Source organism: Sphingopyxis terrae subsp. terrae NBRC 15098 (assembly GCF_001610975.1).
GTDB classification, from domain to species: domain Bacteria; phylum Pseudomonadota; class Alphaproteobacteria; order Sphingomonadales; family Sphingomonadaceae; genus Sphingopyxis; species Sphingopyxis terrae_A.
The window spans coordinates 57,672-114,429 of sequence record NZ_CP013342.1; the positions used below are offsets into that span (position 1 = coordinate 57,672).

Here is a 56,758-nt window from a genome sequence, read left to right on the forward strand (position 1 = left end):
GGCAGCGAGCGCGGAAATCGGCACACTCGCCGCCAATCCGGTCAGCGCCGCCGTACCCAGAAATTGCCGCCGCTGCATCGCCATCCCCTTATCCCTGGTAAATCAGCAAATCCGCAATCTCGTCACGCCACGCCGCCTCGTCGGGCAGCGCCAGCGCGTCGAGGTCGCCCGGCGCTGCCGCCGCATCATCGACCCACAGGCGCAAGTCGGACCCGCCGTTGATCACGTCGATCGCAAGCACATCGTCGGTATATTCATATTTGAAATCCTTGCCGCGCCAGATCGGATAATCGGGATAGAGCGCGCGGATCGCCTTGAAGCCCAGCGCCTGCACGCGCCACGGGCGGAACGTCGCATGGTCGTACCACGGGCCGTCAGCGTGGATATGGATGCCGCTGTTGAGCTGTCCCTTATGCTTGTGAAAGGTCGGCTCGAACCAGATGTCGCGCAGTTTGCAGCCCGTCAGCCATTCGGGGGCGAGCCGGTGCATCTCGGCGATCACCGCCCGCGCATCGATGTCGGGCGCGCCGAAGAGTTCGAGCGGGCGCGTCGTCCCCCGCCCCTCGCTGAGCGTCGCGCCCTCGACCATCACCGTCCCGGCATAGTCGCGCGCCATGTTGACGTTCGGCGCATTGGGACTGGGATTGATCCAAGCGCGGTCAGCGGGCCAGCCGAAACCCGGACCATCGGGCTGCCACCCCTCCATCGCGATGACACGATAGTCGACGTCGAGGCCGAAGTGGCGAAGGAACCAGTGCCCCATTTCGCCCAGCGTCAACCCGTGGCGCATCGCCATCGGCCCCGCACCGACGAAGCTTTCCCATCCGGCGCGCAGCAGCGTGCCTTCGACCGGGCGCCCCGCGGGATTGGGCCGGTCGAGCACCCATACCGCCTTGCCGTGCGCCGCCGCTGCCTCGAGGATGTAGAGCAAGGTGGTGACATAGGTGTAGATGCGGCAACCCAGATCCTGAAGATCGACGAGCATCACGTCGAACGTGTGCATCGCCTGCCCGGTCGGCCGCCGCACTTCGCCGTAGAGGCTGAACACCGGCATGCCGTAGGTCGGATCGGTGAAGTCGGGCGACTCCATCATATTGTCCTGCAGGTCGCCGCGCACACCATGTTGCGGCCCGAACACCGCGGTGACATTCACCCCCGCCGCGACCAGCGCGTCGATGCTGTGCGTCAGGTCAGCCGTAACCGACGCGGGATGCGCGAGCAGCGCGACGCGGCGCCCCTCGAGCGGTTTGCGAAGCGCCGGATCGGCGAGCAGGCGGTCGATGCCAAATGTCACGGTCATGCTGCGCCGGGTGCCCCAAGCGTCAGTTGAAAGCAATCGGGATGATGGAAGTCGGGCTTGCCGGGCGGGTGCCGCAGTGCCCAATAGCTTTTGGTGCCGTCCAGTTCCTCGATCACCGCCGACAGCGCGAGCTTGCTGCCGCGATCGGGATAGATGCCCGGTTCGATGCGCAGGATATAGAGCGCGGCGCCGCGCTCGCACGTCATGTCCCACGGCGCCAGATCGTCGCTTTTCAAGAGCGAGCGATAATCGTCGAACTGGTAGCAGGCCCAGCGGCCATCGGGCGCATAGTTGAACTCGGTATAGTCGGGCTGCCCCTCTTCGGTCAGAAACGCCTCGAAGCAGCTGCTCTGCCATAGCCCGTCGGTCGCCGTGTCGGCGATTACGAGCTGTCCTTCGCAGGGCGGCAGCACCAAGGCGCCGATATCGCCCTCGACCCCGAAGCGCAGCGAAAAACCGTCTTCGAACGACAGCGCCACCTCAGCCCACACCGCGCGCACCGCTTTCGCGGGCGTCCCGGGGTGGCAGATCAGCTGTGTGCGCATGCTATCCAAATCGCAAACCCCATGCTAAGCGCCCCCCGCTTTCAATGAGGCCGCCATGACGAACTATAAATCCGACCTGCTGCGCCTGCTCGACGAGCGAGGCTATATCCATCAGATGACCGACGCGGAAGGGCTCGATGCGCTTGCCGCCAAACAGGTCGTCCCGGGATATATCGGCTTCGACGCGACGGCGCCCAGCCTGCATGTCGGGAGTCTCGTCCAGATCATGATGCTGCGCCGCCTGCAGCAGACGGGGCACAAGCCGGTCGTGCTGATGGGCGGCGGGACGACGCGGATCGGCGATCCCACGGGGCGCGACGAGAGCCGCAAGATGCTGTCGGACGAAACGATCGCCGCGAACATCGCATCGATCCGCACGATCTTCGAACCCTTTCTGATCTTCGGCGACGGCCCGACCGACGCGGTGATGGTCGACAATCAGGACTGGCTGGGCAAGCTCGGTTATATCGAGCTGCTTCAGGAAGTCGGCACGCATTTCACGATCAATCGCATGCTGACCTTCGATTCGGTCAAGCTGCGCCTCGAACGCGAACAGCCGATGACCTTCCTCGAATTCAATTACATGATCCTTCAGGGGTACGACTTCCGCCATCTGTCGAAGGCGATGGACGTGCGGCTCCAGATGGGCGGATCGGACCAGTGGGGCAATATCGTCAACGGCATGGAACTCGGTCGTCGCATGGACGGCGCCGAGCTCTTCGGGCTGACGACTCCGCTGCTGACCACCGCCGCGGGGGCCAAAATGGGCAAAACCGCCGCCGGCGCCGTCTGGTTAAATGCCGCTCAACTGTCCCATTTTGACTATTGGCAATATTGGCGCAACTGCGACGACCGCGACGTCGGCCGCTTCCTGAAGCTGTTCACCGACCTTCCGCTTGCCGAGATCGCGCGGCTCGAAGCGCTCGAAGGCGCCGAGATCAACGAAGCGAAAAAGATCCTCGCCAACGAAGCGACCGCGCTGTGCCGCGGCGCCGATGCGGCGAAGGCTGCGGCGGAAACCGCGACGCAAACCTTTGAAAAGGGCCACATCGGCGGCGACCTGCCGCGCGTTTCGGCCCCGGCCGAAGGGATCGGCATCCTGAACGCGCTGCGCGAAATGGGTTTTGCGGCGTCGAACAAGGAGGCGCGCCGCAAGCTCGACGAGGGGGCGGTGAAGGTCGACGGCACGGTGATCCGCGACCCCCATTATCTGGTCGTGCCCGGCGAAAACGATGTGCCGGTCAGCCTGGGGGCAAAGAAGCACGGGCTCGTCACGCGCTGAATCCGCAAAAAAGCGTTTACGGATTCTTCAGCAATCGCGATGATCTTCTCCGGCAAACCACAAAGGTCCGGGACGTATGCGTAAGATTGACACGAGCAAAGCCCACTATGTCGGGCTCGACCAGCGAATTGCTCCGCGCAGCGACGTTTACTGTCGCCTGCCCTTCGTGCTGCCCGACGGGCGGCAGGAAATGTGCACCTGCGTCAACATCAGCGCCGACGGCTTGCTGATGCGTTACGAACGCGGGCTGGAGCCAGGCGATCTGGTCGTGTTCCGCATGCCCATCATCGGCCGCACGGCGGCAAAGGTCGTCTGGTCGCTCGGCGGCAAGACCGGTGTGCAGTTCGAAAAATCGATCACCGCCGAAGATTATCTGCCGATGATCCGCGCCATGGGCGCCCGCGGCGACGTAAACTAGCGCTTCCCGATCGCGGCGCCCCCGCGCAGGCGGGGGCCGTTGGAGACCCGTCTCTCCGTCGTTGCAAAAACTGCCAGCGGCCCCCGCCTGCGCGGGGGCGACGCTTGCTCACCCACTCCGCAGCAGCGGCACCGCCGCATCGCGCTCGAACAGATACAGGCAAAGCCGTACCGCTTCGCCGCGCGCGCCTTCCATTCCGCCGTCGCGTTCGACGAACAGCCGCGCATCGTCATGCGCCACCGGCAAGAGGCGAACGAGCTGTTCGGGCGTCGCCAAACGATAATCGGCGTCGCCCGACTGCTTGAGCCCCAGCAATTCGCCGCCGCCGCGCAGCTCCAGATCCTTTTCGGCGATCACGAAGCCATCGTTCGTGTCGCGCATCAACGCGAGCCGCTCGCGCGCCGTTTCGGACAGAGTCTGCGATCGCAGCAGCAGGCACACCGATTTCGCCGTTCCGCGTCCGACGCGGCCGCGGAGCTGGTGGAGCTGGGCCAGCCCGAAGCGGTCCGCATGCTCGACGATCATCAGGCTGGCGGCGGGGACATTGACCCCGACCTCGATCACCGTCGTCGCAACGAGAACGCCGATCTCGCCCGCCTCGAACCGTGCCATGACGTCATCCTTGTCCTGCCCTTTCATGCGGCCATGGACCAGCCCGACGCGCGCCTCGCCGAACCGGGCGCGGAGCAGCGCGGCGCGATCTTCGGCCGCGGCCAGTTCGCTCGCCTCGCTCTCGGCCACCAGCGGGCACACCCAATAGGCCTGCGCGCCGTTCGCCAGATGCCGGGCCAGGCCGTCGATCACTTCGTCGAGCCGGTCGACCGACACGACGCGCGTATCGACGGGCGTCCGCCCGGGCGGCATTTCGTCGAGCCGCGACACGTCCATCTCGCCATGGTTGGCGAGCAGCAGCGTGCGGGGAATCGGCGTGGCGGTCATGACCAGCAGATGCGGCGGACGCGCCGCCTTGTTCGTCAGCATCAGTCGCTGGGCCACGCCGAAACGATGCTGTTCGTCGACCACGACGAGCGACAGATCGCGGTAGTTCACCGCGTCCTGAAAGATCGCATGCGTTCCGACCAATATGTCGATGCTGCCGTCGGCAAGCCCCATCAGCGTCGATTCGCGCGCCCGTCCCTTGTCGCGGCCGGTCAGGATGGCGAGATTGACGGGCAGCCCGGCGAGCATTGATTGCAAGGTCGCATAATGCTGGCGGGCCAGAATCTCGGTCGGCGCGAGCAGCGCCGCCTGCGTTCCCGCTTCTACCGCCGCCAGCATCGCGCGCAGCGCGACAAGCGTCTTGCCCGATCCGACATCGCCCTGCAGCATGCGCAGCATCGGCGTGTCCTGCGCCATGTCGCCGGCGATCTCGCGCCCGACGCGCTCCTGCGCGCCGGTCAGGCCAAACGGCAGCCTTAGCGCATCGACCAATCGCCCGTCGCCGCGCACCGCCCTCCCCCGCCGATTGCGCAATCCCTGCCGGATCAGCATCAGCGCGACCTGACTGGCGAATATCTCGTCGTAGGCGAGCCGGTCGCGCGCCGCTTCGTCGCGCGGGCTGGCGTGGGCGCGTTCCATCGCATCGCGCCACGCGGGCCAGTTGCGACTCGCCAGCAGCGGCGCGTCGATCCATTCGGCAAGTTCGGGTCGGCGCTCGAGCGCCACCGCCGCCAGCTGCGACAGCCGCGCATTGGTCAGTCCTTCGGTCAGCGGATAGACGGGTTCATGTTCCGCAATCCCGGCTTCGCCCCCCGTTTCGGCGACATGGTCGGGGTGCACGATCTGGCGCATATCCCCATAAAGATCGAGCCGCCCCGACACCCGGCGCTTCTCCCCCAGGGGGAACAGTTTGCGCGCCAGACCCGACGTCCGCCCGAAATAGACCAGCCGCACATGGTCGCCCGCCGCGTCGAACGCCTCGACCCCGAACGGCGCCCGCGGCGATCGGCCGGGGCGGTAATCCTGCGCGGTCAGATCGACGATGATCGTCTGTCCCGCCTGCGCCTGATCGAGCCGGTCGACGGGCACGCGCGAAATCAGGCCGGTCGGCAGATGGAACAGCACATCGACAACGCGCTCGAGCCCCAGCCGCGTCAGCGGCTTGGCAAGCTGCGGACCGACACCCTTGAGGTCGGTCAGCGCGGCAAAGAGCGGGTTGAGGATTTCGGGTCGCATGGCTAGGGCGTGTCTAGCCTCGTCTTTCCGTTCGTGTCGAGCGAAGGAAACCCAACCTCTCTTCCGTTTGTGCTGAGCTTGTCGAAGCACCGCCCTTATTTCCAGCGGCGGAAAGAGAGAACAGCCCTTCGACAAGCTCAGGGCGAACGGTGAGTGGGGGCGATGTCCGTTTTCACTTCATCGCTTGCGCGATTAAAAGGCCCGCCATGCAAGACCGCCTCAAACGCCTGAAATTCCGTGCCTGGCACCGCGGCACGCGCGAGGCCGACTATATGATCGGCGGCTTCTTCGATCGCTATGCGGCGGCGTGGGGCGAAGACGAAATCGCGTGGTTCGAAGCCGTCGTCGAAGAAGATGACGTCGACATCATGGCGTGGGCGCTCGGCACCGGGCACCCGCCCGCGCATCTCGACCGACCGGCAATGATCGCCGCGATGCGCCGGCTGGACTATATTCCGCTGCCATGACCCGTCCCTCCGCCGACATTTTCGCCGCCATCACGTCGGCGTCGGCACCGCTGACGCTCGCGCGCACCGCGGACGGCTTCCTGCCGCTGTTGCTCGCCGATCTGGCGCGCACCAGCGACAAGCGGCTCGTCTATGTCGCGACCGACGATACCGCGATGCAGGCGGTCGCCGATGCCGCGCCTTTCTTTGCGCCCGACCTTGTCATCCATCGCTTTCCCGCCTGGGACTGCCTGCCCTATGACCGCGCCGGGCCGTCGATGCGCGTCAGCGCCGACCGGCTCGCCACGCTGTCGGCGCTGCAGGCGCCGCCGAAGCGCGGCGAACTGATCCTGACCACCGTCGCCGCGATCGCCCAGCGCACCCTCACGCCCTTCCGCATCCGCCAGCTCGCGACCACGCTCGCACCGGGGCAGCGGATCGATCGCGACGCGCTTGCCGAACTGCTCGTCGCCAACGGGTTCAACCGCGTCGATACCGTCGCCGATCAGGGCGAATTCGCGGTGCGCGGCAGCCTCGTCGACCTTTTCCCCGCCGGCGAGGACGCGGGGCTGCGCGTCGACTTCTTTGGCGACGAGATCGAGAGTATTCGCCGCTTCGATCCCGCCGACCAGCGCAGTCTTGGCCCCGCCAAGTCGCTGCAACTGCTTCCTGCGGCCGAAACGCTGCTCGATCAGGACACGATCAAGCGCTTCCGGTCGAGCTACCGCGAGATGTTCGGCGCGCAGGCAACCGGCGATCCGCTCTATCAGGCGGTCAGCGAGGGCCGGCGGCAGGCGGGGATGGACCATTGGCTGCCGCTGTTCGAGGAACGGCTGGCGACACTGTTCGACCATATCGACCCCGCAACCCCGGTGCTGCGCGGCCACCGCACCGACGCGACGGCGGAGACGCGCTTCGATGCGATCACCGACTATCATGCAAACCGCGTCGCGGCCGAGCGCGAGCAGGCGGGCAGCTATCGCCCGCTCGCCCCCGACACGCTTTACCTGACCTCGAGCGAGTGGGCGGCTGCCGAGCGCGACCGGCCGGTGCATGTCGTCTCCCCCTTCGATGTCCCGCCCGCGCCGAACGTCATCGATCTCGAAAGCTTTGCCGCCCGCGATTTCACGCCCGAGCGCGCGGCGGACCTCAACGTCTATGACAAGGTCGCCGACCATCTGTCGGACGAACGCCGCAAGGGCCGCCGGACGATTATCGCCAGCTATTCGGTGGGCGCGCGCGATCGCTTGTCGGGGCTGCTCAGGGACCATGGCGTCAGCGCGCTTGCCTCCGCCGACGGCTGGCAGGAAGCACTCGGCACCGCTTCGGCCGATGCCGGCGGCGCGACCGCAATGGTCGTTCTTCCGCTCGACCACGGCTTCGCGAGCGACGCGATCAGCCTGCTCACCGAGCAGGATATTCTCGGCGAAAGGCTGGTACGTCGTCAAAAGCGCCGCAAAAGCGCCGACGCCTTCCTCGCCGAACTCGCGACGCTCAGCGTCGGCGATCTCGTCGTCCACCTCGATCATGGCATCGGCCGCTACGAAGGGCTGACGTCGATCCCGGTCGGGAAAAGCCCGCACGATTGCGTCGCGCTCACTTATGCGGGCGGCGACAAGCTCTACGTCCCCGTTGAAAATCTGGACGTCCTCTCGCGCTACGGAGGCGAGAGCGACGGGGTTGCGCTCGACAAGCTCGGCGGCGAGGCATGGCAGCGCCGCAAGGCGCGGATGAAAGAGCGCATCCGCGAAATCGCTGGCGAACTGCTCGCGACCGCGGCGCAACGCGCGCTCCGCCCCGGCGAAGTGCTGGCGCAGGACGCCGCTTATCCCGCTTTCGCCGACCGTTTCCCCTACCAGGAAACCGACGATCAGGACCGCGCGATCGGCGACGTGCTGGAGGATATGGCGTCGGGCCGCCCGATGGACCGGCTCGTCTGCGGCGACGTCGGTTTCGGCAAGACCGAGGTTGCGCTCCGCGCCGCCTTCGTCGCGGCGATGGCGGGGGTGCAGGTCGCGGTGGTCGTGCCGACGACCTTACTCGCGCGCCAGCATTACACGAACTTCGTCGAGCGTTTCAAAGGCTTCCCGGTCAACATCGGCCGCCTGTCGCGTCTCGTGCCCGCGGGCGAAGCGCAGAAAACGCGCGACGGCCTCGCCAGCGGGCAAATCGATATCGTCGTAGGCACCCACGCGGTGATCGCGAAATCGGTGGAATTCCGTAATCTCGGCCTCGTCATCGTCGACGAGGAGCAGCGTTTCGGCGTCGTCCACAAGGAACGGCTGAAGCAGCTCAAGGCCGACGTCCATGTGCTGACGCTGACGGCGACGCCGATCCCGCGCACCTTGCAGATGGCGATGTCGGGGCTGCGCGAACTCAGCGTCATCCAGACGCCCCCGGTCGACCGTCTGGCGGTACGCACCTATGTCGCGCCGTGGGATCCGGTGGTGATCCGCGAAGCGCTGCTGCGCGAGCATGACCGTGGCGGCCAAAGCTTCTTCGTCACCCCGCGCATCAAGGATCTGCCCGACATCGAGGAGTTCCTGCGCACCCGCGTCCCCGAAATCAAATATGTCGTCGCGCACGGCCAGATGGCGCCCGGCGAAGTCGAAGAGCGCATGAGCGCCTTCTACGATCGCAAATATGACGTGCTCGTATCGACCACGATCGTCGAAAGCGGCCTCGACATTCCGAGCGCCAACACCTTGATCGTGCACCGCGCCGACCGTTTCGGCCTGGCCCAGCTTTACCAGCTCCGCGGCCGCGTCGGCCGGTCGAAGACGCGCGCCTACGCGTACCTCACGACGCCCGAGGGCGGCGCGATCACCGACACCGCCGAAAAGCGGCTCAAGCTGCTCGGCGATCTCGACACCTTGGGGGCTGGCTTCCAGCTTGCCAGTCACGACCTCGACATTCGCGGCGCCGGCAATCTCGTCGGCGACGAACAGTCGGGACATATTCGCGAGGTCGGATTCGAACTCTATCAATCGATGCTCGAAGAGGCGATCCTCGTCGCCAAGGCCGAAGGTGCTGGCGTCGCACCGCCGCGCGAGGCCTTGTCGCCCGTTATCACGGTCGATGCGCCGATCCTTATCCCTGAAGATTATGTACCCGACCTGCCGCTACGCATGGCGCTCTATCGCCGCCTCAACGAGGCCGAGGACCGTACCGGGCTCGACGGTTTCGCGGCCGAGATGATCGACCGCTTCGGCCCGCTGCCGCCCGAAACCGCGAACCTCATCCAGCTCATGGAGATCAAGGCGAACGCGAGGGCGGCTGGCATCGCCAAGCTCGACGTCGGCACCAAGGGCGCCCTCGTCAGCTTCCACGGCGACCAGTTCGCCAATGTCCCCGGTCTGATCGCCTATGTCGAGCGGCTGAAGGGTCGCGCGCGCATCCGGCCCGACAACAAGCTGTCGGTGAGCGGAGACTGGATCAGCGCGGGCGCGCGGCTCAACGGCGCACTGCAACTGTCGAAAGGTTTGGGGAAACTCGCACGGCAGGCGAGCTAAGACGGCCGCTATTGCGGACTTATTCCATCAGCCCCGGCAGTTCGCTTCCCGGCACCGGCCCCGACTTCAGAAAGCCCTGCCAGGTCGCAACGCCCAGTTCGCGCAGCCGCTCGAGTTGGCGTTCGTTCTCGACCCCTTCGGCGACGACGAGCAATCCAAGCGCACGCGCAAGGTCCACGATCGCGCGCACCACGATGCGGTCGCGGTCGCTGCCGTCGATCGTGCGCGTGAAACCATTGTCGATCTTCAGATAGTCGATCGGCAGCCTGGCGAGCAGCGACAGGCTGGAATAGCCCGTTCCGAAATCGTCGATCGCGATTGCGCAGCCAAGCGCCCGGATTTGGGCAAGCTGTGCCGCTGCGCTGGCCGGATCGCTGAGCATCGCCTGTTCGGTGAGTTCGAGCGTCAGGCGGTCGGGATCGACACCAGTGGCCTTCACCATCGCCGCGAAACGGTCGGCGAAATCGGGATCGCCGAGGTCGGCGGCGGTGATGTTGAGCGACACGCGAAGCTTGCCGAGCGCCCGCGGCCAGCCGGCGATCTCGGCCAGCGCGACGCGATGCGCATGTTCGGTAAGCTCGCGTTCCATGCGCGCCGCGCGCGCTGCGGTAACCAGCGGTCCGGCGCCGAGCAGGCCGAGTTCGGGATGTTGCCAGCGCAGCAGCGCCTCGACCCCGATCATCGCTCCCGTCGCGACCTCATATTGCGGCTGATAGAAGATTGCGACCTCGTCATTGGCGAGCGCCGACTTGACCATCACACCGTCGCGCGCCGATGCTGGACGTGCGAGCTGGTCGGCAGCGGCGCGAAGCTGCTCCTCGACGGGCTCGTCGCGCGTGATCAGCGCCGTAACGATGCGAATCGCAAGCCGGCCATTCGGATCGCCGACCATCGGTTCGGCCAGCGCGACGTGCAAAGCCCGCTCCTGCGCGCGCAGCGCTCCGAGCGATAAGGGCACCGCAGGCACGATCAGGAAGCGCGGCCCCTCGAGCCGGCCGACGAACGAGCCATGACCGAATTCGTCAGCGGCAAAGGTTTCGAGCCGGCGCGCGACTTCGTCGAGCAGCGCGTTTCCGGTCTCGGTACCGGCGCTATGGTTGATTCGGGCGAGCTGGTCGACCTGGACCAGAATGACGCCCGCGTCGGCGCCGTGCCGACCGTGGAGATTTTCAAGGTGCCGAACGCTTTGTGCGTTCGTGTCAACTGTGCGATTCATTGGCGCCCCCTAGCAGGCTTTGCTTGCCAATCTCTTCCCTTTTGCACCATCATTCAGGCGATGGCCGCAAATTCCGCCCCGCCTGTCGCTCCACTCACCGACGGTCACGGTCGGCGCATCAGCTATTTGCGCCTGTCCGTTACCGATCGCTGCGACCTCAGATGTCGGTATTGTATGGCTGAGGAGATGCAGTTTCTGCCTCGATCCGCGGTCCTCAGTATAGAAGAAATGGGCGTACTTGCCGAACGCTTTGTTGCGCGCGGCGTCCGCCGTATCCGCCTCACCGGCGGCGAACCGCTCGTACGGCGCGGGATCGATCTGCTCGCGGCGCAACTGGGCGCGCTCATCGGCCGCGGGCTCGACGAACTGACGCTGACCACCAACGGCATGCGGCTGGCCGACCATGCTTCGATGCTTGTCGAAGCGGGGATTCGCCGCGTCAACGTCAGTCTCGACACGCTCGACCCCGACGCCTTTCGCCACATTACGCGCGTCGGCGAACTCGCTACGGCGCTGCGCGGCATCGCCGCAGCCCGGGCCGCCGGGTTGGCGGTGAAGATCAACATGGTCGCGCTGGCAGGGCTCAACGAAGACCAGCTTCTGCCGATGCTCGACTGGTGCGCCAACGAGGGCTGCGATTTGACCCTCATCGAGACCATGCCGCTGGGCGAGGTCGCCGATGAGCGCAGCGATCATTATATTCCGCTCCACCATTTCATCGCGCCGCTGCGCGCCGATCGCGCCATCTTTCCGGTCGATCGCCACACCGGCGGCCCGGCGCGCTATTTCGGGATCGAGGACAGCCCGGTCACGCTCGGCCTGATCACCCCGCTCAGCGATAATTTCTGCACCAGTTGCAACCGCATCCGCCTGACGGTCGAGGGGCGCATCTATATGTGCCTCGGCCAGGACGACCATGTCGACCTGCGCGCCGCGCTGCGTGAAGGGAGCGATGTCGATGGCTTGATTGATGCCGCATTGGCTGGCAAACCCCGCGCGCATGACTTTCAGATCGAACGAAAGTCCACACCGGCGGTCGCGCGTCATATGAGTGCAACGGGCGGTTAGATCACGCCCCAGGGGGACCAGATGCAACGCAAGATCGCGCTCGTCGCGTCGAATGCGCCCGCGGCGATGGAGGCGGAGGCCGAGCTTCGCCCGCTTTACGATTTCGTCGATCTTGGCGAAGCCGACATGCTCATCGTGCTCGGCGGCGACGGCTTCCTGCTGCACATGCTGCACCAGCTTCTCGATCAGCGGCGCAGTCTGCCCGTGTTCGGGATGAACCGCGGCACCATCGGCTTCCTGATGAACGAATTTCGCGTCGAAGGGCTGATCGACCGCATCGCGAGCGCCCGCCCCTTCCTGATCCACCCGCTGCAGGGCGATATCACCACGATCAGCGGCGAACGGCACATCCTGCCGGCGATCAACGAAATTTCGCTGCTGCGCGAAACGCGGCAGGCCGCGAAGCTTGAGGTGCTGATCAACGAAAAGCAGATGCTCGAGGAACTTGCCTGCGACGGCGTGCTCGTCGCGACCCCGGCGGGTTCGACCGCCTATAATCTGTCGGCGAACGGCCCCATCCTGCCGCTCGAATCCGAAATGCTCGCACTGACCCCGATCAGCCCGTTCCGCCCGCGACGCTGGCGCGGCGCGCTGGTTCCCGAATCGACGCGCATCCGTTTCAACGTCCGCGAAGCCGCCAAGCGGCCCGTCAGTGCGGTCGCCGACCAACGCGAAATCCGCGACGTGAAGACCGTGCTCGTCACCACCGATCGCAGCCGGCCGCTCACGCTGCTCTTCGATCCCGATCAGGGGCTCGACGAACGTATCGCGATGGAACAATTCATCGTTTGACCGCTTGCGCGGCCGCCGGGCGCGGTTAGCATCGCCCTTCACATGAATGGGGGAATTTCATGCGTCTGACCATGCTTGCTCTTTTGCCATTGCTCGCGCCGCAGCCGGCCTTCGCCGAATCGTGGCGGCTTGCCGCCTATTCCAGCAACGCGCCGCAGCTTGTCTATCTTGTCGATATCGATTCGGTGCAGCGGTCGGGCACCACCGTCACCTTTCGCCAGCAGACGCTCTACGAAAGCACGACCGATACGCGCGATTTCGACCGCACGATGACCACGCGGCAGGCCGACTGTGGTTCGAACACGTCATTCATGCGCGACAGCAGCTTTTACGTCGCCGGCAAATATCTGGATACCGAAGCGGGGCCGTCGGACTCGACCACCGCGCAGTCGGGATCGGTGCTACGGCAGCTGATCGATACGGTCTGCGGCCGCTCGGACTATTTCTCGCCCATCCTCCCGGCGCCCGAAAGCTGGGTGCGCGAAAAATTTCGGTCGGGCTTCTGAACGATCCGTAAAAATTGCCGTACAACCCCCTTGCAAAATGATCCGCATGGCGGCAAAGGGGCCGCCTTGCCCGCCTCGGCGGGCTGCTCCTCGGTAGCTCAGCGGTAGAGCAATCGACTGTTAATCGATCGGTCGTAGGTTCGAATCCTACCCGGGGAGCCATTCACTTAAATCGCTGAAGCGGAACGCCGAACCGGACGACAAGCCGATGTTCGTCCAGTATCGCGCCTCCAGAGGCGACGCCTATCGGGACTGCCGACGAAATTCCTGCGGCGTCATGCCGGTGTCGGCCTTGAAGGCTCGGTTGAACGGGCCGATCGAACCAAATCCGCAATCCAGCGCAATCGTCAGGATCGGCAAGTGGGCGAGCGCCGGATCGACCAGGCGGCGCTTTGCCTCTTCGATGCGGTAGCCGTTCACCATCTGATTGAAATTGGGGTAGCCAAGCGCACCGGTAATGCACTGGGTCACCTTATATTCGGGCTCACCCGTGAGCCGTGCCAGGTCGGCAACGCGCAGATCAGCCTCGGCGTAGAGGCTGTTCTCGCGCATGAGCGTGATCAACTGCGCTTCAAGCCGGGGGTCCGACGCAACGGGTTTCCGCGAAGCGCGCGCCTTCGGATCGACGAGCGGATGCCGTTTCCGATGGCCGAGGGCCAACCCATAGCCGAATACCGCCGCGATCGCGCAAACGACCTTGACCGGAATGCTGAGTTGGGATGCGGCCGACCCGTCGGGCGCCCCGTCGACGGCCAGGACCGCCACCGCCAATATGGCTGCGTAGATGCCTGAATACAGGATGCGGAAGCGCCGTTCGGATTTGTCGCTTTGCGCGCGCAGATCGAGCAACGGTTCGGCCACCGCCATAAGCAGCATGGCGGAACTCCCCAATCTGGCAAGATTATCCAGGATCCTGAGAGGCATGCCGTCTGCCGGCACCAGCGATGTCACAGCGGACGCGATCATCACCATCAGCACCGCGGCGACCGGCCACCAGTCGCCTCGCGACGGAGATTCGCACCGGAAAAGCGACCGGGTTGCCAGCCACGACCATCCGCATGTCGCATTACCCAGGATCGCAACCGCGTCGACGGCCATACCCAGCCGCGATGCCAGCACGGACTTGAGGCAGAATGCGAGCGACGCACAACAAAAGGCCGCGCCGTAGAGAAGCGAAAGGTCGATCCTCATCGGGTCCGGTCGCTGCGAACGAATGCCAGGCTGCAAAATCGACGCCATCAACGCAGAACCCTTAAAGACTCCGGACAGAAACCACGACGCTCACCGGATCGGTTGGCCTCGCATGCCCCCCATCGGCAATCGCACCCTGCAACAAGTAAACCGCGGGGGGCGATCGGCAAGCATATTCGGCGGCCCGCTGGCCCGTGCGGCGGATCCGATGGCCGAAATTTCATCGGCAATGTGAGGCAATCGACGCAAAAAAACATCGCCGAATTCCAAACCGGCAAGACTAGCGGCGCCAAAATGACCGATCCGGCGGGTGGCCCGAGCGGAAACGGGGACGAAGGAGAGATGGCCGACCGGCCCGCCTCTTTGCAACGACCCGACGATCCGTGGCCGCCCATATTTTGGACTTAACAAGGTCATGCGATGAAGAGTCTCACGGACATCCCGGTCCCTACCCGCCTCAAACTGTCGACGCTCTGGACAGCAACAATGTTCTGCTATGTCTATGGCGACTATTTCGGCCTCTATACCGATAACAAGCTGGCATCGATGGCGCAGGGAAACATCGGGCCGCTTGGACCCGCAACCCCTGGAACGCTGGTTGCCGTTTCGCTGATGATGGCGATCCCCGCGCTGCTGATCGCGGCGACGCTCTATCTCCCGGCAGCAATTTGCCGCTGGAGCAATATCGTCTTCGGCCTTTTGTATACCGCTATCATGGCGATGACGCTGCCGGGTGCCGCGCCATTCTACATCACTCTGGCGATCATCGAGATGGCGCTCACCGCCTCGATCGTCATCGCCGCCTGGACGTGGACTACCACCGAAGGAGGCCCGGAATGAGCGCGGACGCTTCGCATGCCCGCCTCGCCGGATTCCTGTATCTGGGAACGATAGGCTTTGGCGTTTACGCAGAAGTCGTCGCCCGCGGCGCCTTGATCGTGCGCGGCGATCCCGCCGCAACCGCACAGGCCATTTTCGCATCGGGATCGACATTCCGGCTCGGGATGATCGCCGATCTCGCGATGCTGGGTTGCTATATCGGCGTCACCATTCTCCTGCATGGCATCTTCCGCAAGGGAGCGCCGCGGGTCTCGGCCATAGCCGCTTCTTTCAGCCTGATCGGCATCGCGATGCTCGCATGCGATACGCTGCTGTCGGCGATGATTTTGCGGCTCCCGGATTTGGGGCAGCCGTCATCCTCGCTCGCCGATTGGGTGTATCTGCTGCTGCGCGTCCATGGCGACGGCTACAAGATCAGCCTTGTTTTCTTCGGCGCTTATTGCCTGCTCCTTGGCTGGCTCATTTGGCACGGACGCGCGATGCCAAGAGCCATCGGCCTTCTCGTTGCTGCGGCGGGCGCATGCAATCTCGTCAACAGCCTCGCCTGGCTCGGAGCGCCGCTCCGGGCGGCGCAGCTTCCGCAATATTTCACCCTGCCCACTCTGCTCGGCGAACTGGCGCTCGCACTGTGGTTGCTGGCGTTCGGCATTCGCGAGCGCGAGGCGTAATATGCGAACACAGAGCGAAGCCGTTCTGCCCGAGCAAGGCCGATGAGCGCTCCCGACAAGCGAGGCGAATTCGGGCGCGATCGAAATACGCCTTGCGAAAAGCCGTACGCGGCGTCGCTCCGCGACGCCCTTCGAACCAGGCAGAATTCCAAATTGCTCATTGTCGTCGCAGCCGACGGTCATGCGGTTGCGCAAATTCGGGCTCTGGCGTCGGCCTGCCTCGAAATCGACGATCGTACCAATGCCGACGCCTGTCCCGAGATATCGCCGGTCGAGTCGAACATGAGGGGATTGCGGGACGGTCTGACGCAAAGGCAATTCGAAATCGCCCTGGGCGTCATGCGCGGCCTGTCGAACAAAGGCATCGGCCGCGAACTCGGTATTTCGCATTTTACCGTCCGCAACCATTTGTCGCGGATATTGCTGCTCCTTGGCCTTTCTTCCCGCCAGGAGCTCGGCGACTATCTTCGCGCGCGGCTAATTCAGCCGACGTAGCGGCCCATCGGCTGGATCACGTAACGCGCCCCGACTTGGCGCCACGGCATGAAGTTATAGGCGAGCAGCATCCCGATGCGGTTTTGGAAAAGCGCTTCGATATCATGCGTCCATTTGCCCGCGAGCCACACCCGAAAGGCGATCAGCAGAAGCCAGATCGTCTTCCACCCGACCTCTATTATGTCGCGCGATCGGCCCCGAATGATATCCGGAAAATGGTCGCGCTTGCCTGCCATTTTGCAGCTCCGTCGAGCCCGCCTATTTCGCTGCCCGGTAAAATTTTGCATTGGCGGGCAAGCGATTGGCAGAGCAAAAGGTCCATGCGTCGCCCACCCCAACAAGCTCAAACGATTGGGGTCCGGTGATCCTGTAATCCTGTGTGGCGGGCATCGGCCGTCCATCGATGTCGGGGCAGCTCTCGGTTTGCCGAAAGGCGTTTGTGCTCGTCATCTTCAGGCTGGTGAACTTGCAGCTGTTGCCGCGCTGGACGATCCGGTCCTCGGCTAGATAAATCGCGATGTCGGCGAAGGGCTTTTCGCAGGTTGAGATGCGCGCATCGACATAATAGCCGACCGGCAGCGGCAAAATGCGCGACTGGCCCGGACCTGCCGCTCCCCCAGCATTGGCCACAGCACCGCGTGGGCATTGTTTCTCCAGCGTTCGGATCGCCGCCGTCGATCCGGCAAGCGAAAGCGCCGTCAATTCGGTCCATTCATCGCCGCCGTCATAGCTTGCGTAGAGCGAAAGGTCGCTGTCGGCGCCCATCAGCAGGCCGCGGGCGACGGGATCGAGCGCGCCGCTGAAATCGGGCTTTCCGGCTTCGGGGCTCAGGCTTTGCGTCGCCTCGCTGCCTTCGCCGGCGCTTCGAAAGCCGATCAGCAGGGGCTTGCCCGGCGGGGGCAGGTGCAGCCCCTTGGCCGGCACGATCGTCATCGCCACGGCGCCGCCCGGTTGGCAACGAAGCCCCACCGCGGTGAATTCGGGATGCCCCGTTACCGCGGCGACGGTGCCGGCACCGCTTCCCGCGACCTGCCAGCGCGCGCTGTGAAGGGTGGGCGGCGGCCCGGCGCCTTCGCCGGTTGACGCCGACAGGTCCGCATCGGTGCCGCGGCGCCGTTCAACCACCGCCCATTTGCGTCCATCCCACCGCAGGACTTCCAGGCACATATCCGCCCCGACGCTTCCGCACACCGTCCCGTGAACCGAAAGGCCCAGCCCGGTGCGCCCCTTTCCGTCGAGCTTCACCGCCTGCCAGTCCCGGACATTATCGTTGAAGATTTCGCGATAGCCGTTGCGGTCGGACCCAAAGATGGCAATCATGCATCCGGCCGTGCCGCAATAGGCCGAATAGCCCGCGTTGGAGCATCGCGCACTGCTGTAATCCACCACCCAGTCGGGCTTTCCGTCGCCCGTCACCTCGGTCTCGACCGCGAAATGCGCGCGATCGGGAATGAATTTGCCGCCTTCGGCGCGGCATTCCTGTTTCAGACTGTCATAGAGCGCCTGCACCTCGCGCGGCCAGACCTTTGGCGTCGCCGCGGGTTGCGACTGAACGAGCGCGAGCAGCGGCAGCAGCATCGACGATGCCGTCATCAACGGGCGGATCATGGACGCCCCTCCGCCGTCATAACGCAACGATGGCCAGAATGTGCCCGCATGATCGCTCCCTCTCTATCGACCCGGCCCTTCCGCCAGGTGTCGCCAGAGAGCTAGCGAGCGCGATGCCGCAAAGTCTTCACGCCGTTCTAAAGATTATCTCAAGCCAGACCGGCCTTGCGCTCCAGCCTTACCCGCGCAATTGGGCGCGCAGCCGTTGCAACCGCTGTTTGAGTTCGGGATCTTCCGACGCCTTTGCCGCAGCCTCGGCCGTATCGAGCAGCGTACCGGCCTTGGCACGGTCGCCCAGCCCCAGCATCGTCTCGGCCCGCGCCGCGGCCAGTGTCGCGGCGAAATCGGGCCGCCCGGTCAATTCTGCAACCTTGGTTGCATCGACAAGCGAAAAGCTGCGCTGCGCTTGGATGAAGCGATGGTTCGCAAGTTCGCACTCGCCCAGATAGAATTGAATCGCATGGGTCAGCCCGTAATCGGCGCCGAATGCCTGGCGGGCCTTTGCCGCCGCATCCGCCAGGATGGGCAAGGCATCGCGGCGCCGGTTCGTCTGACAGAGAGCCGACGCATAGTCATTCTGGCCGACAAGCGCCTGATGGGACAGCGCTCCGGCCTGCGTGGCCGCCCCCTCCCAGACCCGCTTCGCCTCCACCGCGGCCTCGCCATAGCGTCCGAGGGCGGCGAGGCTTTCGAACCGCGTCGAATGCATCGCCAGCGTGAAGCGATGATCGGGACCGAAGCGCCGTTCGAGCGCGGCTATCAGCGGACCGCTTTCGCGCAGCGCGCGCTCATGTTCGCCGAGCATAGACAGCGCCGTCACCCAGTGCTGCCGCGTCACAAGCGTGTCCGGATTGTCCGCTCCACGTATCCGGGTCGAGTCGGCGACGATAGCCCGCGCCACCGGTTCCGCCTCTTTAACCTTGCCCTCGCGTAGCATCACCAGCGCCAGCGAAGACCGCGCTTTCAGCAGTTGGGTCGGCGAAACGCGCGCGCCCGGCGCCGAACCGATCGCGACCGCACGGCGTATCGCGCGCTCGGCCCGCTCGATGTCGGCGGTGTAGGCATAAGCCCCCTCCGACTGCGCCAGCGCGAAGCCGATACGCCCGCTTTTCGCCCGGTCGCCGAGCGCCTTTTGCTCTTTGGCGATGGCGGCCCCTGCCGCCTCCAACCGTCCAGGCTGGCCCGAAGTTGCGTCCATATGGATGCTGCCGAGCCGGCCCAGGACGGCATCCTCGCTGTCGGCTTCCCCGGCCTTGCCGAACAGCGTGGCGGCGCGCGCATATTCGGTGCGGGCGGTGTCGAAATCGCTGCGCTGATAAAAGGCGCGCGCGACCGCGAGATGGAGCCGCGCGGCGGTGCCCGGCGAGCGGGCATAACGCGCGTCGATATTCGCGCTCGCGCGCTTCATCGCCTCGATGACCGTTTCGTCGGTGCTCGACTTCGCCGGATCGGGGCTGGACAGCACATCTTCGGCGATGAAGGCATAGCTGGTCTCGGCCTGATCGCGTGCCTCCAGTGCCGCACCGCGCTGATGCCAGGCATAGGCCGCCAGCGCGCTCGACGCGATAAAGCCGCCCGCGAGGCTCGCGATGGCGGCGCGGATCCAAGGACGCCGCGCGGCCTGTTTTTCCTCGAACCGCCGCGCTTCTTCGGCGGCCGCCGCCCGCCGCGCCGCCGCCGATGCGTCGGCTCGCCGACGGTCGATCGTCTCGAGCCGGTCGGCGAGATCGGCGGCGCTGGCCAAGCGGAGCGCCGGATCGCCCTCGGCCGCGGCCAAAATGTCCGAGCGCAGGACGGGATCGGCGATGCGGCCTTCCCAGCCGGGCGCCAGCGACGCCGAAAAATCGCCGACCACGAGCTGATAGAGGATCATTCCCAGCGCATAGATATCGCTTTTCGCCGTCGGCATCGCATCGCCGGTCAGCTCGGGCGCGCGATAGGCAAGCGTTCCCGACCGCGGTTCGTCGCGCGCCAGATCGGGGTCGAGCGATCCCGGATCGGTGATTTGAAAGCTGGCGAGCACGCTATCGTCGAGGAGGCGCCCACTACCGAAATCGGCCAGCCGGATCGTTTCGCCGCCGTCCTCGGTCGCGATAAGGATATTCGCGGGTTTCAGATCCTTATGCAGCACGCCCAGATCGTGCATCCGCGCGACCGCGCGCGCGATCATCGCCGCGACCGCAATGCGCGTCTCGACCGCAATCTCCGCCAGCCCGCCCCGCTCGGACGCCCACGCCGTCAGATCGCGGCCGCCATAGCTATATTCGAGGAAGAAGGGCGACGCGTCGAAATTCCATTCGAGCAGCGCGGGAAGCGGGGCCGATTTGCCGAGTCCGGCAAAGAGCAGGCGAGTCAGCGCCGCTTCGCGTTTCAGACTACGCAGCCGGTCAGGCGCATCGGCGAATTTGAAGACGCGCGTCTCGCCGGTCTTGTCATGGCGCGCCAGCCAGACATCATCAGCGCCGCTATCGCCAAGCGCTTCGACCAGCCGCCATTGACGGCGGCCGGGGACCGCGTCGCCGGCGGCAAAAGCAAAGCGCGGCGCCAGCGGGGACTCGACGCTTTCGATCGCAACCGGCGCGGCGAGCTTGTATCCGACCCGCGGCACCGTCTCGACAATCTGCTCGCGCGTTTCGCCGAGCGCCTTGCGCAATTTCGATATGGCCGTGGTCAGCGACCCCTCGACCACGGTGACGCCCGGCCACACCGCATCGAAGATCTCATCCTTCGTCACGACCTCGCCCGCGCGCAGAAGCAGCTCGTGCAGCACTTCGAGCGGCTTGCCCTCGAGCGTTACGGCATGACCATCGACACGCAGCGTCCAGCTGGCTTCGTCGAACTCCGCCCCCGCGAACTTCCAGAGCCTGCGCCTCCGTCGGGAAGAGCTTGATTGCGTCATGGCGACCCCCTGTCCGGTCAACTTTAGAAATTCTTTAGAGTAGCTTCAAGACTTTGAGGACCCACCAAAATAGCCCGTTCGTCACGCGAGGCATCCTTCGCAGGTGCTTCCGCTTTTCAAGCGTCCGGTGCGCGGTCCCACGGGTTCGTCCGCCGGCCTTTTTCGGGGGCGGTATATGAAGGGAAAGATACTCGGGTTCGATGAGGCGACCGGCAAGGGCGCGATATCGGCGGACGATGGCACGCGCCACAAATTCGATCGCGCCGATTGGCGCGGCGGCGACAAGCCACCGACGCCCGGGCTCGTCGTCGACTTCGAGAGCGAAAACGGCGGTGCGCGCGAAATCTATCCCGTCGGCGGTTCCGCGATGGCCGCGCTCGGCACGATCGGGGCCGATCTCGGCGCGCTGACCGAGTCCGAACAAGGGGCGCGGATCGCCGCGTTGATGACCCGCTCGCTTGCGGTTCCGCTGGCGCTTCTCGTTCTCCTTGCCTGTTTCCTCTCCGCGCTCACCTCGCCGGTTCAGAGCGCGACGCTGATCGGCCTTGGCAATGCGATGGACGATCTGGGCCGCGTTGCCGCAGCGAAGGAAATGCTCGGCGGCGGCAAATCAGGCTTCGACACCGTCCAGACGCTGCTCATCCTGCGCTTCGCCGCGCCGATCGCCGCGCTGTGGCTGATCTGGGCCGCATGGTCCGGCAAGTCCGAACGGCTGCCCATGCTGGTCACCGGCGCCGCGTCGATCGTTGCGGCGCTGATGGTCGTCATGCTTCGTTCGGCGATCCTGTCGATGGTCCCCGATTTCGTCCGCGACCGGATGGCCGACGGGATCAGCCTCGGCATCGGCACATGGCTGCTGCTGCTCGCCGGCGCGGCCCTGATTGCCGCCGGACTCGGAAAGCTGCGCAACCCGCTCGCAAAGGACTGATACGATGCCTCACGCCAAGAAATTCCTGGTTGCCGCCGCCGCATTGTCGCTCGCTGGCTGCGGCGGCGGCGATCCCAAGCCGTCTGAAACGCGCGACCTGGCCGCGGGCGAAGGTCCGTCGGGTGCGATGACCTATTATGGCAAGAAGATCGAGGTCGATTGCGGCGGCACCGTGATACCGCCGCGCCCCGAAGGAAGCGCGGTCGACGATCTGCGCGGCCTCCGGCTCGGCGTCCCGCTCGATACCGCAGTCCGCTTCGTCCAATGCCCCGACGGCAAGGAGGCGGACAGCATCCTCCTCGAAGGTGACGGTCCGCAACTGTCGCGCGATCAGGCCGGCCTCAAGATCCGCAGCTTCGTGCGCGTCGCCACGGGCCAGCACAAGGCGCGGTGGAGCTCGACCGATGTGCTGAACTATGACCCGCGCAACCGGCTGGAGCAGGTCGATGCCGAATGGAGCCTCTATGCCGACGGTATGCCGGGGCAGGAGAAGCTTTATGCATTGTGGCTGACCCAGCCCTTCCAAAAGGGTGGCGAGCCGACGATCGCTTCTCAGCAGGCGGCGCTTGAACAGAAATATGGCAAGCCGTCGCTCACCGGCGATCGCGGCGAGATGTTCTGGCTGCGCGGTCCCGATGGCAAGCCGCTACCCGAATTCGACCGCGAAAAGCTGCGCGAATGCAGCGCCGGCATATCGATCTACGGGACGCAGATGAACTGGCGCCCCGACTGCGGGTTGACCATCGTCGCGATGATCGAGCCGGCCTATGGCAATCCGCAACTGGCGCAGGCCGTTCGTGTCGCGATGATCGATGCCGCCGCCTATTATGATTATGAGGTCAACCGCTTCCCGCAAGAGCGCGATGCGTACCGCGCGTCGCAAGCCGCCGATGCCGGCGCCAACCAGGGAGGCAAATTCTGATGCGCCGGATATTTCTGACATCGGTCGCGGCGCTTTGCATCACGCTCACCGCAAGCGGGTGCGGCGACAAGCAGGCCGCGGGCGGCACGGACGCAGGCACCGCGACTTCGGCTTCCAGCCAGCCGGTGACCGCTGCTGCCCAGCCCGCCCAACCTGCCGCCGCGCCGCCGGCAAAATGCGACAGCTACACCGACGACCTCACCGATCGCGACTGGGCGATCATCTATTATGCGATGACCGGCCTTGCCCCACCGCGCGAAAAATGGGCGGACGAGGCATTATCCGGCCTCGACCGGGGACTCGGTGCCGAAGAAGCATGGAAGCGCGCGAACGCGCAGGTCGATACGCAGTGGAATGCGATCAAGGACGTCCGCTGCGTCACCCTGCGCACCCGCGCCGATCCCAAAGACTATGACCCCGGCCTCGGCGGCATCCCGCTAGGTGCCTTCGCACCCGACGCCTTCTATCCCTTCCGCGACGGCGCGATGCAGATCGCGCTCAAGTTCCGCAACGCGGACAAGGCACGCGTATGGAAAATGTCCGCCGACAAGGCTGCGGCGCTCAAGGCCGACAGCTGGCTCGGCAATCTCGGCCTCGTCATCCGGGCCCGCCTCGTCGCTTCGCGACCCAGCGGCAACGGCGGCACGATCGAGGCCGAGGTTGTCGGGTTCGATCTGGAGCCTTCCGAATATAGCCGGATCACTCGCGAAACCGTGATGGTGCAGCCATGAGCCGCGGCCTTTGCATCGCCTTCGGCGCGCTGCTGCTTATGGTTGCGGAACCGGCATCGGCGCAGCAATCGGGCGTTGCGGCGACGCTCGAAAGCGGCGGCCGGACAAGCGGCTGCGTCGAATGGAGTCACCAGACGATCGCCAAGCCGGGGCACAAGAGCCCCGACCAGAAACTCGTCTACTTCCGGTTCGTCAACAAATGCGGACGCGAAGTCAGCGTCGTGCTGGTCAGCCAGACCGATGGCTATGCGGGGCGCGTCAGCGATCATGGGAGTATCACGCTGGCGCCGGGGCAGTCCTATGGCGACGCAAAGACCATCCGTAACTATCTGTTTTTAAATCCGCCGAGCGATAATTTCCTCAACTTCTGGGTGTTCCAGTCGGACGGCCGCTACGATGCCGCTCTCATGCCGAATATGAGCCCCTGCATCCCCGGGTTCCAGCCCGTGCGCAACAGCAAGCGCCAATATCCCGCCTGCCCTCCCCATTTCCGCTATTCGCAGGGATGACCCTTATGCGCCATCTTGCCGTCCTGACCCTCACCAGCCTTTGCGCCGTGCTGACCGCGGCCGCGCCCGCGGCCGCGCAAACTGCATCGCCCGCCGCGACGCAGCGCGCCGACATCGAAACGCTGCAGCGCCTGTATAATGAACGCTTTGTCGCGACACCCTTTGCGGGATTATATCAGATCGATCGCCCCATCCCCTATTCGCCGCGTGAAACCGCGCCGATACTGGTGACGCGCGATGGCGAATACAGCTTCAACAACGGCAAGCTCGGCGCCCAGCACGGCGACACGGGGGCGCCGCTTTCGGGGTCCGAATGGGGCGCGCTGGTGCTGCGCTGGCGCGACCAGATCCGCTATTCGGATCTGATCCAGCAGGGCGGAAACGGCCCGCTCCGCATGCTGCTTCTGTCCGCCTATGACTGTCCCTTTTCGAAGAAGCTGGAGGCCGCCCTTGCCGCCGCCGGGACGCGCTATGCCATCATACCCAGCACGATCGGAACCGCGAGCAAGCCCTTCCTGCCCGACATCTGGTGCAGTCCCGATCGCGCCGCGACCTGGCGGCGCGCCATCGGCACCGGCGCCCTCCCGCCGCGGGCCTCGCGAAGCTGTCGCTACGACCGTCGCTATTTCGAGACGTTGAGCGGCATGTTCGGGGGATCCAAGCCGACGGCGCTGTTCGCCGACGGCACGATCGTCGCGTCGCCCAGCCCCGCCTTCGTGAAGCAAAAGCTGGCAACACTGTCCCGCCAAGGCATCGCCTTTTAGGACCGGGACCCAGCGAAGAGACGGCAGGAGGGTGCGCGCTTCCAGCCGCCCCTCCTGCCGATACCAGGCTAGAATTCGCCGGCGATGCCGACGCGCGCCGCCGTATTCCGGCTCCCCGCATAGGAAACGCCTGCCGTGAAGGCGAAGGGGTTGTCAGTGCCGAACCGGTGCGCGATCGATGCGCCCACCGCCTGCTCACCGCGGAAGGTGGCGAGGTTGAAGGTGTAGCTTGTCTTGCCCGGTTCCGACGGCATCGGTGCGGGGACGAGCGCGACCGCGGCCGCAGTTCCGCGCTGTGCATCGCGGCGGTCGCGATCGGTGATCGCATAGAGGTCGCTGATCTGTGCGCTGTGCGTCGCGGCAAGCGACTGGAGCGCCGGAAGCGCTGATCCGGCCATGCTTTCCAGCGACATCAGACGATTGTCCTGCACGCTGTTTACCGTCTGAATCGCCGCAATCTGGCTGTCCTGCGCCATATTCTGCGACACGGAGGCATCGGCGGTGGTCTGCGCCGCCGCAGCGGCGGTCGCGACCGTCTGGACCTGACCGACGTTCGCCGCATCGGTCGCCGCGGTGCCCGCCGCGACGTTCACGATACGCCGCTGAAAGCCCGCCGAGCCGACCGAGACGGTATTCGCTTCATCGGCAACCGAACTGGAGCCGATCGCAACCGAGTCTGCACCCGACGCTTTCGCGTTCACGCCCAGCGCGGTCGCCCCGAGGGCCGTGGTCTGACTGTTCACGCCCAAGGCGACCGAATAGCCGCCATTGGCGAAAGCCCCGGACCCCGTCGCCGTGTCGCCCTCCTTGATCGCGCGCGCGCCATAGCCGGTGGCAGTCGAGAAATCGCCCCCGGCAGCGGCGCCCTGGCCGAAAGCGGCGCTTGCAAGGCCGCTGGCAAGGCTGTCGCGACCGACAGCGGTCGCGTTTTGCCCGCCTGCCGCGGCGTTGGCGCCGATCGCCACCGATGCCGGCGACGCGATCGTGTCACGACCAATGGCGATGCTGCCATCGGCCAGCGCATTCGCATTGTTGCCGATAGCGATGGCCGACAAGCCAAAGGCGTTGGAGGCGTTGCCCAAGGCGACAGCGCCGTCGCCGATCGCCTGATTGTCAGCGCCGATCGCCACGGCGCCGGTCCCGGTCGCGACATTCGGATCGCCGATCGCAACGGCGCCGTTGCCGGTTGCAGTCTGTCCCTGTCCCAGCGCGACGGCGCCATTGCCGCTTGCGCTGCTGCCGTCGCTTTGCAGGCTGCTATCGCCGCTGGTGCCGCTGCGCACCGCCGAATTGGCGATCGCGGTCAGCGCCGCGGCACCCATGGCGGTATTCAATTGCCCCACATTGACGGCGTCGGACACCAGCGTCCCTGGCGCGACATTGGTGATCTGGCGCTGCAGGCCGGCGTTGCCGACCGATACGGTCGCGCCGCGGTCAGCGACCGATCCCCAGCCCAGCGCAACCGACTGGTCCGCGGTCGCGCTGCTGCCCGTGCCGATGGCGGTCGAGCGCGTTTCTTCGGCAGCGGCGATAAAGCCGACCGCCATGGCTTCGTTGGCCGTCGCCTTGGCCCCGCTTCCATAGGCGGTGGTTCCCGGCGCCGAAGCTTCGGCGCCAAGCCCGCACTCGAGCGTATTTTCGGGGTCGTCAGGCGTGCCGAGAATGCCATCGGCCCCAGCGTTCTGAACGCACGGGACCGTCGCCTGTGCGTAGGCGTTCGGCGTGGCGCCGACGGCAGCAAGGATCGCAAGGGGCGCGGTCGCGCCAATGAGGGTGGTCATCCGTTTCATATCGATCTTTCCTTATGGATCGGCGCAATACCGATCGGTTTCCGGGCGACCCCTCGCGACGACCTTTGGTGGCGCCTTGTTTGCGGTCACCTCGTCGACGCCGCTGAACGCGGCGCCGCGGGTGCAGCATTTGGAAAGACGGGAATGGTCACCCGATCCGGACAGGCGTCGCCTCCGAAAAAGAGGAAATTATCTCGCCGACCGCAAATAAATCAGGCATCTAGGGTGCGTGTTACATGGCGCGTCATGCGGGGAGATGGGCGATCAACGAGGAACCGGGTCGTGCGGGCAGCATCGACGGCGACGCCGACGCGCTCATCGCCACGCTGTATGACGAGCTCAAGATCATCGCGCGCCGCGAACATTATCGCGCGGGCGGCGGACAGACGCTTCAGACGACGGCGCTGGTTTCGGAAGCCTATCTCAAACTCAGCAAGCGCAACAATTGGGAGAGCGAACGGCATTTTCTCGGCTGCGCCGCAACCGCCATCCGCCATATACTGATCGACGCCGCCCGCGCCCGCATGACGGCGAAGCGTGGCGCTCCCGACTATGCCTTTACCGAAAGCCTCGATTCGCTCGCCGCGGCGGCGCCCGAGGACGATGATGTCGTGCGGCTGGGTGAGGCGTTGCAACGGCTCGCGCGCCTCGACCCCAATCTTGCGCAGCTGATCGACTGCCGCTTCTTCGCCGGGATGACCGAGGAGGAGACCGCAAAGGTCCTGGGCGTCAGCGACCGGACGGTACGCCGCTGGTGGCTCCAGGCGCGCGCCTGGGTGCACAAGGAAATGGACGCGGGCTAGCTGGTCAAGCGCCGGCGCAATGCCGCAAAGGATTTGAGATAGGATTCGCCCGGCGCGCCGAGCGTCTTGAATATCTGCTCCGACCGGTCGGCCTCGCGCCGCGCCTCGGCTATCCGCCCCTGTTTCAGACGGATGATCGCCCACGTCCGCGCCGCAATGCCCTGCGGCAGGCCGACCGGTCCCATCGCGTCGATCCGCAGCGCAGCTTCGGCAAGCAGCGCTTCGGCCCGTCCGGTGTCGTCCGCCTCGGCCAACGCTTCGGCAAGGCCCAGCGTGATGACGAGCGTCGGCACCGCGTCGGGGCCGAGATTGTCGATCGCCATCGGCCGCGCTTCGCCAAGGACGTCGCGCGCCGCGGCGAATTTGCCCAGCGCCAGTTCGGCGCGCCCAAGTTGCAACAGATCGACCGCCAACGCCGCCGATTTGCCGAACACCGCGCGGCGCCGGTCGGCAACGCTGCGAAACAGGCGTTCGGCCTCGGCGAGCCGGTCGAGCTTCATCAGCCGCACGCCTTTCAACTGCTCGATCGCCAGGCCCTGCGCGCTGCCCTGTTGCCCCGTCCGCGCGAGCGCCGCGTCGGCGGCGGCAAAGACCGCGGGCATCGCATCGAGCCGGTTCGCCTCGACCATATAGACGAGCAGGTTATTGTAGCGGGTCAGCAGTTCGCGATGATCCTCGGCATAGACGCGGTCGGCGTCGGGCAGGCTCGATTGCAGCAGCCGGATGGCGGTGTCGTAATCGCCCTTGCGCCGGGCGAGCTGCGCCCGGCCGCTCATGCTTTCCAGCCGTTCCTTGCGGAAACGCGCCGGGTCGGCAGCAAAGACGGCGTCGGCCGAATCGAGCAGCGGCGCCATGTCGTCGGTCCGCCCCATTGCGGCGGCGGTCGAGGCGAGGCGAAGCTTGATTTCTGCGGTCGCCACCGGATCGCCTGCGCCGATCCCGCGCGCAAGCGCCTGGCTGAGCAGCGCGTCGGCGCCCGCCGCGTCTTCCAGATTGACGTACAGATCGGCGAGCGTCGTAATCAGCGTTGCCGATTTGGCGCTCCTGTCGACCGACGCGACAAGCTGCGCCGCCGTCTGATCGAGCATCTGTTTGACTGTGGCCTCTTCACCCACCGCGCTGCTGGCAGTGTCGCGAAACATGACGGTCAGCATGCGGTTGATCGATTCCGATCGCCGCGCTTCGGCCAATGCGACATCGCGCTCGATCGCCGTCTGGCGCGCCTGCCACGCCGCCGCACCGCCGCCCGCCACGATAGCGAGGAGCGCGGCGGCTGCCGCTGTTGTCGCGACGCGGTGTCGGCGCAAGTAGCGCCCGATCGTATAACCCGCCGAACCCGAGCGCGCCGTAACGGGGCGCAGGGCCATATGGCTGCGGACATCGTCGACCAGATCGCCGACGCCGCGATAACGATCCTGCGGCGCGCGGCGCATCGCCTTGAGCACGATCGCGTCGAGATCCCCCACGACCTCGCGCCGCCCGAAGGGAAAGCCAGGTGGCACTAGCGCACTCGGCAAGGGCGGATCGTCGTTCAGAATACGCCGGATCACCGACGGCAGCGCCGATCCCGGCTCGCGCCACGGGCTGCGACCGGTGAGCAGTTCGAACAACAAGACACCCAGCGCGTAGACGTCGGTCGCGACAGTGGGCGCGGCATTGCCGAGCTGTTCGGGCGCGGCATAATCGGGGGTCATCAGCGCGACCGTGGTTAGTGCCTCGCCCTCGCCTTCGATCTCCACAAGGCGCGCAATTCCGAAATCGAGCAGCCGCGCGCGGCCGTCGCCGTCGACCAATATGTTCGACGGCTTGAGGTCGCGGTGGACGATCAGGTGGCCGTGCGCATAGGCCACCGCTTCGCAGACATCGCAAAACAGCCGCAATCGCGTCGCAAGATTGGCGCCATGGGTCCGGCACCACGCGTCGATCGGCTCGCCGGTCACATATTCCATCGCCATATAAGGCCGCCCGTCGGGGGTGACCCCGCCGTCGATCAGCCGGGCAATCCCCGGATGCTCGAGCCCGGCAAGCAGGCGGCGCTCGCGATCGAACAACTCGCTGTGCGCGGCCGCTTCGGGGCGCAGCAGCTTGATCGCCACCTGTTGGTCGAACATCCTGTCGCTGCGGTGCGCGGCGTAGACCTCGCCCATCCCGCCGCGCCCGATCAGGTGGTCGATGGTGAAACCGCCGATGATGGCGCCTTCGGCAAGCGAGCTGTACGCGCGGCGCGGGGCGGTTTCGAACGACGACGGCGCCGCACCGTCCAATATCCCCGAATGGCGCGAGGCGGCGAGCAACGACCGTAGCTGACCGGCGATGAAGTCATCCTCCGCCGCCAGCCGACCGTCCTGGGCCGCCGGGTCGAGATCGATCAGTTCGGCGAACAGGGACTGGATATGGCTCCATTCGGACCGGCTCGGCTGCCGCACCATATCGCCCCTCCCCTGGCGCATCATCGCACCTCGGTGCGAACCAGCACCGCTGCGCGCCGGCAGTCAAGCACCAAGTTTATGCGCGAGCGCGACGGCCTGCTCCTTCGACGCATCGCTGGCCGGCACCGTGATGATCGCGAATTTATCCTCGCCGACGAAGACATTGAGCGATTTGGTCATCGCGGCCCAAAAGGCCGCCTTGCCAAGCCCGCCGACCGTCTCGACATGACCGCCGAACCCCTTGAGCGTCTGCTCCAGGCCATTGCGGGTCAGGTTGATCGAACCTTCGCTATTGTCGCCGATCGGCGACCAGCGGAGCATCAAGGCGGCCGAACCGCCATCGGCAAGCTGATAGCTGCACTCGGAGGTGACCGCGGTCGCGCCATCGCTTTGGCTGACATTGCCCAGCCGGGTTTCGGTGACCGCCTGTCCGAGGATCGCCGCCATCGCCGCCTTGTCGACTACGGCGCAGGCGTCGGCGGCATTCCAGTCGGGCGGCGGCGCCGTCCCGCTCTTCGCCGCAGCCGACGAAGCCGTACCCGCGCCATCGCCCTTGTCCGCCGCTTCGCCCCCACATCCTGCAAGCGTCAGCGACGCCGCGACGGCAGCCAGCATGATCGATCTGCTCATCCCCTAAATCCTTTCATTCGCAAATGATGTCAGCGGCACGCGCCGGGCCGGTTCGCCCGCCGGTCCGCGCTCATATAGGTTGCATAGCCAAGGCGGTCGGACTCGGTGAGACCGCGCGCAAAGCCAATCAGCTTGCCGCCGTCGGGGGTCAGCCCGAAATAGCCGCGCATCCGCCGCAGCGCCCCGTCGGGGCCCGTCTCCACCATGTCGAGCGTCAACACCCGGCCGTCGATGTGGCCGGTAACGCGCCCCGCCTGATATTCGTAACAGCCGGTTACCGTATTGCCGCTCTGCGTCAGGTTGAGCGTCCCCCAGCCGCTCCATCCTTCATAGCGTCCGGTGACATCCGGCAAGGTCGCCGTTGCGGTGAGCGGACGGCCATAGCCGTGAAAGCCGGTGAAGCCGGCATAATCATCGCCATAATTGCTCGCGATCGTCAGCCGCACCCAGCGGCCGACGGGGCGATGTTCGGGGTCGAAGCCGAAGCTCTGACCATCCTTCTTCATCTTCAGATCAGCGGCCAGGATCGGCACGAAGCCGCTGCGCGCCGATGTGTCGGACAGTTCGACGCGGATCGCCCGAGGCGACTTTTCGTCGCGATTGAGAAAGGCGGTGTCAAAGGCGATGCGCGACAGTTCGGTTCGCTCCGCCAGTTCGAGCACGAACACGGCGGGCCGCCCCGCTTCGCCCGTCCAGTCGGTCGTAGCCGATCCGTCGATCAGGTTGAGCGGGCTGCTGTCCATCGCCGTAAATTCGGCGTCGTCCGGAACCTGCACCAGCCGCGCGCCTTGCGAAAAGGCGAACAGGTCACTCGCTGGACCCGTTTGGGCGGCAACGGGCGCGGCGAGCGCAAGCGCGAAAATCATTGCTCCAAGATATCTCATTTCTTCTGCTTCCTTTTCTTTGCGGTTTCGACAACCGCGCGCAGCAGCGGCGAAACGCCGCCGGCGACCGGCGCCTCGATACCCACGGCACCGGTTAGCGGATCGATCCGGTCGCCGATCCGGTGCAACGCATCCTCGGCATCGACCGCTTCCGCGTCGCGTTTCTCACCCAGCAAATCGCGCCCCGCCGCACCGGCGCCCAGATCGCCGAAGCGCCGCCGCGCCGCCGCCTGACCGACCGGGTCGCTGCCAGCCGACCAGCCCTCTTCTTCGGGGCGGTCGGGCGCCCCCGCCTTGGCCGCACCATCCGAATTGCCTTCCGGCGGCGCGTCCCGATTGCTCCGATCCGATCCGCCATTGTCGTTGGCGTTGCTGTCGTTGCTGGCCGAGCGATCTTCGCTATCGGCGCCCGACTTGTCCTTCTGGCTGTTCGGGGCTTCGCGTCCGGAGTTGTTTGCCGGCGCCTCATTCTGGTTTCGATCGACCGACCTGTCCGATCCCGAGCCCCCCGAATTGCCCCGCGCGGGAAGATTCCTCGCCGACCCGCCGGTGGTGTCGCGGCCGCCGCCTGCATTTCCATTCTCGGCAGGACCACCGTTCGAGCGCCGGTTGCCGTTGCCATTGGCGTTTTCGGACCGACCGCCGCTAGCGCCGCCGAAGGAGTTGAGTGCGCCCTCGATCCCGGTGCTGCCCGAATTGGTGCCGCCCTGCGCCGAGTTGCCGCCGCTGCCACCGTTGCTGTTGCCGCCCAGCCCGGCCGCCGAATTGAGCAGACCGGCGCTAGCCCCCAAATTGCCGTCGCCGGCAGAATTGCGGCCGGAACCGCCGGTGGGTCCACCATTGCCATTATCGGGCATGACGACCGCGCGATCATAGCCGCGCTCGACATCGGCGGCCGACGCCCCGCCGGCACTGCCAAGACGGGATTGGGGCGCGCCCGCGGCTCCGCTGCGCGGCCCGCCCGCGCCCGGCAAAGCCCGACCCGAACCGTTGCCCAAGGCTGCGGCATCCCGATTGCCATCGCGTGCGTCCAAATCTGCGGAAAGTTCCGGCGTCTGCCCGCTCCCCGCGCGCGCAGCTCGATTGGAGCCTTGCAAAATCCTAGTCGGCTGTGCCGCGACGGTGGGGACGCCACTTGCCCGGCGCGGCGCCACCACCGGCCCGTTCGGAGAGCTCGCCTGCGCCGATTCATCTTCGGGTGGCTCGCTCGCTGCGGCGAATTGTGCGCGGCATTCGGGCGCCGAACCAAGCACGGCAACCAATGCCAATGCGGTCCAATAACCCGGCCTTACCCCGTTCTGCAACGTCTTCCTCCCATCCCGTCCTCTTGTCGGACCGGCGGCACAAGGCATGCGCAGCGATCCGACAAACCGTTAGACGAGACGGCGATGCAAAAGCGGACATGGGCCGCGGAGATCGATGCCCGGTCCGCCCCGTGCCACGCGACGTTTCATCAACGGAAGCGCACGGGTTAGGCCCGTGCCGCGGTGGTAAGGAGTAGGACAAGCGTTGCGTCCGCAGACGGCGAGGCTCTCGATCGGCGCGGCGCTTATCGGCATCGCGCGCCGCCTTCACGATAAAGCCGCTTGCTCCGCTCGCTTTCCCCGATACGATCCCGCGGATTGCCCGAGGCAGGAGCCGACGATGAGTTTGCAGTCCGCGGCGCTGCTGGCGCTGGCCATGATCCTGCTGTTGTTCGTCATTGCGGCGCTCGTCGAGACGCGTGGTGCGGCGCTCGCGCGGCGTCCCGCCCTGCGCCACCGTGCCTATACGCTGGCGCTCGGCGTCTATTGCACGAGTTGGACCTTCTATGGTGCGGTCGGCAGCGCGGTGCGCGACGGGTGGAGCTATTTGCCCATCTATGCGGCGCCGATGCTGCTGCTGCTCGCCGCGCCGCGCTTTCTGCGTCGCCTGTCGGAAGCGGTCCACGAGGAGCAAGCAACGACCGTATCGGACTTCATCGCTGCGCGCTTCGGCCACGATGTCGTCGTCGCGCGGCTGGTGACGGTGATCGCGCTGCTCGGCACCATTCCCTATATCGCGTTGCAGCTTCGCTCAATCGGCGCCGCGCTCAGCATCGTGTCGGGCGCCGAAGTCGCGGCGCAGGCGATGCTGGTCGCGGCACCGCTGCTGGCGCTGTTCGCAATCCTGTTCGGGGCGCGGCGGTTCGAACTCGCGGGTCGCAGCGAAGGGCTGCTCTACGCGATCGGCCTTGAATCGGCGATCAAGCTGCTTGCGCTCGTCGCGGTCGCGGGCGTGGCGGTGGCCGTACTCGCCGCCACCCCGCCGCAACGCGTGATCGAGGGCTTTTCGGCGCTGCAATCGCGGTTCGAGCCGCAAGGACTGACGCTCAATGTCGCGATCATCTTCCTGATCGCGATGCCCGCCATCCTGTCCTTGCCGCGGCAATTCTACATGGGACTGGTCGAAGCGCGCCAGCCCGACGATCTCGTGCGTGCCCGCTTCGGCCTTGCCGCCTATCTCGGCACGATGGCGATCGTCGTCCTGCCGATCGCACTCGCGGGGTTGACCGTGCTTGGCCCGGCGATCGCCCCGGACGTCTATGTGCTCGAACTGCCCGCGGCCGAAGGCTTCGGCTTCGTTCTCGCAGCGGCGTTGCTCGGCGGGGTCAGCGCGGCGGCGTCGATGGCGATCGTCGATTCGACCGCGCTGGCGACGATGGTATCGAACGACCTTGTCTTCCCGACGCTGATGCGCGCGCCGGCGACGACCGAATCGGGGGCGATCGGGCGGCGGATGCTGACGATCCGGCGGCTGTCGATCCTTGCGATCCTGACAATGGGACTCGTTTGGGCTCTGCTCGTTTCGGCACAGGATTCGCTCGCCTCCATCGGCCTCATCGCCTTTGCCGCCATGGCGCAGTTCACCCCGCATCTCATCCTCGCGGCAACCGGCAAGGGCCGCGATTCACTCGCGGCACGCGCCAGCCTTTCGGTGGGATTGGCGCTCTGGCTCTACACGCTCGCATTGCCGCCGGTCGTCCCGACAGCGTGGCTCGACGCGCTGGCGGGGACCGCTATCGATCCGCTGCGCCTGCTCGGGATCGGCGGCGCCGCGCCACTCTCGCACGGCGTCATCTGGAGCGTCGGCGCCAATCTGATCGTCTATGCCGCGATCGCCGCGCGCAAGGTGCAAACGCCGCCGCTGCCGCGCTTCGTCCGCGCGCAGCGGCCGATCACCAACCTCGCCGATCTTGCGCAGCTCACCGGAAGCTTCGTCGGCGAGGAACAGGCGGGCAAGGCCTTTCCGGGCGCCGATCGCAGCCATCCGGTGGACCGGCAGGCGGCACAGCGCGCCCGCGAACTGATCGCGCAGGTCGTGGGTGCCTCTTCGGCACGCGCGCTCGTCGCCTCTGCGCTCGCGGGCGGCCAGCTCAGCTTCCACGAAGTCACGCGGCTGCTCGACGAAGGGGGTCAGAGCCTGCGCTTTTCGCGCCGGCTGCTCGCCGCGACCTTCGAAAATGTCGGCGCCGGAATTAGCGTCGTTGATGCCGACCTCAACCTCGTCGCATGGAACAGCCGCTACCTTGAACTGTTCAACTATCCTCCCGGTCTGGTTCGCGTCGGCGTACCCGTCGCCGATCTCATCCGGCATAATGCCGAACAGGGCGATTTCGGACCGGGCGATGTAGCACATCATGTCGAAAAGCGGCTCGAACATCTGCGCCGCGGGCAGGAACACAGCGTCGAACGGCACCGCAACGACGGCCGCGTCATCAAGATCGTCGGCGGATCGATGCCCGGCGGCGGCTATGTCATGTCCTTCACCGACATCAGCGAAGAAGCCCGGATGCGCGAAGAATTGCGCCGCACGCTCGAGGAGCTCGAACAGCGGGTCACCGATCGCACGCGCGAGCTCAGCGATGCCAACCGCCGCCTCGCGCGGACCGATCAGGACAAGACGCGCTTTCTCGCTGCGGCGAGCCATGATCTTCTGCAGCCGCTCCATGCCGCGCGGCTGTTTACCGCCGCGCTCGGGCGCGATGCGAGCGCGGCGCAGCACGACCTGATCGGCCGCGTCGAAAGCGCGCTGGTGGCGGCGGAAGACCTGCTACGCTCGCTGCTCGATATCAGCCGGCTCGACGCAGGCGGGGTGACGCCCGAACCCGCAGCCATCGCGCTTGCGCCGTTTCTGGGCGATCTCGCCGAAACCTTCCGTCCGATGGCGGAAGCCAAGGGCCTCCGACTACGCATCGGCGCGATGCCGGGCACCGTCGAAAGCGACGCCGGGCTGCTCCGATCGGTGATGCAGAATTTCATCGGCAATGCGGTGCGCTACACCGCGCGCGGCGGCGTCCTTATCGGTGTAAGGCGGCGCGGCGCCGATTGGCGGATCGACGTCATCGACACCGGCGTCGGCATCGCCGAGGCACAGATCGAGGATATATTCTCCGAATTCGTGCGGCTCGGCGAGGTGGAGGTCGAGGGTCTTGGGCTCGGCCTTGCCCTCGTGCGCCGCATCGTGCGGCTGCTCGGCGGGCGGATCGAGGTGCGATCGGCGCCCGGTCGCGGCAGCCGCTTCAGCCTCTATCTGCCAGCCGCCGAGTCCGGCGAAGCGCCGACCGCGTTCCCGAAGATCGCAGCGACGGGAGACCGGGCGCCGCAGTCGCTGCGCGTTCTGGCGGTCGATAATGACGAGCGCATCGTCGAGGCGAGCCTCGCCCTGCTCGCGCGCATGGGCCACGATGCGGTTGGCGCGCGCGGGCCGGGCGATGCTCTCTCAGCGCCGGGACGTTTCGATGCAGCACTCGTCGATTATCAGCTGGATGACGGCGCCAACGGGCTCGACCTGATCGCGCAGCTGCAGATGCAGCACCCCGGTCTCCCAGCGCTTCTGGTGACGGCGGAAAATGGCGCTGCCATGCGCGCCCGCGCGGCCGAACTGGGGGTGACGATCCTTGCCAAACCCGTCGCGGCGGGCGCGATCGAGGGTTTTCTGACGGCGCTGTCAGTGCGCGAGATCGAGCCCGAGTGACCGCGCGACAAGGGCCGCCTGGGTGCGGTTGCGAACGTCGAGCTTGCGCATGATCGCGGTCATATGCGCCTTCACCGTCGCCTCGCTGATTCCCAGATTATGGGCGATCTGCTTGTTGAGCTGGCCGCCGAGCACGGCGAGCAGGACCTTGAGCTGAGTCGGGGTCAGACTGGCGACGGTTTCGCGAATCTCGTCGGTGGCCGAATCCGGCGCGGGGGAACGCGGCGCCGACCGGCGGCCGATCGCTGCCGCAACCGCCGCCTCGATCGCGCCAAGGTCGCTGCCCTTGTGCAGAAAACCGATCGCGCCGAATGCCCGCGCCTCATCGGCAGCCGCCGCGCCTTCGGCGCTCGATACGACGAGGATCGGAACGTCGGGACATTCGGCGTGAAGCAGCGCAATCCCCGAATAGCCGGTCGCGCCGGGCATTTTGAGATCGAGCAGGATCAGCCGGAGATCGGGCGCGGCGGTGGCCGCGGCGACCGCTGTGGCGAGCGTTCCGGCCTCCGCAATCGCGGCCTCGGGCAATATTTTTTCGACCGCCAGGCGCAGCGCCTGACGAAAAAGCGGATGGTCGTCCGCAACGAGGACGGTTCCTGTCACGCCTCCGCCAGCAAGGGCCGATGCGCGAGCAGATGATCGACCACCGTGGGGTCGGCGAGGGTCGATGTGTCGCCCAGATTGCTCACGTCATTCTCCCCGATCTTGCGCAGGATACGCCGCATGATCTTGCCCGAACGCGTCTTCGGCAGCGATGGCGCGAACTGGATGACGTCGGGCGTCGCGATCGGGCCGATTTCGTGGCGCACCCATTGGACCAGCTCCTTGCGCAGCGCCTCGTCGGGTTCGACCTCGGCGTTCGTGGTGACGAAAGCATAGATGCCCTGCCCCTTGATGTCATGTGGCATGCCGACGACCGCTGCTTCGGCGACCTTGGGATGCGCGACGAGCGCGCTTTCGATCTCGGCGGTGCCCATGCGGTGACCCGACACGTTGATGACATCGTCGATACGGCCGGTAATCCAGTAATAGCCGTCGGCATCGCGGCGGCAGCCGTCGCCGGTGAAATAGCGGCCCTTGAAGGTCGTGAAATAGGTCTGGAAAAAGCGCGCATGGTCGCCCCAGACGGAGCGCATCTGCCCCGGCCAACTGTCGGTGATGACAAGGCAGCCTTCACCGGCCCCTTCGATAACGACGCCATCATTGTCGACCAGGGCCGGCTGAACGCCAAAAAAGGGCCGCGTCGCCGAACCGGGCTTGAGCGCGGTGGCGCCAGGGAGCGGGCTGATCATCACGCCGCCGGTTTCGGTCTGCCACCAGGTATCGACGATCGGACAGCGCCCATCGCCCACGACCTTGTGATACCATTCCCACGCCTCGGGATTGATCGGCTCGCCGACGCTGCCGAGCAGGCGCAGTGTCTTGCGGCTGGTCTTCGTCACCCAATCGTCGCCTTCGCGCATCAGCGCGCGCAGCGCGGTCGGCGCGCCATAGAAAATCTCCACCCCGAACTTGTCGACGATCTGCCAGAAACGCGACGGATCGGGAAAATTGGGCACCCCTTCGAACATCACCGTCGTGGCGCCGTTCATCAGCGGACCATAGACGACATAGCTATGCCCGGTGACCCAGCCGATGTCGGCGGCGCACCAATATATCTGCCCCGGCCGGTAATCGAAGACATAGCGGTGCGTGACCGCTGCCCAAACTGCATAGCCGCCGGTGGTATGCAGCACGCCCTTGGGCTTGCCCGTCGATCCCGAGGTATAGAGGATGAACAACGGATCTTCGGCGTTCATTTCCTCGGCCGGACAATCGTCGCTTTGCGCGGCGACCGCCATGTGCCAGTCGATGTCGCGGCCCTCCACCATCGGAACATCCGCGCCGGTACGCCGCAACATGATAACGCGCTCGACGCCAGGGCAATCGGCCAGCGCTTCGTCGACATTGGCCTTGAGCGGCACATGCTTGCCGCCGCGCAGCCCTTCGTCGGCGGTCAACACGATGCGGCTGTCGCAGTCGGTGATGCGCCCGGCGAGCGCATCGGGCGAAAAGCCGGCAAAGACGATCGAATGGATCGCGCCGATCCGCGTGCAGGCAAGCATTGCCACCGCAGCCTCGGGCACCATCGGCAGATAGATGGTCACGCGTTCGCCGCGCTGCACCCCCTGCGCTTTGAGCAAATTAGCGAAGCGGCAGACGTCGGCGTGCAGTTCGCGATAGCTGATCGCGCGATGCGCATCGGCCGGATCGTCGGGTTCCCAGAGGATCGCGATCGCGTCGCCGCGTTCGGCAAGATGGCGGTCGAGCGCATTGGCCGAGAGATTGAGCGTTCCGCCGGAGAACCAGGCGATGCCGAAATCGCTTTCGTCAAAGCTCGTCTCCTTGACGTGGGTAAAGGGGCGCATCCAGTCGATGCACTTCGCCTGATCGCGCCAGAAGGCATCGGGCTGCTCGACCGATTGCCGATACATCGCATGATAGCTGGCGTCATCGACCAGCGCACCGGCCGCCCAGGCGGACGGCACCGGATAAATCGTCTCTCCCATCGCTTGCTCCTTTTGGTCCGCGTGGACTTTTGCCGGTCTGCCTAGCGCAAACATCGCCTGCCGCGCTGTTAGACAAAGGTCGTAGGTCTACGACCATCGTCCGGATGGCGCCGCGATGGCGCGCGCCGCACTCTGCCCCGATCCCGAGGTGAACATCGGGAACAGGGAGACGTCAGATGCAAAGGCGAAATACCGCACCCCTCCATCTTTTGCTGGCCGCCACCGCGCTCGTCGCGCCGGGGACGGCCTTTGCCCAATCGACGCCGCGCGAAGCCGAGCTCGAGGCCCGGCTGGCGAAGCTCGAGGCCGAAATGCAGAGCCTGCGCGCCGATCTTGCGAGCGCGCGCAGCGATCAGGCAGCGACCGCCGCCGTCGCGCAAGAAGCCGCCGCGAAGAGCGACGCCGCGGCCACGAAGGTCGCGGCGCTGCAGCCGCAGCCAGCGCAAGCGGCGCCCGCCGACGGTTTCCGTTCGGGCGCAACGACGATCAAGATCGGCGGCTTCATCAAGCTTACCGCGACGAACAGCCGGTTCAGCGAAGGCGAAGTGGCGACCAACTCGCTCGGCCGCGATTTCTATCTGCCGCAATCGATCCCGGTCGGATCTGGTCCGGCCGCCCGCGTGCAGGATTTCAGCGCCAAACAATCGCGCCTGTGGCTCAACCTGTCGACCGATGTCGCGGGCCATGCGGTGAAGGGCTATGTCGAAACCGACTTTCAGACATCGCCGGGCACGCAGGGGTCTCAGCGCACGACCAATGGCTATAATCTCGCGCTGCGGCGCGCCTATATCCAGGTCGACAAATTCACCTTCGGGCAGGACTGGTCGACCTTCCAATATGTCGGCGCGCTGCCCGAAAGCACCGATTTCGTTGGCGCGACCGAAGGCACGGTGTTCGTCCGCCAGCCGCTTGTCCGCTACTCGGCGCCGCTTGGTGGCGGCGTGACGCTCCATGCATCAATTGAAAATGCGGAGTCGGGAACCGCCACCCTCGGCGCCCCGGCGCTGGCCGAAAACGGCGACGACAGCATCCCCGACTTCGCGGCGCGGATCGCCTATGCAGGCAAGCTTGGCGAATTGTCGCTCGCGGGCCTCGCGCGCGAAGTGCGCGTTGCCAATGCCGGCGTCGCGGCAAAGAATTTCGGCTGGGGCGTCAGCGCCGCGGGCAAAATCTATCTCGCCGCCGACAAGGGCAGCGATATCCGCTTCATGGCGACCTATGGCAGCAATGCCGGCCGCTATATCGGCCTCAACTTCGCGCCCGATTCGGTCTTCGACCCGGCGACCGGCACCCTTGCCGATGTTCGCGAGTTCGCCGCGCTCGCGGCGGTGCGCCTCGCCGTGGCGCCGCAGCTCCGGGCCAACCTGATGGGTAGCTACCAGGATGTCGACTATGCGGGTTCGATCCCGCTCGCGACCCTGTCGGGGTTCAACGACAAGGCGTGGAGCGCGGCCGCCAACCTTTTCTGGTCACCGGTCAAGAGCATCGACCTTGGCATCGAATATCGCCACGGTGAGCGCGAAATCGTGAGCGGTGCCAAGGGCCAGCTCGACCGCTTTGAATTTGCCGCAAAATATAGTTTCTAAACCGAACAGGGACAGGGAGAGGTTTCATGGCAACGGCATATGACCATTTGCCCAAGCATCACGAGGCGACGCAGAGCGAAAAGCTCGTCATCACCGCCTCGTCGCTGGGCACCGTTTTCGAATGGTATGATTTTTATCTCTACGGCCTTCTGGCCACGATCATATCGGCGCAATTCTTTTCCGGCGTCAACGAAACGACCGGCTTTATCTTCGCGCTGGCGGCCTTTGCCGCAGGCTTTGCGGTGCGTCCCTTCGGGGCGCTGGTGTTCGGGCGGATCGGCGATCTCGTCGGCCGCAAGAACACCTTTCTGGTGACGATGGGCTTGATGGGCCTTTCGACGTTCGTCGTCGGCCTTCTTCCCTCCTATGCCACGATCGGTGTTGCAGCGCCCATCATGCTCATCGTCATGCGGCTGGTGCAGGGCCTTGCGCTCGGCGGCGAATATGGCGGCGCGGCGACCTATGTCGCCGAACATGCGCCCAACAACCGGCGCGGGCTTTACACCAGCTTCATCCAGACGACCGCGACGCTCGGCCTGTTCGCGGCGCTGCTCGTCGTCATCGGCACGCGCACGCTGATCGGCGAAGAAGCGTTCAAGGACTGGGGATGGCGCGTGCCCTTCCTTGTTTCGATCATCCTGCTCGCGGTGTCGATGTGGATCCGCATGCAGCTTTCCGAAAGCCCGGTCTTTCAGAAGATGAAAGATGAAGGCACGACCTCGAAGGCGCCGCTGACCGAAGCGTTTGGTCAGTGGAAGAATGCCAAATGGGTTCTCGTCGCGCTGCTCGGCGCGGTCGCCGGCCAGGCGGTGGTCTGGTACACCGGCCAGTTCTACGCGATGTTCTTCCTTGAAAAGATGCTGCTCGTCGATGGTGCGACGACCAATATCCTGATCGCAATCGCGTTGGCGATCGGTACGCCCTTCTTCATCTTCTTCGGCTGGCTGTCGGACAAGATCGGGCGCAAGCCGATCATCCTGGTGGGTTGCGCGCTCGCGGTGGTGACCTATTTCCCCGCCTTCCACGCGCTGTCCGAAGCTGCGAACCCGGCGCTTGCCCGGGCCGAGGCTTCGGCGCCGGTGACGGTGGTGACGAATGACGCCGACTGTTCGCTGCAGTTCGACCCCGTCGGCAAGAACAAGTTCGACGCCAAGAGCTGCGACATCGCCAAGGCCTTCCTCGCCAAAAACGCGATCGGCTATGCGAACGTCGCCGCGCCGGCAGGCAGCGTCGCGGTCGTCCGCATCGGCGCCGAAAGCTTTACCGCTCCCGATCCCGCCAAGGTAACGGGCGACGAACGCAAGGCGGCGATCACCGCCTTTCACGGGCAGATCAAGGATGCGCTGACCAAGGCAGGCTATCCGGCAAAGGCCGATCCGGATGCGATCAACAAGCCGATGGTCATCGCCATCCTGACCTATCTCGTCCTTCTCGTGACGATGGTCTACGGCCCGATCGCGGCCATGCTGGTGGAATTGTTCCCGACCCGCATCCGCTACACCTCGATGTCGCTGCCCTATCATATCGGCAACGGCTGGTTCGGCGGCTTCCTGCCGACGACGGCCTTTGCGATGGTCGCGGCAACGGGGGATATCTACTACGGCCTCTGGTATCCGATCGTCATCGCCGCGCTGACGGTGATCGTGGGGCTATTGTTCCTGCCCGAAACCTTCCGCCGCAATATCGACGCATAGGCAGGTTTTTCGGCACGGACCGGGGAGGATGGCGGGTCGCGCATACTCCCCGGATTCTTCGCTCTCTATTTTTCGGGGCTTTGCGCTGGATCAAGGCATGATTGGACGCCGGGGCGCAAGAGGCACAGGCTCTTGAACGAAAGGCTCTCTCCCATGGACACGACGCTTCTGCTTCCCACCCGTTCCGGCATCGACGTGCTGGTGCGCCCCGCCACCGAAGCCGACGAGGCGGCGCTCGTCGATTTCTTCGACCGCGTCAGCGACGAGGACCGGCGCTTCCGCTTCTTTTCGGCCGGCGCCCACGTCAACCATCGCCAGCTCGAACCACTGATCCACGCCGACCATTATCGCAGCGAAAGCTTCCTCGGCTTCGACGCGGCGAGCGGCAAGTTGATCGGATCGGCGCTGCTCGCCTGTGATGCGGCGATGGATACCGCCGAAATCGCGGTGTCGGTGTGCAGCGACTATCGCGGCAAGGGGGTCGGCTGGGCGCTGCTCGATTTCGTCAGCCGCGAGGCCGAACGGCGCGACGTCCGGCGCGCGATCGCGATCGAGGCGCGCGAAAATCACGCTGCCATCGAACTTGAGCGCGAAAAGGGCTTCGCCCCCGAAGCGTTCGATGGCGACCCGACGCTGGTGGTTCTTGCCAAGACATTTCGATAAAGGACGACAGATGAGCGACGCCTACCGGCAGGCCTGGACCGACAGCATCACCGACCGCGACGCCTTTTGGGGCGCCGCCGCGCGGGCGATCGACTGGGTGACGCCGCCGCAGCGCATCCATGATGCCGATGCGGGCTGGTTTGCCGGAGGCACCCTCAACACCGCCGCCAATTGCCTCGACCGCCATGTCGCGGCGGGGCGCGGCGATGCGCCGGCGCTCGTCTATGACAGTCCGGTCACCGGGCAGGTGCGCCGGTTCACCTATGCGCAATTGCTCGAAGAAAGCGGCCGCGTCGCGGCGATGCTCAAGCGGCTGGGCGTCGGCAAGGGCGACCGCGTCGTCATCTACATGCCGATGATCCCCGAAACGGTGTTTGCGATGCTCGCCTGCGCCCGCATCGGCGCGATCCACTCGGTCGTTTTCGGCGGTTTTGCCGCGCTCGAACTTGCCAAGCGCATCGACGATGCCGCCCCGCGCCTGATCCTGACAGCCTCGTGCGGGATCGAGGGGGGCCGTCTGATCGCCTACAAGCCGATGGTCGATGAGGCCCTCGCGATTGCCAATCACCAGGTCAAGCATGTCGTGCTCGTCCAGCGCGATGCGCTTGCCGCCGATCTCCAGCCGCCGCGCGATATCGACTGGATGACGCTGCGCAGCGAATGTGCCGGCGATCCGATACCCGAACCCACGGTCATGGCGGCAAACGATCCGCTTTATATCCTTTATACGTCGGGGACGACGGGCACGCCCAAGGGGGTGGTGCGCGAACATGGCGGACATGCCGTTGCGCTCGCCTGGTCGATGGCGAATATCTATGGCATCGGAGCAGGCGATTGTTTCTGGGCGGCATCCGACGTCGGCTGGGTCGTCGGCCACAGCTATATCGTTTACGCCCCGCTCCTCGTCGGTGCGACGACGATCCTGTTCGAAGGCAAGCCCGTCGGCACCCCCGATCCTGGCACCTTCTGGCGCACGATCGTCCGGCACGGGGTCAAGACCTTCTTCACCGCGCCGACCGCGATCCGCGCGATCCGCAAGGAAGACCCCGACGCCGGCTTTCTGGCCGACATCGGAACCGGCGATCTCGAAGCCGTCTTCCTCGCCGGCGAACGCGCCGATCCCGACACCATCGCCTGGCTGGAGGAAAAGACCGGCCTGCCGGTGATCGACCATTGGTGGCAGACCGAGCTCGGCTGGCCCGCGATCGCCAGTTGCTTCGCGCTCGGCGACCTGCGCCGCAAGCGCGGGAGCGCCGGCTTTCCGGTACCGGGCTATGAATTCGTCGTGCTCGGCGAGGACGGCCAGCCGGTCCCTGACGGGCAGAGCGGATCGATCACGATCAAGGCTCCCCTTGCCCCCGGCGCCTTTCGCACCCTGTGGAACAATCCGGCGGGCTTTGCGCGCAACTTCGAAAGCTTCCCCGGCTATTATGAGACGGGGGATGCGGGCCATTTCGATGCCGACGGTTTCCTCCACATCATGGGCCGCACCGACGATATCATCAATGTCGCGGGCCACCGCCTATCGACAGGTCAGATGGAACAGATCGTCGCGCAGCAGGACGGCATCGCCGAATGCGCGGTCATCGGCGCCGACGATGCGATCAAGGGGATGATCCCCGTCGCTTTCGTTGTGCCGCGTGCCGGCGCCGCCGATCCCGATACGCTGGTGCGTACCGTCATCGCCGCGGTGCGCGCCGAATTGGGCGCGGTCGCGGCGCTCAAGACCGCCTATGTCGTGCCGCAGCTTCCCAAGACCCGGTCGGGAAAGATCCTGCGCAACCTGCTGCGCAGCATCGTCAACGGCCAGCATGTCGAATGCCCGCCGACGATCGAGGATCCGGGGGTGCCCACGATCATCCGCGCAGCGGTCGCGGCGCGGTCAGCGCTCTGACATTGGTAGAAGGCCGTTTCGTTTGGCGCTGATACGGCGGCCGGGCAGAAATGGCCGCTATCATCGTCTCGCATCACCCCCCAAGGCGCACGAAATCCCGGGAAACAGTTTCTTCGCAAGGACGCTTGTCTTCGCCCCGGCACGCTGATAGAGGCGCCCATCGTTGCCGCTTTAGCTCAGTTGGTAGAGCACATCATTCGTAATGATGGGGTCACAGGTTCGAGTCCTGTAAGCGGCACCACTCTCCTCCCAAGGCAAACCCGACACGTGCGGCCGAAGGGTCTTTGCGTGGGTGCTTGATTGGGTCCTGTTTAGGACGATTTCAGCAGCATCGCGCTAGAGCTGGCCACATACCCTTTGAGTCTGGCAACCAAGTCCGAGACACGCTGGAAGATGGAGCCCCCGGGGCTCTCTTTCTGTGAGCTCGGTGATGGAGGTTGTCTTAATTTCCTAACCAATCCGCTGCGAGCTCGCCCCGGTGCCCTTCCGGCGCCAGCGCGGCGCAGAGGGCTTCGAGCAGCGGGGGCAACGCCTGCGTGAATGCATATGGCGGGTTGATGATGAAAAGGCCCGCGCCGTTGTAGATGCCCGGCTGATCGGCATCGTACAGCCAATGCTCGACCCACAGGAATTTCGGGATGCCCAGCCGCCTCAGCTGCTGCTTCCATCGCACGTGCGCCGCGCGGTCTTTCAGCGGATACCAGATCACGGTTACGCCGTGCGCCCATTTGCGGTGAGCGGCAGCAAGAGTGGCTGCGATACGGGCGCGCTCATCCGTCTGCTCATAGGGCGGATCGACCACCACCACACCGCGTGACGTTCGGGTCGGCAGCATTGCGAGCCACAACTCATAGGCGTCGCGCTCATGCACGGCCGCGGATGTGCCGCGCATCGCGCTGCGCAGGGCCGCGGCGTCTTCGGCATGCTTTTCGTTGAGGATTAGAAAATCCTGGGGCCGCAACAGCTGCTCCAGAATGCGCGGCGAGCCGGGGTAGAGGTGCGGCTCACCCCCGGCATTCACGGCCTGTACCGCGGCGCGGTAATCGTCGAGCAAGGAGTTCGCGTCGGCAAAGGCCCGCAGCACACCCTGCGCAGCCTCCCTGGTGCGCTGCGCCTGATCGCCCTTGAGATCGTACAGCCCGCATCCGGAATGGGTGTCGATCAGGGTCAGCGCGCCGGGCTTTTGCTGCAAGGCCCGCACGAGAGCGATCAGCAGGCAATGCTTCACGACATCGGCGCTGTTGCCGGCATGGAAGGAATGACGATAATTCATCAGAATTCAGAGCTCATCGATCTGTCTTTGCATGAAGTTCTGCGCGCGGCGGCCGACCGCGAAACGAGTGACGCAATCGATATGGGCCCCATATAACGTCGGACGGAAAGCATCAAAGCGCTTCTGGGCAGGATCTCAAGCCCGCACCGGCGCAAATGGTCCTTGCTGTCGGGTACTGTTACCGCCGACACGCGGGAAACAGCAAATGGCACAAAATTTAGCGTCATACTCACGCATAGCGCATTCCATCGCCACACAGACGGGTGAGAAAAACGATGGTTTTGCAGTTACTTCTAGCCGAGCCTGTCCGTAACGCAGTCATCGCAGATTGCGAGGCCTTCGAGGCGCTGGATCAGCGCCTCGATCTGGCCGGCTATTGTCGATCGGCGTGGCAAGGATCAGCCGGCCTTCGTCATTGCGGTCTCGAGCGCAGCAAGCCGCTCCGAACAAACGGCATGAACCGCGCGGCCCAATTCTTCGACGCGTTCACCGAGCCAGCGCAGTTCTTCCTCGGTGATGCGATAATGCTTGCTGTAGCGGGCCTTCACATAGGCTTCCTTGAGTTTTTCGAAGCGAGAACGGTCGACTTTCATTTCGCGCGGCCAGGCATCGACCAAACGCATGTCGATGCGCTCGGCCTGGGTACGCAGGAACCCGAGGTTGTGAACGTGCGGCGAGTAGAAAGTGCAGACCAGAAGGACGCAGTGGTATAACCGCTCCGTGGCTTGATGGAGCGAAAACGCGGCCTCTTTTAGCCGCCCCTTGCCAAGATAAAACTTCGTTCCTTCCATCAGCGCGGCAGCACTAGGATACCATTCCTCAAAATACTCCTGCGCCATGGCCAGCGCCTGCTCGGGCGTCTTGGGCTTCGGCGTGTGGAGTGGCTTGTCGTCACTCTCGTAGAGCGCGATCCCGTCGCGGGCGACGTCCATGAAGAAATACCGCCCGTGCGCGAGCCCGTCGTTCACTTCCTGCAGGGTGTGGACGATGAAGTTCACTGGCGTTTTGAGGGTCTGGTCGATCAAAAGCTCCCGGGCGAACCGGTCGTCGAGCTTGGACCAGACATCGACCTTGTCGATGAGCCGCTTGTCGCTGACGATTATGAGCAGGTCGAAGTCCGAGCGATAGCCCTTGGCGGTGTGCGGCTCATCGACCCAGCCGCCGCGCGCATAGCTGCCGTAGAGGATGATCTTGTCGATGCGCCCCTTCTTCTTCCAGCTCATCGTCGCGAGCGCGATGCTGTCGGCAAATTCCTCGAAGATGATCGCCTTCACGCGCTCGAGTTCGCGCTGCTTGGCGGCCGGAAGATGATCAAGGTCGGTACGCATGATGATTATCACCCTGTAATCGCGCGGGCCGGATGGCAAGCGCCATCCGGCCCGCGCGCCTTCCTAGAGCCGGAAACGCCACCACCATGGATCCTTTTCGTCCATGGCGATCATGAGGACGCGAAGCGCACCCGCAAAATGCCATTCGACATCGGCGACCGTGATGCCGAACCGGGCGGCGATTTCGGGATAGCCGAGCTCCTCGACACGGATTGCGAGGAAGACCTTGCGGTCCATCTCCTCCATCCGATCGACGGCGCGCTCGGCGCGCCACAGGCGAAGCCGGTCTTCGCGGGAATCCCGGGGCGGTTCAAGGTGACCCCAATGACCGCGCGAACCCGGCCCAAATATTCGCTCTTAAGCGAAGCCGCGGACTATGTGGACGCGGGTGCTCGCAAAAGGGCTTCGGCGCTCAAAGCCCAAAGTCGGAGGGACGAAACCTAAACCGATCTTCCGACGGAAAAGCGCGAAGAGCGATCAACTCGCCTTGCTCATAGCGAATATGCCAAGTTTGGGCATTGCGGGGCGCTGGATCACGAAAGACCGATGGATCCAGCAGGGCCACGTTCGCGCGATGCTGAGGATCTCTAACGGACACATAGCGAATAGCCTGCGCGTCAATCTCTCGCGCTTCAGACGCAAATTGCTGGCAAGCGGAATAGTCGTCCCGCGCCATCCACTGCGACGCGCCCGCAACAAATGGATCTGCGCACAAGTCGAGCAACCGATCCATCGCAACCGAGACATTGATTGCCGAGTGTTCAACGGTCGTGCTCGGCGGCTGGAATCCAGGCGACCGGGAGTAGAAGCGCAGCCGCCAATAGGCTGTCTCGGCGATCGCAGCACCAATGGACTCTGCGGCGTAGAAAATGCCGGGCTTCTCGCCGGCGCGGCGAAATCTTGAGCTACTCTTGTGACCGTAGCGAAACGGCGTCGCGAGCAGGTAGTGAAGGTGTCTCGCCTTCACCGGCAAGGTCGGCTTCACTTCTTCCACGAGCTGTTCGAGCAACGCTTGATCGTCGGAGCCAGCAGCCAGGCGGTTAGTCGAAATCCGATGTTGCGCCTCGACGATCCGCCACAGCTTTCCACTGTAGGAGCGAAAATGCTCTGGCTTCGGCGTTCGCTCAAACGCGGGCGCGGTAATCATCGACATAGTCGGCCACGTCATTCAGACCGCGGATGGAGCGGATCAGATCGATCGGTCTGCCGCCAAGATCCAAGTTTTCCGACTTCAACCAAGACGTCGACGCCGCATCGTCGCTTCCCATGAGCGCATCGAGGCTGCGAAAAAGCCGGACGAGATACTGCCCAAGTTCGAAGGCCTTCTCGGCTCGCTGAAGTTGATAACTGCCGGAACGAAGCCGCGAGGCCGTTGCCGCGGAAATACCGACCACTGAGCCCAACTGCTCGTTCGTCAGCTTCCAGCACGTCGCCACACGCGCTACCGCTTCCGAGAGAACTCGTCCCTGATCCGCTTGGGAGGCTGGCCGCGTCGCCATTACATTCTCCAGAATGAAATTCTACATTTCCATTCATAAGAATAAACTTCGGATTTTGCAAGCGGGCGCGTTTCATTTGCCGGTTAGGGACGAGATTTGGGCTTCATCAGACGCGCAAGGCGTCGAGATAATCGCTCCACCCTTGACGCATTGCTACCCGTTCATCCCAATAGCGCCCTCGGATAGGCGACACTGAATCACGTTCCTTAGGAGTTCGGAGCCGCTGCGGCGCCTGATGCAGGTTTTGTCAGTGCTTGAAGCAATGCTCTCGATGCCAGGCTAGGAAGGCCGGATGCGGGCGCTCTAGCGGTCGCTGTGGTGGGATGGCGAAGCCGGTCCTGTTGATCAGAGAGCGGATGCTGTCGGGGTTGTTTGCCTGCCGGCTGACGAGAATCTCAAGGTCGTCATTCAATCCGATCAGGCCCCTATCGAACATCCAGTGGACGGTTCCTGAAAGGGCAATCCCATTGGTCACGATGTCCGGCCCGCCACGATCCACGGGCCGGATATGGGCGGCCTCGACCTCAGCGCGGCCGCCGCCATTGATCAGCTTCAGCCCGGTTACCGCGCAGCGGGCATCATAGGCCTCGACAACACGACGGCGGAACAGGCGGTCACGGACCAGTCGTGAACCGAGATTTGCCACGCGGTCGCGTTCGATCTCGAACTGGAACGGTGAGCGCTCCTCGCGCAGCAGGTTCTCGGGCGTCTCATCGATCCTCGGCAGGAAGCTGTCATCTTCCGCGAGGCCAAGGTCGATGATGCGGTTGAAGTCCTCGATGGATAGGCGCCGAACTGCGGATTGGGCGCGACCCGAAATCTTGCCCTGCTCGTTGAGAACTCCGCGTTCGACTAGCCCCAGGGGACCGTTGAACGGGACCGGGTTGGGGAAGTCCAGGTAGGTCCCGGGTTCGATCAGGGCGAGATACATGTCCTTGGCGGTCGGGTCCGGCACGACATGAGCTACTTTGGCCACCGCGAAATATCCGCGCGTGTCGCGGATCTTGCTTGGCTCGTAGTAGACGATCCAATCGCCAATGCAGGCGCTGACGCGGGTCAGGTATTGGCGCGGGAACTGATACTGCTCCGCCGGGCTGTCGTCGTAGATCGAGTCGGAGCGATGAACGAAGATGCCTTTGGTCATGACGCTCCCGCTTCCCTGTCAGCAGAATAGGCGCTTGCGCCTATCGTCGGCACGTCGTCCGTAGGCACTTCAGCGGTGTCGGGCAGGCCTTCCTTTTCGGCGTGTCCCCTGACTTCTGTTGCCCGCTCCTCGATCTCTTTTGCGAAGACCTCCAGCATCGACGAACCTGCTGGCATAGATGCCACCTCCTCGACCGCTGCGGGCAATTCGCGCAGCAACCGTGCCGTCACCTGCTCCACCCTCTGCACCGTTCCCCGCGCTGCCAGGCCTGCGGCGTCGGCCATGCGCCGCCAGTGGCGACCGTAGATGTGGCGGCCGCGGCGCTGCTCGCCGATCGCTTGGGCGTGGTTCTGGGTGATGTTGGTCCAGGCGAGGCCCGACATCAGGTCGTAGAGCGGAGCAAGCTGCGGGGCACCTGGGCCGAGCAGGATCGAGTAGTTCTTTGCGTGTGAGTCCACGTTGCCGATGGCGATATTGAAGATCACGGCGTCCAGCAGCCGGGTGATGTCGCGCGCCGTCATATGCTCGCGGACAACCGCGAACATGTCGGCGATCGAGGGGCCGCGCATTCCGGTGCCGTTGAATTCATACTTGGCGGCAGGCGGGCTGCCGAGTGCCTGACAGAAATCCTCCTGATGCAGGCGGCGGACATTGTTGCCAGTACCCGTCCGGTCATAGCGCTCGACCAGCAGGTAGCTGCGTTCCCCTGCAACGCCCGTTGTCACCGGCGCGACATTGAGGCCGATGCGGCGGGCGAGAAGCATGCATAGCGCTTCATTGTGGACGCTGCCGGGTAGGCGTGGATTGTCGGGCTTTAGGATATGGGTGGATGGCGCGCCGTTGATCGGCACCGCAATCTGGCCGTCGATGACAGCCACCGGCAGCTTTTCCTGCGCGCCGGCGAGGCTCATCGAGACGCCGTCCTCGCCGACCAGGAATGGCCGCGCTGGCAGTTCCTCGATGATCCGTTCCAGTGCACCGGTATCCGGGATCGGGCGATAGCCGGGCTCGCCGCGCGGCCGCTGCGGAGCGATGCTGAGCGCGCCTGCCAGATCGTTGCCGGTCTGTGCGATCAGGCCGAGCGCGTCCTCCGGTGCAGCGCCTAGCGCGCGCGTCATGGCGCGCAACGGTTCGCCCTCCGGCAGGAGGTTCATCAGCCAGGGAAGAACTTGGCCCCCCTCATAGGGCTCTGGCCGGATCGGCATGGCCAGCGAGACAGGGAAGCTGTCAGCGGATGAACCCCAGGCATCCGCATAGGCAAGGCGGGTTGTCTGCGCATCGGCGCTGATCGTGGCGACCAGGCGGTCTTCATAGTGAACCGGAAGGTCCACCGTCAGGCCTGCGAAATGCCGGTTGCGGTGAGCCGCAAGCCGACAGCCTTTGCGGCGGCGAGTGCCTTCCCGAGTTGGGCGGTGGGCTTGCCTGCTTCCAGATCGACGATGAAGCGCTCGCCGCTGTTGATGGTGAGCGCCAGCTCCCGCTGGGTAAGGCCAAGGGCCTTGCGGGCCGAGGCGACGGCTGCGCCGAATTGGGTTGCGTTGTCAATCATGTCATTCTTACCGAGCGGGAAGTTGCCATAAGTGTCGTAGAGATTCAAGAGAATTTCTTCCCGAACGGGAAGAATTCGCTTTGATATTAAGGCTTACCCGGAAATTCTTACCGCTCGGTAAGTGGATTGATGGTCTGAGCGGACGTTCCGTGCTATCGGGATCGCCGAAGTTCGGAGGTCTGTCCTTGTCGATCACCAACGCTCCATATGACGAAGATGAAAGCTGGCAATGGCGCGAGCGGCCACTGCATTGGTCGCGCGCTGGGGCGTTCCCGACGAAACGGTTGCGCGGCTGGTCAATGGCGAGGGGCGGGCTACGGCGCTGCTATGCATTCATCGCGCATTGCGATGCATATTCGCTGATAGCGATAGAGCCGCGCGGTGGATAGGTGCACCTAACGAGGCCTTTGATGGAGCCAGCGCGCTGGATCTCATGATGGCAGATGGCCTCGCAGGTAAGCGAACGGATCATAACATCGGCAAGGGACATCGACTCAACTCCTGCAAGCAGGTCTCAGCCGGTGCGACATCTCAAGCCAGCGATGGGGCCACCAGAAAATGGCCGCGGGGCCATCGCCTATTCCGGTGGCCCCATTTCGAGTGAGATTGAGTGAAATATCCTCGGACACCAAAAGACAAGACCAAGGAGAAAATGGCAGATTTCTGCCGTTTTGTCGGTGGTTCTGGGATGTCAGGAGAGGAGTAAATGGTGCCCAGAAGAGGACAAACAAGTAAAAAGCAAGTATTTGATATACTTGCTATATACACATTTCGAAGATTGAAATGCCACTTGCCATGCCCCCAAGTCTGAATTGCTTAAAAGATTTGGGTCTCTAAGCATTGTTTCAGGCACATTCATCATGTAGCACGGTGTATCGTTCCAATGCAAGTTTTTTGGTTCGATTTATTTGTGACTGTTTGTTGCAATACGTACCGGCTTTGGGTCCCCGCAATTTGATCGCGCCATGACATGGCACCTACGGCCATGAACTGCTGACCATGCTCCCCCGGTCGGAGAGCTGTCTAAAGCGGCAGGTTGATCCCCCACAGGGTATATTGCGGGTTTATACCTCAGAGGGTATAGAATGGCCAACGGAGGCAGTGATGGATCAGCTTGTAAGACTGCCGAGGCAGCTAGGTGCAATCATCCAGAGTGCGCGTGTGCGGCAGGGGATGACCCAGTCAGAGCTGGCCGGCATTTCCGGCACACAGCAGAAAACCATATCAGCCATCGAAAACGGCAGCGTCGGAGTAAAGCTCGGCACGCTGCTCCGCGTGATCGCGAGCCTCGATCTCGATATCAAGATCGGGCCGCGAGAGCGTGGCCCCTCGATCGAGGACGTCTTCTGAGGCCATTCAATTTAGCTTTGGCTTCCAGCTCTTTCCCGTGCGCCGCAGCAGCGTCCCGCTCGAGCTACGACGCAACGTAGAGCCGTTAAGAGATCCAAAAGATCGGTGTGCCACATAGAAAGCCGCGCGTTATCTGAGTTGTAGATACCATCAGTGCGCACAACCCCAGACGTAGCGAAGGGCCATGACACAATCTCTGCGCGGCGATTTGGCGAAACGCTATCTTCTGGAGGACCTGCCCGGCGCGTCCCAATTGGGGGCTCGCTTGAACGGGATCTTGTTGAAGATCGATTCCGGCGAGCAGGTGACCGCGTTGCAGCGACAGTTTCTCGTCGCGACGGGTCTTCACGCGCTCTGCGCCTTAGCCGATGGCAAGATCACTCAAGGAGAGTTTTCCTCCCGGGCCGAGCAGGAGCAGGCAGCACGCATTGAGGAAGCTTCGGCCAAGGCCGTGAAGGATGCGGCAGAACGGGCGGCATGCGAAGAGGCAAAAGCCGCCGCGATCAAGGAGACCTTTGCCGCCATGGCGAACGATCCCGTGCTGCGGCGGAAGCGGGAAGCAAGGGAGCTGCGGCAGCGCTTCGACATAGGATATGTCGAAAGCGAGGACTATCCGCGCGTGATGGCGCTACTCAGGCAAGTCGCCAATCGGCAGCGCCTCAAGGCCGAGGACGTCGCATGGCTGAAGACCGAAGCCGATGACTGCTGGACAGACGCGCTGCAGAAAGCCTTCCATGCATTGGAAGCGGAAGCCCTCACAAAAGCATGGGAAACCAGCGGCAATCCCTGGGAGGCGGTGAACGCGAGCGCGCATTGGCGCAAGGCAGATGAACCCGAGCAAGCCTTGCGTCTGACCGAAGCGGCGCGGGCGCAGATCGGGCCAAATCCCAAATTACATTCGGCCCTTGCAACAACGCGCGGCGGAGCAATGCGTGACCTGCGCCGCCTCGACGACGCGAAGGCATTGGCAAACGACGCGCATGGATTGACCCCGAGCGACTACAGGCCCTGCACTTTGTTGGGCGCAGTCCACATCGAGCTTGGTGACCTCCAGGCAGGGCGCGAATGGTATGCCAAGGCCGAGTGCCTTGGCGCTTCGCGCCAAACGATCGACAATGATTTGCGCGGACTGCTAATGCGCGCCCCCATTGAGGAGCAGCATCGCATCCGCGAATACCTTCTCCAACACGATCCTCAGCGCTTTGCTTGGCTCCGGCGTTGGCTTGGCACCGGTCAATCGCCTTCGCATCCGAAGTCCGCACGCTCGATCAAGAGAAGAAACGACACCGCATTGGTCGAGGCAGGTCAGCATGATCATCGTTCCTGATGATCCGGGCCCTGCAGGTCCAGACGACGTGTTCAAGGCGGCCGTCCGAAAAGTCTTCGACGGCGACGGCTTTCTGGCAAGCGTCTGGCACCCCTATCGCTAGGCTTGGGTCGAACGCGTTCCGTTCCGCTTTGCGTTCATCGACGCGCCCGAAATGGTGCGGGTTGATCTCGGGGCGGGCAAGCGCGCTCTTGTAAATGGTGGCTGGCTCGATCCCATTTATAGGATATGCCTATGCCGGGACCGCCAAGACTACCACCGTGCTGGCGACCTATGCGCGTGAGGCGGCGAAGAGCGGACTTGCTGTCACAGCGCTCGCGCCGACCGCGTCGGCAGCCGCGGTCCTGGGAGAAGCGCTCGGCCTGCGCGGCGACACGGTCGCACGCCATCTTGTGTCGCCCGAGGCCAAAGGACTCGGCAAGGGTTCGGTCTGGATTGTCGATGAGGCTTCGATGCTTTCCGCGCGTGACATGGCGGCCCTGATGGCCAGCGCCGAAAAGGCCGGGGCGCGGCTTGTTCTGGTCGGCGACGTCAGGCAGCTCGGCTCGGTCGGAGCGGGGGCAGCCTTCGCCCAGTTGCAGCAGGCGGGCATGGCCACCGCGAAACTCGCTAACGTGGTGCGGCAGACCAATGCTGAGACCCGCGAAGCCGTCATGGCGTCAATCGAGGGCCATGCCGGCAAGGCTCTGGCCGCGCTGGAGCGCGGCGGCGGCGAGGTGGTCGAAGGCGCGGACCGCGATGCGCGCCTTGCGACATTAGCGCAGCGCTATGTTGCCCTCAGCCCTGCAGAGCGTGCGCGGACCCTCGTGATCGAACCTTCGCGAGAAGGGCGCGATACCCTCACCGCCATGATCCGGCAGCAGCTGGCGCAGCGTGGCGAGCTGTCAGCAGCGACCGTCCGATTCGAGGCGCTCGAAGCCAAGGGCCTGACCCGCGCTGAAACCCGGCAGGCGGCAAGCTATGCCATCGGCGATGTTGTTCGCTTTGCCCGCGACTATGCCGACAAGGGCGTCACGCGCGGCGCAGCCTATCGCATTGAGAAGATCGATCCGGACAAGGCCGCCATCGCGCTCAAAACCGCCGACGGGTCATCCGTGGACTGGCGGCTGCGCCAATGGGGCGCGGGCAAGGTCGAGGTGTTCGAGCCGAAGGCGATGGAGTTGCAGGCGGGCGACCGCGTGCAGTTTACCCGCAACGACCGTGAGGCCGGGCGCATCAACGGGTTGCGCGGCACCATCACCGGCATCGATCCGGAGCGCCAGCAGGCAACCATCGTGCTGACCAATGGCCGCGAGCAGCGGCTCGATCTCACCGACCCACGCGACGCCCATCTGCGCCATGCCTATGTCCAGACTGCCCACGCAGCCCAAGGCCAGACCGCCGAGCGCGTCCTGATCCACGCCGACAGCCGCTCTGCCAATCTGGTCGATCAGAAGATGCTCTATGTCGCGCTCTCGCGCGCGAAGTCCGAGGCCATTGTCGTGACTGACGACAAGGCGCGGCTGATCCGCGCCATCCACGAGCGCGCGGGCGAGAAGCAGACGGCCATGGAAGCGAGTGCGCCCGAGGCCGCGAAGGCGAAGTCTCTGGGGGCTGGTCTCGGCTGATCGTGTGAAGCGTGAACGCAGGGCCATGGCACCCTTCGCCCTGCCATTGGAATGAACTGCTCCCTCTCGTGACGGCCCGTGCCGGGCGGGATCAACAGCCTGCCCGCTCCATTCGGGCTTCGCCCTCCCGTGTTGGCTGTTCCGCGTACCGCTGACCCGCCCGGCCATCCGGCCCGTCCCTTCATCCGCGTTCCCAACGACAGGACGAAGGATCACCACCATGGCCAGCACCGCAACCGCCAGCATCTACGACACCATTACCAACCAGATCATCGCCGCGCTGGAGCGCGGCACCGGCGACTACACGCTCCCCTGGCACCGCAGCAGCGCCCCGCTCACGCGGCCCATCAACGCGGTCACCCGCAAGGCCTATCGCGGCGTCAATGTCCTTGCCCTCTGGGCCAGCGCCGAGGCGCAGGACTTCGGGCATGGTCTCTGGGCGACCTACCGCCAGTGGCAATCACTGGCGCGCAGGTGCGCAAGGGCGAGAAGGCCTCGCCGATCGTGTTCTACAAGGTGCTGGACAAGCCAGAGGGCAAGGAAGACGAGGCGCGAATGGGCTCCGGGCCGATCTTCGCGCAGGGCTCGCATGTGTTCAACATTGCGCAGGTCGAGGGCTACGCCCTGCCGGAGGTGGCGGACGCCGAGGCGTTCGATCCCATCCCTGATGTCGAGGCCTTCATTGCCGCCACCGGCGCTGCGATCCGCATCCAGGGTGACAGCGCCCATTACACCCCGTCCACCGACACAATCACCATGCCCGACCGCGAGCGGTTCTTCGCGACCGACACCGCCAGCGCCGGGCAGAACTGGTACGCCATCCTGCTCCACGAGCTCGTCCACTGGACCGGGGCCGATCACCGCCTCGCCCGCACCTTCGGCAAGCGCTTCGGCGACGAGGCCTATGCCATGGAAGAGCTGGTCGCCGAGCTTGGCTCAGCCTTCCTTT

General features: G+C 64.9%; 50 protein-coding genes, 2 tRNA genes and 1 pseudogene (2 of these 53 only partly in view). 29 read left to right on the forward strand and 24 right to left on the reverse strand.

Features of this window, described 5'->3' with window-relative positions:
* The 3 genes in view from AOA14_RS00280 to AOA14_RS00290 are tightly spaced (at most 4 nt apart) and all read right to left on the reverse strand, a layout consistent with a single transcriptional unit that may run on beyond the window.
* Positions 1 to 84: the beginning of a M24 family metallopeptidase gene (locus AOA14_RS00280; protein ID WP_062900361.1), read on the reverse strand. The gene continues 1,167 nt to the left of window position 1, outside the view; only the first 84 of its 1,251 coding nucleotides appear in the window; the start codon lies at positions 82 to 84; the stop codon falls past the left edge of the window.
* 4 nt (positions 85 to 88) lie between these two features.
* Positions 89 to 1,294, reverse strand: a complete 1,206-nt coding sequence (locus AOA14_RS00285; protein ID WP_062902935.1) for an exo-beta-N-acetylmuramidase NamZ family protein — start codon at positions 1,292 to 1,294, stop codon at positions 89 to 91.
* 2 nt (positions 1,295 to 1,296) lie between these two features.
* Positions 1,297 to 1,845 carry a DOMON-like domain-containing protein gene (locus tag AOA14_RS00290; protein ID WP_062900362.1) on the reverse strand — a complete coding sequence of 183 codons (549 nt, stop codon included), beginning with the start codon at positions 1,843 to 1,845 and terminating at the stop codon, positions 1,297 to 1,299.
* 55 nt (positions 1,846 to 1,900) lie between these two features.
* Here AOA14_RS00290 and tyrS point away from each other — a divergent pair, with 55 nt between their 5' ends.
* Together tyrS and AOA14_RS00300 are read left to right on the forward strand one after the other, a co-directional pair.
* On the forward strand, positions 1,901 to 3,127 hold the full coding sequence (gene tyrS, locus AOA14_RS00295; RefSeq protein WP_062900363.1) for a tyrosine--tRNA ligase: 1,227 nt from the start codon (positions 1,901 to 1,903) through the stop codon (positions 3,125 to 3,127).
* Between the two features lie 76 nt (positions 3,128 to 3,203).
* Entirely contained in the window at positions 3,204 to 3,545 is a 342-nt protein-coding gene (locus AOA14_RS00300) for a PilZ domain-containing protein (protein WP_003039557.1), read from the forward strand.
* A 108-nt stretch (positions 3,546 to 3,653) separates the two neighbouring features.
* Here AOA14_RS00300 and recG read toward each other — a convergent pair whose 3' ends face one another.
* Positions 3,654 to 5,720 carry an ATP-dependent DNA helicase RecG gene (recG, locus tag AOA14_RS00305; protein WP_062900364.1) on the reverse strand — a complete coding sequence of 689 codons (2,067 nt, stop codon included), beginning with the start codon at positions 5,718 to 5,720 and terminating at the stop codon, positions 3,654 to 3,656.
* A 206-nt stretch (positions 5,721 to 5,926) separates the two neighbouring features.
* Between recG and AOA14_RS00310 the strand changes: the two genes are divergently transcribed.
* Both AOA14_RS00310 and mfd read left to right on the forward strand, forming a co-directional pair.
* Positions 5,927 to 6,187, forward strand: a complete 261-nt coding sequence (locus AOA14_RS00310; RefSeq protein ID WP_062900365.1) for a succinate dehydrogenase assembly factor 2 — start codon at positions 5,927 to 5,929, stop codon at positions 6,185 to 6,187.
* Positions 6,184 to 9,678: a transcription-repair coupling factor gene (mfd, locus tag AOA14_RS00315; RefSeq protein ID WP_062900366.1), complete on the forward strand. Its 3,495-nt coding sequence runs from the start codon at positions 6,184 to 6,186 to the stop codon at positions 9,676 to 9,678. Before AOA14_RS00310 ends, mfd begins: the two co-directional genes overlap by 4 nt.
* A gap of 19 nt (positions 9,679 to 9,697) precedes the next feature.
* Here the strand turns inward: mfd and AOA14_RS00320 are convergent, their stop codons facing one another.
* The gene (locus AOA14_RS00320; RefSeq protein WP_062900367.1) at positions 9,698 to 10,894 is read right to left on the reverse strand and encodes a GGDEF domain-containing phosphodiesterase; all 1,197 of its coding nucleotides are present in this window, start codon (positions 10,892 to 10,894) and stop codon (positions 9,698 to 9,700) included.
* Positions 10,895 to 10,954: 60 nt separating this feature from the next.
* Here AOA14_RS00320 and moaA point away from each other — a divergent pair, with 60 nt between their 5' ends.
* From moaA to AOA14_RS00340, 4 genes are all read left to right on the forward strand, one after another.
* Positions 10,955 to 11,962: a GTP 3',8-cyclase MoaA gene (gene moaA / locus AOA14_RS00325; RefSeq protein ID WP_062900368.1), complete on the forward strand. Its 1,008-nt coding sequence runs from the start codon at positions 10,955 to 10,957 to the stop codon at positions 11,960 to 11,962.
* A 21-nt stretch (positions 11,963 to 11,983) separates the two neighbouring features.
* Positions 11,984 to 12,754: an NAD kinase gene (locus tag AOA14_RS00330; RefSeq protein ID WP_062900369.1), complete on the forward strand. Its 771-nt coding sequence runs from the start codon at positions 11,984 to 11,986 to the stop codon at positions 12,752 to 12,754.
* Between the two features lie 59 nt (positions 12,755 to 12,813).
* Positions 12,814 to 13,260 carry a surface-adhesin E family protein gene (locus AOA14_RS00335; RefSeq protein ID WP_062900370.1) on the forward strand — a complete coding sequence of 149 codons (447 nt, stop codon included), beginning with the start codon at positions 12,814 to 12,816 and terminating at the stop codon, positions 13,258 to 13,260.
* Between the two features lie 87 nt (positions 13,261 to 13,347).
* Positions 13,348 to 13,422 (forward strand) — tRNA-Asn (locus AOA14_RS00340).
* A gap of 81 nt (positions 13,423 to 13,503) precedes the next feature.
* Here the strand turns inward: AOA14_RS00340 and AOA14_RS00345 are convergent.
* Entirely contained in the window at positions 13,504 to 14,451 is a 948-nt protein-coding gene (locus AOA14_RS00345) for a helix-turn-helix domain-containing protein (protein WP_062900371.1), read from the reverse strand.
* Positions 14,452 to 14,871: 420 nt separating this feature from the next.
* Between AOA14_RS00345 and AOA14_RS00350 the strand changes: the two genes are divergently transcribed.
* The 3 genes from AOA14_RS00350 (at position 14,872) to AOA14_RS00360 (ending at position 16,454) form a co-directional block, all read left to right on the forward strand.
* Positions 14,872 to 15,291, forward strand: a complete 420-nt coding sequence (locus AOA14_RS00350) for a DUF6326 family protein (protein ID WP_062900372.1) — start codon at positions 14,872 to 14,874, stop codon at positions 15,289 to 15,291.
* On the forward strand, positions 15,288 to 15,959 hold the full coding sequence (locus AOA14_RS00355) for a DUF4386 domain-containing protein (protein WP_062900373.1): 672 nt from the start codon (positions 15,288 to 15,290) through the stop codon (positions 15,957 to 15,959). Before AOA14_RS00350 ends, AOA14_RS00355 begins: the two co-directional genes overlap by 4 nt.
* Positions 15,960 to 16,112: 153 nt before the next feature.
* The gene (locus AOA14_RS00360) at positions 16,113 to 16,454 is read left to right on the forward strand and encodes a helix-turn-helix domain-containing protein (protein ID WP_202988339.1); all 342 of its coding nucleotides are present in this window, start codon (positions 16,113 to 16,115) and stop codon (positions 16,452 to 16,454) included.
* On the opposite strand, the gene AOA14_RS00365 is transcribed toward AOA14_RS00360, so the two are convergent.
* The 3 genes from AOA14_RS00365 to AOA14_RS00375 all read right to left on the reverse strand — a co-directional run bounded on the left by AOA14_RS00365 (position 16,442) and on the right by AOA14_RS00375 (position 20,961).
* A complete protein-coding gene (locus AOA14_RS00365; protein ID WP_062900375.1) occupies positions 16,442 to 16,690 on the reverse strand; it encodes a hypothetical protein in 249 nt (82 codons plus the stop codon). The two genes, AOA14_RS00360 and AOA14_RS00365, sit on opposite strands and share 13 nt — an antisense overlap.
* A 22-nt stretch (positions 16,691 to 16,712) precedes the next feature.
* Positions 16,713 to 18,062, reverse strand: a complete 1,350-nt coding sequence (locus AOA14_RS00370) for a hypothetical protein (RefSeq protein WP_062900376.1) — start codon at positions 18,060 to 18,062, stop codon at positions 16,713 to 16,715.
* A gap of 178 nt (positions 18,063 to 18,240) precedes the next feature.
* On the reverse strand, positions 18,241 to 20,961 hold the full coding sequence (locus AOA14_RS00375; protein WP_062900377.1) for a protein kinase domain-containing protein: 2,721 nt from the start codon (positions 20,959 to 20,961) through the stop codon (positions 18,241 to 18,243).
* 175 nt (positions 20,962 to 21,136) lie between these two features.
* Here AOA14_RS00375 and AOA14_RS00380 point away from each other — a divergent pair, with 175 nt between their 5' ends.
* The 5 genes from AOA14_RS00380 to AOA14_RS00400 are packed head-to-tail and all read left to right on the forward strand — an operon-like array spanning position 21,137 to position 24,815.
* The gene (locus AOA14_RS00380) at positions 21,137 to 21,889 is read left to right on the forward strand and encodes a hypothetical protein (RefSeq protein WP_062900378.1); all 753 of its coding nucleotides are present in this window, start codon (positions 21,137 to 21,139) and stop codon (positions 21,887 to 21,889) included.
* A gap of 4 nt (positions 21,890 to 21,893) precedes the next feature.
* Complete coding sequence (locus tag AOA14_RS00385) at positions 21,894 to 22,811, forward strand: hypothetical protein (RefSeq protein ID WP_062900379.1); 918 nt, start codon at positions 21,894 to 21,896, stop codon at positions 22,809 to 22,811.
* Entirely contained in the window at positions 22,811 to 23,542 is a 732-nt protein-coding gene (locus AOA14_RS00390; RefSeq protein ID WP_062900380.1) for a hypothetical protein, read from the forward strand. The genes AOA14_RS00385 and AOA14_RS00390 overlap by 1 nt, the downstream gene beginning before the upstream one ends.
* A complete protein-coding gene (locus AOA14_RS00395; protein ID WP_062900381.1) occupies positions 23,539 to 24,051 on the forward strand; it encodes a hypothetical protein in 513 nt (170 codons plus the stop codon). Before AOA14_RS00390 ends, AOA14_RS00395 begins: the two co-directional genes overlap by 4 nt.
* A gap of 5 nt (positions 24,052 to 24,056) precedes the next feature.
* Positions 24,057 to 24,815, forward strand: a complete 759-nt coding sequence (locus tag AOA14_RS00400; protein WP_062900382.1) for a thioredoxin domain-containing protein — start codon at positions 24,057 to 24,059, stop codon at positions 24,813 to 24,815.
* A 68-nt stretch (positions 24,816 to 24,883) separates the two neighbouring features.
* Here the strand turns inward: AOA14_RS00400 and AOA14_RS00405 are convergent, their stop codons facing one another.
* Positions 24,884 to 26,596 carry a YadA-like family protein gene (locus AOA14_RS00405; protein WP_062900383.1) on the reverse strand — a complete coding sequence of 571 codons (1,713 nt, stop codon included), beginning with the start codon at positions 26,594 to 26,596 and terminating at the stop codon, positions 24,884 to 24,886.
* A 245-nt stretch (positions 26,597 to 26,841) separates the two neighbouring features.
* Between AOA14_RS00405 and AOA14_RS00410 the strand changes: the two genes are divergently transcribed.
* Positions 26,842 to 27,408, forward strand: coding sequence for an ECF-type sigma factor (locus tag AOA14_RS00410; RefSeq protein WP_062900384.1), 567 nt, complete (start codon positions 26,842 to 26,844; stop codon positions 27,406 to 27,408).
* Here the strand turns inward: AOA14_RS00410 and AOA14_RS00415 are convergent.
* The 4 genes from AOA14_RS00415 to AOA14_RS00430 all read right to left on the reverse strand — a co-directional run bounded on the left by AOA14_RS00415 (position 27,405) and on the right by AOA14_RS00430 (position 32,385).
* Positions 27,405 to 29,837, reverse strand: a complete 2,433-nt coding sequence (locus AOA14_RS00415; RefSeq protein WP_062900385.1) for a serine/threonine-protein kinase — start codon at positions 29,835 to 29,837, stop codon at positions 27,405 to 27,407. The genes AOA14_RS00410 and AOA14_RS00415 overlap by 4 nt on opposite strands.
* 63 nt (positions 29,838 to 29,900) lie before the next feature.
* Entirely contained in the window at positions 29,901 to 30,467 is a 567-nt protein-coding gene (locus AOA14_RS00420; RefSeq protein ID WP_062900386.1) for a hypothetical protein, read from the reverse strand.
* A 29-nt stretch (positions 30,468 to 30,496) separates the two neighbouring features.
* Positions 30,497 to 31,351 carry a hypothetical protein gene (locus AOA14_RS00425; RefSeq protein WP_202988340.1) on the reverse strand — a complete coding sequence of 285 codons (855 nt, stop codon included), beginning with the start codon at positions 31,349 to 31,351 and terminating at the stop codon, positions 30,497 to 30,499.
* On the reverse strand, positions 31,348 to 32,385 hold the full coding sequence (locus AOA14_RS00430) for a hypothetical protein (RefSeq protein ID WP_202988341.1): 1,038 nt from the start codon (positions 32,383 to 32,385) through the stop codon (positions 31,348 to 31,350). The genes AOA14_RS00425 and AOA14_RS00430 overlap by 4 nt, the downstream gene beginning before the upstream one ends.
* A 610-nt stretch (positions 32,386 to 32,995) precedes the next feature.
* On the opposite strand from AOA14_RS00430, the gene AOA14_RS00435 reads away from it, so the two are divergent.
* A complete protein-coding gene (locus AOA14_RS00435) occupies positions 32,996 to 36,346 on the forward strand; it encodes a hybrid sensor histidine kinase/response regulator (protein WP_062900389.1) in 3,351 nt (1,116 codons plus the stop codon).
* Here the strand turns inward: AOA14_RS00435 and AOA14_RS00440 are convergent.
* Together AOA14_RS00440 and acs are read right to left on the reverse strand one after the other, a co-directional pair.
* A complete protein-coding gene (locus AOA14_RS00440; protein WP_062900390.1) occupies positions 36,320 to 36,949 on the reverse strand; it encodes a response regulator transcription factor in 630 nt (209 codons plus the stop codon). The two genes, AOA14_RS00435 and AOA14_RS00440, sit on opposite strands and share 27 nt — an antisense overlap.
* Complete coding sequence (gene acs / locus AOA14_RS00445) at positions 36,946 to 38,895, reverse strand: acetate--CoA ligase (protein WP_062900391.1); 1,950 nt, start codon at positions 38,893 to 38,895, stop codon at positions 36,946 to 36,948. The genes AOA14_RS00440 and acs overlap by 4 nt, the downstream gene beginning before the upstream one ends.
* A gap of 176 nt (positions 38,896 to 39,071) precedes the next feature.
* Here acs and AOA14_RS00450 point away from each other — a divergent pair, with 176 nt between their 5' ends.
* From AOA14_RS00450 to AOA14_RS00470, 5 genes are all read left to right on the forward strand, one after another.
* Entirely contained in the window at positions 39,072 to 40,481 is a 1,410-nt protein-coding gene (locus AOA14_RS00450) for a DcaP family trimeric outer membrane transporter (RefSeq protein ID WP_062900392.1), read from the forward strand.
* A gap of 26 nt (positions 40,482 to 40,507) precedes the next feature.
* Positions 40,508 to 42,175 (forward strand): MFS transporter, encoded by a 1,668-nt coding sequence (locus AOA14_RS00455; RefSeq protein WP_062900393.1) that lies wholly within the window; start codon positions 40,508 to 40,510, stop codon positions 42,173 to 42,175.
* Positions 42,176 to 42,328: 153 nt separating this feature from the next.
* Positions 42,329 to 42,838 (forward strand): GNAT family N-acetyltransferase, encoded by a 510-nt coding sequence (locus AOA14_RS00460; RefSeq protein WP_062900394.1) that lies wholly within the window; start codon positions 42,329 to 42,331, stop codon positions 42,836 to 42,838.
* Positions 42,839 to 42,848: 10 nt separating this feature from the next.
* Positions 42,849 to 44,732, forward strand: a complete 1,884-nt coding sequence (locus AOA14_RS00465) for an AMP-binding protein (protein ID WP_062900395.1) — start codon at positions 42,849 to 42,851, stop codon at positions 44,730 to 44,732.
* A gap of 165 nt (positions 44,733 to 44,897) precedes the next feature.
* A tRNA-Thr gene (locus AOA14_RS00470) sits at positions 44,898 to 44,973 on the forward strand.
* A gap of 201 nt (positions 44,974 to 45,174) precedes the next feature.
* Here the strand turns inward: AOA14_RS00470 and AOA14_RS00475 are convergent.
* From AOA14_RS00475 to AOA14_RS00510, 8 genes are all read right to left on the reverse strand, one after another.
* Positions 45,175 to 46,005, reverse strand: a complete 831-nt coding sequence (locus AOA14_RS00475) for a 23S rRNA (adenine(2030)-N(6))-methyltransferase RlmJ (RefSeq protein ID WP_062900396.1) — start codon at positions 46,003 to 46,005, stop codon at positions 45,175 to 45,177.
* A 398-nt stretch (positions 46,006 to 46,403) separates the two neighbouring features.
* A complete protein-coding gene (locus AOA14_RS00480; protein ID WP_062900397.1) occupies positions 46,404 to 47,333 on the reverse strand; it encodes a HEPN domain-containing protein in 930 nt (309 codons plus the stop codon).
* A gap of 63 nt (positions 47,334 to 47,396) precedes the next feature.
* Positions 47,397 to 47,570 (reverse strand): sigma factor-like helix-turn-helix DNA-binding protein, encoded by a 174-nt coding sequence (locus AOA14_RS00485; protein ID WP_202988342.1) that lies wholly within the window; start codon positions 47,568 to 47,570, stop codon positions 47,397 to 47,399.
* Between the two features lie 175 nt (positions 47,571 to 47,745).
* Entirely contained in the window at positions 47,746 to 48,486 is a 741-nt protein-coding gene (locus tag AOA14_RS00490) for an RES family NAD+ phosphorylase (RefSeq protein ID WP_062900399.1), read from the reverse strand.
* Positions 48,458 to 48,832, reverse strand: coding sequence for an MbcA/ParS/Xre antitoxin family protein (locus AOA14_RS00495; RefSeq protein WP_062900400.1), 375 nt, complete (start codon positions 48,830 to 48,832; stop codon positions 48,458 to 48,460). The genes AOA14_RS00490 and AOA14_RS00495 overlap by 29 nt, the downstream gene beginning before the upstream one ends.
* Positions 48,833 to 49,079: 247 nt before the next feature.
* Entirely contained in the window at positions 49,080 to 49,976 is an 897-nt protein-coding gene (locus tag AOA14_RS00500) for an HNH endonuclease (protein WP_062900401.1), read from the reverse strand.
* A complete protein-coding gene (locus tag AOA14_RS00505) occupies positions 49,973 to 51,307 on the reverse strand; it encodes a type II toxin-antitoxin system HipA family toxin (protein WP_062900402.1) in 1,335 nt (444 codons plus the stop codon). Before AOA14_RS00505 ends, AOA14_RS00500 begins: the two co-directional genes overlap by 4 nt.
* 2 nt (positions 51,308 to 51,309) lie before the next feature.
* The gene (locus AOA14_RS00510) at positions 51,310 to 51,573 is read right to left on the reverse strand and encodes a helix-turn-helix domain-containing protein (protein WP_238929698.1); all 264 of its coding nucleotides are present in this window, start codon (positions 51,571 to 51,573) and stop codon (positions 51,310 to 51,312) included.
* A gap of 181 nt (positions 51,574 to 51,754) precedes the next feature.
* On the opposite strand from AOA14_RS00510, the gene AOA14_RS19005 reads away from it, so the two are divergent.
* The 6 genes and pseudogenes from AOA14_RS19005 to AOA14_RS00530 all read left to right on the forward strand — a co-directional run.
* Positions 51,755 to 52,129 (forward strand): antitoxin Xre/MbcA/ParS toxin-binding domain-containing protein, encoded by a 375-nt coding sequence (locus AOA14_RS19005; protein WP_238929699.1) that lies wholly within the window; start codon positions 51,755 to 51,757, stop codon positions 52,127 to 52,129.
* Between the two features lie 500 nt (positions 52,130 to 52,629).
* Positions 52,630 to 52,875, forward strand: coding sequence for a helix-turn-helix domain-containing protein (locus AOA14_RS00515; protein ID WP_062900403.1), 246 nt, complete (start codon positions 52,630 to 52,632; stop codon positions 52,873 to 52,875).
* 184 nt (positions 52,876 to 53,059) lie between these two features.
* Positions 53,060 to 54,202, forward strand: coding sequence for a tetratricopeptide repeat protein (locus AOA14_RS00520; protein ID WP_202988343.1), 1,143 nt, complete (start codon positions 53,060 to 53,062; stop codon positions 54,200 to 54,202).
* Positions 54,203 to 54,399: 197 nt separating this feature from the next.
* Positions 54,400 to 55,809, forward strand: a complete 1,410-nt coding sequence (locus AOA14_RS00525) for an ATP-dependent DNA helicase (RefSeq protein WP_082819769.1) — start codon at positions 54,400 to 54,402, stop codon at positions 55,807 to 55,809.
* Positions 55,810 to 56,029: 220 nt separating this feature from the next.
* Positions 56,030 to 56,224: pseudogene (locus AOA14_RS20330) on the forward strand (ArdC-like ssDNA-binding domain-containing protein); the annotation flags it as partial.
* 38 nt (positions 56,225 to 56,262) lie between these two features.
* Positions 56,263 to 56,758: the 5' portion of an ArdC family protein gene (locus tag AOA14_RS00530; RefSeq protein WP_238929700.1), read on the forward strand. The gene runs 155 nt beyond the window's last position; 496 of the gene's 651 nt are visible here — the first part of the coding sequence; it begins with the start codon at positions 56,263 to 56,265; the stop codon falls past the right edge of the window.

Coding starts and splice junctions, on each gene's coding strand:
- AOA14_RS00475 (WP_062900396.1), bottom strand. CDS start 46,005: ATGAATTATCGTCATTCCTTCCATGCCGGCAACAGCGCCGATGTCGTG.
- AOA14_RS00385 (WP_062900379.1), top strand. CDS start 21,894: ATGCCTCACGCCAAGAAATTCCTGGTTGCCGCCGCCGCATTGTCGCTC.
- AOA14_RS00400 (WP_062900382.1), top strand. CDS start 24,057: ATGCGCCATCTTGCCGTCCTGACCCTCACCAGCCTTTGCGCCGTGCTG.
- AOA14_RS00390 (WP_062900380.1), top strand. CDS start 22,811: ATGCGCCGGATATTTCTGACATCGGTCGCGGCGCTTTGCATCACGCTC.
- AOA14_RS00485 (WP_202988342.1), bottom strand. CDS start 47,570: ATGGACCGCAAGGTCTTCCTCGCAATCCGTGTCGAGGAGCTCGGCTAT.
- AOA14_RS00495 (WP_062900400.1), bottom strand. CDS start 48,832: ATGGCGACGCGGCCAGCCTCCCAAGCGGATCAGGGACGAGTTCTCTCG.
- AOA14_RS00380 (WP_062900378.1), top strand. CDS start 21,137: ATGAAGGGAAAGATACTCGGGTTCGATGAGGCGACCGGCAAGGGCGCG.
- AOA14_RS19005 (WP_238929699.1), top strand. CDS start 51,755: ATGGCGCGAGCGGCCACTGCATTGGTCGCGCGCTGGGGCGTTCCCGAC.
- AOA14_RS00355 (WP_062900373.1), top strand. CDS start 15,288: ATGAGCGCGGACGCTTCGCATGCCCGCCTCGCCGGATTCCTGTATCTG.
- AOA14_RS00405 (WP_062900383.1), bottom strand. CDS start 26,596: ATGACCACCCTCATTGGCGCGACCGCGCCCCTTGCGATCCTTGCTGCC.
- AOA14_RS00290 (WP_062900362.1), bottom strand. CDS start 1,845: ATGCGCACACAGCTGATCTGCCACCCCGGGACGCCCGCGAAAGCGGTG.
- AOA14_RS00365 (WP_062900375.1), bottom strand. CDS start 16,690: ATGGCAGGCAAGCGCGACCATTTTCCGGATATCATTCGGGGCCGATCG.
- moaA (WP_062900368.1), top strand. CDS start 10,955: ATGGCCGCAAATTCCGCCCCGCCTGTCGCTCCACTCACCGACGGTCAC.
- AOA14_RS00465 (WP_062900395.1), top strand. CDS start 42,849: ATGAGCGACGCCTACCGGCAGGCCTGGACCGACAGCATCACCGACCGC.
- AOA14_RS00520 (WP_202988343.1), top strand. CDS start 53,060: ATGACACAATCTCTGCGCGGCGATTTGGCGAAACGCTATCTTCTGGAG.
- AOA14_RS00435 (WP_062900389.1), top strand. CDS start 32,996: ATGAGTTTGCAGTCCGCGGCGCTGCTGGCGCTGGCCATGATCCTGCTG.
- AOA14_RS00300 (WP_003039557.1), top strand. CDS start 3,204: ATGCGTAAGATTGACACGAGCAAAGCCCACTATGTCGGGCTCGACCAG.
- AOA14_RS00330 (WP_062900369.1), top strand. CDS start 11,984: ATGCAACGCAAGATCGCGCTCGTCGCGTCGAATGCGCCCGCGGCGATG.
- AOA14_RS00350 (WP_062900372.1), top strand. CDS start 14,872: ATGAAGAGTCTCACGGACATCCCGGTCCCTACCCGCCTCAAACTGTCG.
- AOA14_RS00345 (WP_062900371.1), bottom strand. CDS start 14,451: ATGAGGATCGACCTTTCGCTTCTCTACGGCGCGGCCTTTTGTTGTGCG.
- tyrS (WP_062900363.1), top strand. CDS start 1,901: ATGACGAACTATAAATCCGACCTGCTGCGCCTGCTCGACGAGCGAGGC.
- acs (WP_062900391.1), bottom strand. CDS start 38,895: ATGGGAGAGACGATTTATCCGGTGCCGTCCGCCTGGGCGGCCGGTGCG.
- AOA14_RS00515 (WP_062900403.1), top strand. CDS start 52,630: ATGGATCAGCTTGTAAGACTGCCGAGGCAGCTAGGTGCAATCATCCAG.
- AOA14_RS00480 (WP_062900397.1), bottom strand. CDS start 47,333: ATGCGTACCGACCTTGATCATCTTCCGGCCGCCAAGCAGCGCGAACTC.
- AOA14_RS00335 (WP_062900370.1), top strand. CDS start 12,814: ATGCGTCTGACCATGCTTGCTCTTTTGCCATTGCTCGCGCCGCAGCCG.
- AOA14_RS00320 (WP_062900367.1), bottom strand. CDS start 10,894: ATGAATCGCACAGTTGACACGAACGCACAAAGCGTTCGGCACCTTGAA.
- AOA14_RS00395 (WP_062900381.1), top strand. CDS start 23,539: ATGAGCCGCGGCCTTTGCATCGCCTTCGGCGCGCTGCTGCTTATGGTT.
- AOA14_RS00455 (WP_062900393.1), top strand. CDS start 40,508: ATGGCAACGGCATATGACCATTTGCCCAAGCATCACGAGGCGACGCAG.
- AOA14_RS00415 (WP_062900385.1), bottom strand. CDS start 29,837: ATGGTGCGGCAGCCGAGCCGGTCCGAATGGAGCCATATCCAGTCCCTG.
- AOA14_RS00450 (WP_062900392.1), top strand. CDS start 39,072: ATGCAAAGGCGAAATACCGCACCCCTCCATCTTTTGCTGGCCGCCACC.
- AOA14_RS00420 (WP_062900386.1), bottom strand. CDS start 30,467: ATGAGCAGATCGATCATGCTGGCTGCCGTCGCGGCGTCGCTGACGCTT.
- AOA14_RS00525 (WP_082819769.1), top strand. CDS start 54,400: ATGGTGGCTGGCTCGATCCCATTTATAGGATATGCCTATGCCGGGACC.
- AOA14_RS00490 (WP_062900399.1), bottom strand. CDS start 48,486: ATGTCGATGATTACCGCGCCCGCGTTTGAGCGAACGCCGAAGCCAGAG.
- AOA14_RS00310 (WP_062900365.1), top strand. CDS start 5,927: ATGCAAGACCGCCTCAAACGCCTGAAATTCCGTGCCTGGCACCGCGGC.
- AOA14_RS00410 (WP_062900384.1), top strand. CDS start 26,842: ATGGCGCGTCATGCGGGGAGATGGGCGATCAACGAGGAACCGGGTCGT.
- AOA14_RS00425 (WP_202988340.1), bottom strand. CDS start 31,351: ATGAGATATCTTGGAGCAATGATTTTCGCGCTTGCGCTCGCCGCGCCC.
- AOA14_RS00500 (WP_062900401.1), bottom strand. CDS start 49,976: ATGACCAAAGGCATCTTCGTTCATCGCTCCGACTCGATCTACGACGAC.
- AOA14_RS00460 (WP_062900394.1), top strand. CDS start 42,329: ATGGACACGACGCTTCTGCTTCCCACCCGTTCCGGCATCGACGTGCTG.
- AOA14_RS00375 (WP_062900377.1), bottom strand. CDS start 20,961: ATGACGCAATCAAGCTCTTCCCGACGGAGGCGCAGGCTCTGGAAGTTC.
- recG (WP_062900364.1), bottom strand. CDS start 5,720: ATGCGACCCGAAATCCTCAACCCGCTCTTTGCCGCGCTGACCGACCTC.
- mfd (WP_062900366.1), top strand. CDS start 6,184: ATGACCCGTCCCTCCGCCGACATTTTCGCCGCCATCACGTCGGCGTCG.
- AOA14_RS00370 (WP_062900376.1), bottom strand. CDS start 18,062: ATGATCCGCCCGTTGATGACGGCATCGTCGATGCTGCTGCCGCTGCTC.